A 57,554-nucleotide genomic window follows, 5' to 3' on the forward strand; every position below is an offset into this window, starting at 1 on the left:
TCGGCACTCAGGCCCGGCTTGTTCAGATATCCCCGGGCCAGGCTCACGCCGCCCAGATAGAGCTCGCCCGCCACGCCGCGCGGCACCGGGTTCAGCTCGGCGTCCAACACCCAAGCCTGCGTGTCGCTGATCGGACGGCCGATCGGCACCAGGCTCTGGCCGTCATCGCGGCAGGTCCACTGCGTGACGTGGATCGTCGTCTCCGTCGGGCCGTACAGGTTCTGCAGCGTGGCACCGCTCAGGCGACGCAGCGCTTCCTTCTGCGTCTCAGCCGGCATGGCCTCGCCGCCGACGATGATGTGCTTCAGGCGCGTGCTCGCCTCGATGCCCGGGTGCGCGAGGAACGCCTGCAGCATCGAGGGCACGAAGTTCAATGTCGTGATCTGGTGGCGCTGGATCAGTTGCACCAGCCGTTCGGGGTCTCGGTGGTCGCCGGGGTTGGCGATCACGAGGCGGACGCCCGAGGTCATCGGCCAGAACATCTCCCAGCACGAGACGTCGAAGCCGAACGGGGCCTTGTGCAGCCCGGTGTCGTCGCCGCTCAGTCCGTAGGTGCTCTGCATCCAGGCCATGCAGCTGCGCAAGGCCTCGTGGCGCACGGCAGCGCCCTTGGGCTTGCCGGTGGAGCCTGAGGTGTAGATGACGTAGGCGAGGTTCTCGCCATGCAGTGCGACCTGCGGGTCGGTGTCGGGTTCGCTGGAGACGTCGAGGCTGTCGACTTCCAATCGCAAGAGGCCATCCTGCTCGGCGATGAGCCCGCGGGTGGCGCGGTGGCTCAGCAGCAATTCGATCCCGCTGTCCTCCACCATGTAGGCCAGGCGCTGCGCCGGGTACTCGGGGTCCAGCGGCAGGTAGGCGCCGCCCGCCTTCAGGATGCCCAGGATGCCCACTACCATCTCGAGGGAGCGCTCCATCACGATGCCCACGCGCATGTCGGGCCGGACGCCCAGGGCGATCAGTCGATGGGCCAGGCGATTGGCACGTGCGTTCAGCTCGCCGAAGCTCAGCGACGATTCATCGAACAACAAAGCCGTCGCATCGGGCTGTTGCTGCGCATGCCGCGCGATGCTCTGGTGCACCAGCTCCGCGCCAGGCTCCTGCCGTGCGTTCACGCTCCACTGCGTGAGCTGCGACCTCTCCGGCGCCCCCAGCAGGTCGATATCGCCGATCGCACGCATGTCATCCCCCGCCAGCGCATCGAGGATCACCACATAGTGCCCCGCCATCCGTTCGATGGTCTCCGGCTCGAACAGCTCGCGGGCATGGTTGAAGACCAGCTGCACCTGTCCGCGGCCGTCCTCGACCACGTCCAGCGTCAGCTCGAACTGGGCGGCCTGCTCGCCGAATTCCCAGGTCTGCAGCACGAGCCCCGGAAGATTTTCCAGAGCGCTGTGGTCCTGCTGCAGGTGGTTGAACATCACCTGGAACAGCGGCGCCGTGCTCAGGCTGCGCTCCGGCTGCAGCGCCTCCACCAGTTGTTCGAACGGCAGGTCCTGGTGCGCCTGCGCGCCCAGCGCCGCTTCGCGCGTCGCGGCCAGCGCCTCGTGCAGACGGATGCGGTTGTCCAGCACATTGCGCATCACCTGCGTGTTGACGAAGAAGCCGACCACCCGCTCCGACTCGACGCGGTGGCGGTTGGCAATGGGCACGCCGACCCGCACGTCCGGCTGCGCCGTGTAGCGGTTCAGCAGCACCTGGAAACCGGTGAGCAGCATCATGAACAGCGTGGCGCCCCGCGACTGCGCACGCCGGCGCAGCGCCTCGACCAGCGAGGGCGACAGCGCCGTGGCGTGGCGCGCGGCGCGGTACTTTCCGTCGGCGCGCCGCATGCGATCCGCCGGCAACTGCAGCACCGGGTGCTCGGTGCCGAGCTGGGCCTTCCAGTGATCGAGCTGCCGCTCCTTCTCGCCCGCTTCGAGCCAGTGCCGCTGCCAGAGCGCGTAGTCGGCGTACTGGACCGGCAACGCATCGTGCACCGGCGCGCGACCCTGCACGCGCGCGCGGTACTCGGCGACAAACTCGTCCACCACGATGCGCATCGACCATCCGTCGGACACGATGTGATGCATCACGACCGCCAGCAAGTGCGCCTCTGCACCCAGACGGATCAACACGACCCGCAGCAGCGGGCCGACCGTCAGGTCGAACGGGGCATCGCCGATGCGCCGCGCCTCTTGTCTCGCGCGCGCCTCACGCTCGGCCTGCGGCAGATGCGCCAGGTCGATGAGCGGAATGTCGAGCACCGCATGCGCCTGTACGCGCTGCTCCACCTCGCCGTCGGCGCCCACGCTGAACACCGTGCGCAGCGACTCGTGGCGCGCCACCAGCGCATCGAAGGCCGCCTTCAGCGCTTGCGCATCGAGCCGCCCTTCGAGCCGCAATCCGCCCGCGATGTGATAGGCCGAACTCGCCGGCTCCAGTTGCCAGAGAAACCACTGCCGCATCTGCGCGTACGAGGGCGGACAAGCCCCGCGCGCCGCCTCGTCGCGCGCAACGATCGGAAACTGCCCGATCGTGAGGCCCTCGGCGCGGATCTTCTGGTACACCGCGCGGCGCTGGGCCGGGGTCAGGCGCAGGAAGCGCCGGCCGATGTGGTCGTGGGTGGCCGTGGTTTCCATCAGGTGGTCTCGAGGCTGTCAATGAAGGAGTCGATGTCGGACAGGGCGTCGGCATGCGGCTTGCGCGCGCCCGCCTCGGCGATCAGCCGCGCCATGTCCATCAGGACGGGGTTTTGAAAGATGTCCCTGACCGCAAGGTCGACGTGCATGGCGCCCTGCACGCGCGCCATGACCTGCATCGACATCAGCGAGTGGCCGCCGAGTTCGAAGAAGTGGTCGTTGCGGCCGACGCGCGCCACGCCCAGCACTTCGCACCAGATGCGCGCCAGCGCCTCTTCGGCATCGCCCTCGGGCGCGGCATAGGCGCGCTCGCTGCCGAAGCCGGGCTCGGGCAGCGCCTTGCGGTCGACCTTGCCGTTCGCATTCAACGGCAGCGCCTGCAGCGCCACGATGGCGCCGGGCACCATGTACTCGGGCAGCGCACGGCCCAGCCGCGCACGCACCTGTGCCGAATCGATTTCCTTTCCGGGCTGCGCCGACAGGTACGCCACGAGCATCGTCGCACCGGCGTGTTCCCTGGCAATGACGATGGCCTCGCGCACCTGCGGCTGCGCAAGCAGTTGCGCCTCGATCTCGCCGAGCTCGATGCGAAAGCCCCGCACCTTCACCTGGTGGTCGATGCGCCCGAGGTACTCCAGCTGGCCCTGCACGTTCCAGCGCACGAGGTCGCCCGTGCGGTAGAGGCGATCGCCGTTCTCCGTTGCGATGAAGCGCTCGGCCGTGAGGCCCGCGCGGTTCAGATAGCCGCGCGCCAGGCCGGCACCGGACACGTGCAGTTCGCCAGCCACGCCCGGCGGCACGAGGTTCAGGTCCGCATCGAGCACCCGCAGGCCCAGGTCCGGAATGGCGATGCCGACCGGGCTGCGCTGCTGCCCGAGGTCCGCCGCGGTGATGCGGCGCCAGGTCACGTGGACCGTCGTCTCGGTGATGCCGTACATGTTGACCAGCTGCGGATGCCGGTCGCCGTGGTGCTCGATCCACGCGCGCAGCCGCTGCGGCTCCAGCGCTTCGCCACCGAAGATCACCGTGCGCAGCGAAAGGCCCTTGTCCAGCGCCTCCGGCAACGCGATCAACTGGCCGAAGGCCGACGGGGTCTGGTTGAGCACTGTCACCTGCTGCGTTCGCAGCAACCGAAGGAAGTCCGCCGGCGAACGGCTCACCCAGAACGGCACGACGACCAGCTTGCCGCCGGTGCACAGCGCGCCGAACATTTCCCAGACCGAGAAGTCGAAGGCATAGGAATGGAACAGCGTCCACACGTCCGCCGGCCCGAAGCGGAACCACGGTTCGGTGGAAGCGAGCAGCCGGGTCACGTTGCGGTGGCACAGCTGCGCGCCCTTGGGCCTGCCGGTGGAGCCCGAGGTGTAGATCACGTAGGCGAGGTTGTCGCCGTCCAGCGGCACGACGGGGTCGGTGGCCGGGCAATCGGCCAGGTCCACGGTGTCGATGGCGAGCGCGTCGATGCCCGCGGGCAGGGCCATGCGCCCGCACAAGTGGTCGTGCGTGAGCACCAGCGCGAGTCCGCTGTCTTCCACCATGCAGGCGATGCGGTCGGCCGGGTATTCCGGGTCCAGCGGCACATAGGCGCCGCCGGCCTTCATGACCGCCAGCAGCGCGACCACGAGATCGGTGCCACGCTCCATTGCGACGCCGACCCGGGTTTCGGGCTGCACGCCTTGCGCGATCAGCCGGTGCGCGAGCCGGTTGGCCCGCTGGTTGAGTTCGCGGTAGCTCAGCGCATCCTGCTCGAAGACCACGGCAACGGCTTCGGGCTGCGCCGCCGCCTGCTGCTCGATCAGGCCATGCACGGTCTGCGCTGTGGCGGTCTCGCGCGTGCGGCCGCCCGATCCAGCGCGTTGAGCGAGCTCTGCGAGTTCCGCTTCATCCAGCAACGCCAGGTCGCCCAGCGCGCGCGTCGGTTCGGCCACGAAGGCTTCCAGCACACGGCGGTAGTGGCCCGCCAGCCGCTCGATGGTGGCCGGCTCGAACAGCTCGGCCGCGTAGCGGAACGCGGCGCGGATGCCGCCGTCCTCGCACTCGGCGGTCTCCAGGATCAGCTCGAACGGCGCCGCGCGCTCCCCGAGGTCGATGCGCCGTACCTGCAGGCCGGGCCATCCGCGCAGCGGCCGGTTGCCTTCGCCGAGATGGTTGAACATGACCTGGAACAGCGGCGAACCCGCATGCGCGCGGTCCGGACGCAATGCCTGCACCAGACGCTCGAAAGGCAGCTCCTGGTGCGCCTGCGCATCGAGCGAGGTGTTGCGCACCTGCGCCAGCAACTCGGCCAGGCTCATGCGCGGATGGAGCCGGGCGTCCATCACCACGGTGTTGATGAAGGCGCCCACCACGCCAGCGGTCTCGGGCCGGTTGCGGCCGGCGACGGGAACGCCGATGCGGATCTCGTCCTGCCCCGTGTAGCGGAAGAGCAAGGCATGGAAGGCCGCAAGCAGCACCGCGAAAAGGGTGTTGCCCTGTGTGCGTGCGTGCTGCTTCAGTTCGCGCGCCAGGTGAGCCGGCACGTCGAGCATGTACTGCGCAGCGCTGTACTTCGCGTCGGCGGAGCGCGGCCTGTCGGTGGTGAGTTCAAGCACCGGCTGACTGCCGCCAAGGCGACGTTGCCAATGGGCCAGCTGCCGTGCGCCCTCGGCGCTTTCCAGCCACTTGCGCTGCCACCGGGCGAAGTCCGCGTAGCGGATCTCGGGCTCGGGGTCCGTGCCGGCCGGCACCTCGCCCACGCGCTGCGCGTAGAAACGCGCCAGTTCATCGAGGATGAGTTCGACGGACCATGCATCGGAACCGATGTGATGCATCGTCAGCAGCAGCTGGTGGTCGCCTTCGGCCATCTTCAGCAGCGTGCCGCGCAGCAGCGGCCCGGCCGTCAGGTCGAAGGGCGTGCGGCAGACCGCATGCACCGTCTCGCGATAGCGCGACGCACGGGACGCGGCATCGAGCCCGCTGAGATCGACGAACGGAATCGCGATGCGGCTCTCGGGCACGACACGCTGCTCGGGCAGTCCGCCGGGGCCCGAGCGGAACACGGTGCGCAGCGTGTCGTGGCGCATCGCAAGCGCCTGCACCGCCTGCTGCAGCGCCGCGATGTCCAGCGGCCCCGCAAAGCCCAGCCCGCCGCCGACGTGGTAAGCCGTGTTGCCCGCATCGAGCTGCCACAGGAACCACTGCCCCTGCTGGGCGAAGGAGACGGGCACGAAGGCGCCGTCGTCCACGCTGCGTGCGATGGCATCGCGCGAGGGTTGGGCGGGGGCCGCGTCGCTGTCGCTGTCGCGTCGCAGCCTGCGCTGCAGCAGCGCCAGTTGGGCCGGCGACAGCTTCGCCCGGCGTTCGGAAAGATCGTTGCGCTCGCTCATGATCAAAGACCCGTGGTGGTTGCGCCTGCTGGGGCTGCGTCGGCTTCGGGATCGCCTTCGATCTCCTCGATCAACCGCAACTCGACCAGCGCGGCCAGCTCGGCGATGGTGGGTGCCTTGAAGAAGGCGGCGGGATGCAGCTCGACGCCATAGGCCTTGCGCACCCGCGACAGCAGCCGGATTGCCAGCAGCGAATCGCCGCCGAGCTCGAACAGGTTGTCGTTGGCACCTACGGGCGCAATGCCCAGCGCTTCGGTCCAGAGTTCGGCGAGCCCTTCTTGCAGGTCGCCTTCGGGCGCGACGAACGCGGTCTGCAGCACCGGGCGCGGATGCCCCGCGCGGGCCTCGGGCGCGGGCTCGTCGTCCAGCGACTCGAACAGGCCGTCCAGCGGGCGCAGGCGTGGCGCGAAGGGCGAGATGGACACCACCGTCTGTGGCAGGTCGGGCCCGTTCGCGATGCGTTCGAAAGCCGACACGCCGGTGCGCTCATCCAGGCCGACGCCTTCGGGCATGTCCATGTCGACCGCTACGCCCACGTCGCGCCAGGCATCCCAGTTCACCGAGAAAACCGGCAGCGCCGAGCTGCGCCGATGCGCATTGGCCAGCGCGTCGAGGTAGGCGTTCGCGGCTGCGTAGTCGCTGCGGCCAAGGCCGCCGATCAGGCTCGCGACCGAGGAGCAGAAGAGCACGAAGTCGAGCGGTTCGGCGCGCAGCGCATCGAGCAGCGCGAGCGTGCCCGCGATCTTGGGCGCGAACGCGGCCTCCACCGATGCCCGGGTGCGCTGGGCGATCATGCCGCGGCCGGGCTGGACGACGGCGTGCACCACGCCGTTGACCGGGCCGAAGTGCGCGTGCACTGCCGCCAATGCGCTGCGCAGTTGTGCCGGATCGGTGACGTCGGCCGCCACGGCCAGCATCTGCGCGCCATTCGCTTCGAGTTCGATCAGTTGCTGCAGCCTGCGGCGCAGCGGCGCGGGCTGGTCGGCCGATGCGGCGATGCGCGGCCACTCGGCGCGTTCGGGCAAGGGTGTGCGGCCCAGCAGCACCAGCTTGGCCTGCCACGTCTTGCTGAGATGGCGCGCGAGCGCCAGGCCAACGCCGCCCAGCCCGCCGGTGATGAGGTACACGCCGCCCTGGCGCAGGCGCTGCGCGCCCGGAATCTGCGCCGGCAACGCGTCGTACGACTTCGTCCAGCGGTGCGGGCCGCGGTAGGCGACGACGAAGTCCTCCCGCGTGGCCGCAGCCTCTTCGACGACGCGGCGTGCGAGCTCGGCTTCGGCGGCGCTTTCGGGCGCGGGCAGCACCACGTCGACAACGCGGCAGGCGATGCCGGGCGACTCCTGTCCGAGCACCTTGGCGATGCCAAGCACGGTCGCCTTTTCCGGCGCCAGCGTCTCGGTGCCGGCCACATCCTCGATGCGGTCGGTGACGACGGTGAGCGCCAGCGGCGGGCGAACCGCACCGCCCACGTTGTCGAGCGCCTGCGCCAGCGCGAGCAGGCTGAAGTAGCCGGCCTCGAATGCCGTGGCATGCGAAGGCGCCGGGGCCTCGCCGTCGAGGCTCCACAGGTGGAAGAGGCGAGTGACCGGTCCGGCCTCGGACTCGATCTCGCGCAGCAGCGCCTCGTGGTCGGCGCGCTCGGCCGGCCGCATGGCGTATTGCCCTTCGGCGGTGCGCGCGAACTTCTTGCCGCGCAGCGCCAGAATCACGCGTCCGCCCTGTTCGCGCAGCGTGCGCGCGAGGCGGTCGGTGAAGCTGTTCGCATCGCCGAGCACCAGCGTGCAGCCCGACGGCCCAGCCGTCGTCTGTACCGGCGGCAGCGGGGTGCGCTTCCAGGCCGGCGCATAGAAAAGACCGGGCGCGGCGGTCCCCGCCGGTTGCGCGACATCGCCGGGCTCGACCCAGAAGCGGCGGCGCTGGAAAGCGTAGGTGGGCAAGGGCACCCGGCGCGGCGCGGGGCCCGTGCGACACGCGGCCCAATCGATATCGACGCCCACGGTCCAGAGGCCCGCGACGGCATTCGCCAGTTGCTGCGCATTCCGCGCCAACTGCTGCGGATGGGCCTGGCTGGCCCAGATGCCCGCGGCCGACTTGCCGCCGGGGTGCTGGCGTGCCAATCCGGCCAGCGTTTCGCCGGGCCCCACTTCGAGCACCGCGCGGCCGGGCACGGCGAAGATTTCGCGCAGGCCGTCCGCAAAGCGTACTGTTCCGCGCAGGTGCCGGCCCCAGTAGGCGGGGCTGGTCGCTTCTTCGGCGGTGATCAACTTGCCCGTCACGTTGGAGATGAAGGGAATCCGCGGCGCCTGCTTCGGCACTGCGGCGATCAGGCGCTCCAGCTCGGCCATCATGGGTTCGACCAAGCGGGAGTGCGAGGCGATGGACACATGCAGGCGGCGCGGCTGGTGCTGGCGCGCAAGCAGTTCTTCCTCGGCGCGCGCGATCGCATCGGCCGGGCCGGCGAGCACGCAGAGCTGCTCGCCGTTGATCACGGCCAGGTCGCATCCCGTGGCAAGGAACGGCGCGAGTTCCGCTTCGGACAGCGGCACGGCCGTCATTGCGCCGGGGGCCAGCGTCTGCATCAGGCGGCCGCGCGCGGCGACGATGCGCAGCGCATCTTCGAGCGTGAACACGCCGGCCAGGCAGGCCGCGACGTATTCGCCCAGGCTGTGGCCCAGCATTACCGCGGGCCGCACGCCGCAGCTCATCCACCAGCGCGCCATCGCGTACTCGGCCGCGAACAGCGCGGGCTGCGCGAACTCGATGCGGAACAGCCGCTCATTGGCGGCCTGCTCATCGCCGGCTGCGGGGAACAGCAGCGCGAGCAGGTCGATGCCGCTGTCGGCCTCGAGCACCGCGGCGCAGCGGTCGAGCGCCTCGCGGTAGACGGCGCTGTCGCGGTAGAGGTCTTCGCCCATGCGTGCATGCTGGGTGCCGCCACCGGGGAAGAGGAAGGCCACCTCGGGCGGGGAGGCGGCAGCACGGGTTGCCGCCACGGCGGGCGACGAGAGCATTTCCGCGGCCAGCCCGGATCGATTGGCCACCACGGCGCTGCGCCAGGCAAAAGCGCGTCGTCCGCTCTGCAGGGTGTGCGCCACGTCTTCGAGCGCGACCCCGTCGTTCGCGCGCAGATGCGTCGCCAGTTGTTCGCGGCCCTGGGCAAGTGCAGCCTCTTCCTTTGCCGACAGCGGCAACACCTGCCACTGCGCGGTCTTATGTGCGGTGGCCTGCGCCACGGGTGCTTCTTCGAGCACCACATGCACGTTGGTTCCGCCGATGCCGAAGGAGCTCACGCCCGCGCGGCGCGGCGTACGGCCTTCGGGCCAGGGCTGGCATTGCGCGTTGACATAGAACGGGCTGCCCGCGAAATCGATCTGCGGGTTGGGCTTCGTGAAATGCAGGCTGGGCGGCAGCACGCCGTGCTTGAGCGCCATCGTGGCCTTGATGAGCCCCGCCACGCCGGCCGCGGCATCGAGGTGGCCGATGTTGGTCTTGACCGAACCGACCGCGCAAAAGCCGCGCCGCTCGGTGTCGGCGCGGAAGGCCTGCGTGAGCGCAGCGATCTCGATCGGGTCGCCCAGCGTGGTGCCGGTGCCGTGCGCCTCGATGTAGCCGATGGTGTCGGCCGAGACGCCCGCGATCAGTTGCGCCGCACGAATGACCTCGGCCTGCCCGTCGATGCTGGGTGCGGTGAAGCCGACCTTGGCCGAGCCGTCGTTGTTGGCCGCGGTGCCCTTGATGACCGCGTGGATGGTGTCGCCGTCGCGCAGCGCCTCGTCCAGGCGCTTGAGCACGACCACGCCGGCGCCGCTGCCGATCACCGTGCCGGCGGCATCGGCGTCGAAGGCGCGGCAATGGCCGTCGGGCGAGAGGATCGCGCCGGCCTGGTAGCGGTAGCCGCCCTCCTGCAGCAGGTTGAGCCACACGCCGCCGGCCAGGGCCATGTCGCAGTCGTGGCTCAAGAGCGCCTGGCAGGCGGTGTGCACGGCGGTGAGCGAGGTGGAACAGGCGGTCTGCACGCTCACGGCGGGGCCGCGCAGGTTGAGCTTGTAGGCGACGCGCGTGCACAGCGAGCCGCCGGAGTTGCCGCTCATGAGGCCCAGCAGGTCGGCGATGCCCGTGTGCGCGCCGAGGCCGAAGGACGGCAGCAGGTTCCGGATCAGGTAGACGTTGGCGCCCTCGCCTGCATACACGCCGACCTTGCCCGGCCAGCGCTCGGGATCGCAGCCGGCGTGCTCGAGCGCCGCCGAGGCGCATTCGAGAAAGACGCGCTGCTGCGGGTCGAGGTTCTCGGCTTCGCGGGGCGTGTAGCCGAAGAAGCCGGCATCGAACTGGTCGAAGCCTTCGAACATCACGCCGGCCTTCACATAGTCGGGGTCGTCCAGCAGGCTCTGCGGCACGCCGCGCTCGCGCAACTGCTCATCGGTGAAGCGCGACACCGACTCCACGCCGCCTTGGATGTTGCGCCAGAAGGCGTCCACGTCGTCGGCGCCGGGGAAGCGTCCGGACAGGCCGACGATGGCGATCTCGAGGCCGGTGGGTTCGGCGGATTCGTTGAAGGGGGTGGTCATCAATTGACTCTCTCTGCCACTTTGCGGCGTTGAAGCATGGCGGCGCGCTGGCGCAGCGCGCGGTCGTCGGCGACGGCGGAAGACGCGGGTGCGGCCTTGGCCCCGCCCTGTTCGATCCACTGGGCCAGCGAATCGACAGTGGGGTACTTGAAGAGATTGACCAGCGGCAGCGCGACCTGCAGCCGGTCTTCCAGCAGCCGGTGCGCGCGGATCAGCAGCAGCGAGTGCCCGCCGAGGTCGAAGAAGTTGTCGTGCAGTCCGACCTGCTCGGCCTGCAGGACTTCGGACCAGATGGCCGCCAGCGTGCGGGCCACGTGGCCTTGCGGCGCCTCGTAGGTGCTGGCGCGGCCCAGGCCTTCGGGCGCGGGCAGCGCCTTGCGCTCGACCTTGCCGTTGGCGTTCAGCGGCAACGCATCCAGCACCACGATGGCGCGCGGCACCATGTAGTCGGGCAGCGCCTGGCCGAGGCGCTCGCGCAATGTGGCGGTGTCGACGGACTGCCCCGCATGGGCCGCGACATAGGCCACGAGCGACGCACCCGCCGGACCCTGCTTTGCCACGACGACGGCTTCGCGCAGGGCCGGCTGCGCCAGGAGTTGCGCTTCGATTTCACCGAGTTCGATGCGGAAGCCGCGGATCTTGACCTGGTGATCGATGCGCCCCAGGTACTCGATATGTCCTTCGGCGTTCCAGCGCACGAGGTCACCCGTGCGGTACAGGCGCCCACCGCCGCCGAAGGGATCGGCCACGAAGCGCTCGGCGCTCAGGCCCGGCCTGTTCAGGTATCCCCGGGCCAGGCTCACCCCGCCCAGATAGAGCTCGCCCGCCACGCCGCGCGGCACCGGGTTCAGTTCCGCATCGAGTACCCAGGCCTGCGTGTCGCTGATCGGCCGGCCGATCGGCACCAGGCTCTGGCCGTCGTCCCGGCAGGTCCACTGCGTGACGTGGATCGTCGTCTCGGTCGGGCCGTACAGGTTCTGCAGCGTGGCACCGCTCAGGCGCCTGAGCGCTTCTCTCTGCGTCTCTGCCGGCATGGCTTCGCCGCCGACGATGATGTGCTTCAGGCGCGTGCTCGCCTCGATGCCCGGGTGCGCCAGAAAGGCCTGCAGCATCGAGGGCACGAAGTTCAGCGTCGTGATCTGGTGGCGCTGGATCAGCTGCACCAGCCGCTCGGGGTCGCGATGATCTCCGGGGTTGGCGATCACGAGGCGGACGCCCGAGGTCAACGGCCAGAACATCTCCCAGCACGAGACGTCGAAGCCAAAGGGGGCCTTGTGCAGCACGGTGTCGTCGCCGCTCAGCCCATAGGTGCCCTGCATCCAGGCCATGCAGCTGCGCAGCGCCTCGTGGCGCACCGCGGCGCCCTTGGGCTTGCCGGTGGAGCCGGAGGTGTAGATGACGTAGGCCAGGTGCTCGCGGTGCAGCGCGACCTGCGGGTCGGTGTCGGGTTCGGCGGAGACGTCGAGGCTGTCGACTTCCAATCGCACGAGGCCATCCTGCTCGGTGATGAGCCCGCGGGTGGCCCGGTGGCTCAGCAGCAGCTCGATCCCGCTGTCCTGCACCATGTAGGCCAGACGCTGCACCGGGTACTCCGGGTCCAGCGGCAGGTAGGCGCCACCGGCCTTCAGGATGCCAAGGATGCCCACCATCATCTCGAGGGAGCGCTCCATCACGATCCCCACGCGCATGTCGGGCTGCACGCCCAGGGCGATCAGTCGATGGGCCAGGCGGTTCGCACGCGCGTTCAGCTCGCCGAAGCTCAGCGATGTCTCGCCGAACAGCAGGGCCGTCGCATCGGGCTGTTGCTGCGCATGGCGAGCAATGCTCTGGTGCACCATTTCTTCACCCGGCTCGCGCTGCGCGTTCACGCTCCACTGCGTGAGCTGCGACTTCTCCGGTGCATCGAGCAATTCGACATCCCCGACGGCGCGCTGCGCATCGCCGGACAGCGCATCGAGCACCGTCACATAGTGCTGCGCCATCCGTTCGATGGTCTCGGGATCGAACAGGTCGGCCGCGTAGATCACGTCGAGCATCAAGCGGCCATCGGGCCGCTCGCGGGCCTCCAGCACCCAGTCGAACTGCGTCTGCAGGTCGGGCAGCGCATGGTCGTTCACTTCGATGCCGCCCAGCCGCTGCAGCGACCGGTGGTCCTCGAACAGGTGGTTGAACATCACCTGGAACAGCGGGCTGTGGCTCATGCTGCGCTCGGGCTGCAGGCGCTGGACCAGTTGCTCGAACGGCAGGTCCTGGTGTGCCTGCGCGCCCAGCACCGCCTCGCGGGCCTGCGCCAGCACGCGTGCGAGGCGGGTGCGGCCATCGATCGGATTGCGCAGCACCAGCGTGTTGACGAACAGGCCGATGACGTTCTCGAACTCCACGCGGTTGCGGTTCGCGATCGCAGCACCGACGCGGATCTCCTGCTGCCCGGTGTAGCGATGCAGCAGCACCTGCAGGCCCGCGAGCAGCACCATGAACAGCGTGGCGCCGTCGGCCTGCGCGAGCCTGCGCAGCCGCCCGAGCAGCGGCGCGGGCAGCTCGAAGGCATGCCGTGCCGCGCGGTAGCTGGCCTGCGGCTTGCGTGGATGGTCGGTGCGCAGCTCGAGCACCGGATGCTCGTCGCCGAGTTGTGCGCGCCACCAGTCCAACTGCCGCTCCGCTTCGCCGGCCGCCAGCCACTCGCGTTGCCAGACAGCGTAGTCGGCGTACTGCACGCGCGGCGCGGGAAGCGCAGTCGCCCTTCCCTGCAGGCGCGCCGCATAGCTGGTGGCGAGTTCGTCGATCAGCACCTGCATCGAGGTGCCGTCGGAGACGATGTGGTGCATCGTCACAGCGAGCACCTGCACGTCGTCAGGGATGCGGATCAGCGCAACGCGCAGCAGGCCACCCTGCGTGAGATCGAAAGGCGCGGCCTTCAGGCGACGGGTTTCACCGGCGAGGCGATCCTCGCGTTCGGCTGCGGGCACGCCGCGCAGGTCGATCAGTTCGAGGGGCACCGTACCGGATGGCTCGATCCATTGCGCGGCAACGCCGTCGCTGCCGGCGCGGAACACGGTGCGCAACGATTCGTGGCGCGCCACCAGGTCGTCGAGCGCCGCGCGCAGTGCGTCGGCCTGCAGCGCTCCGGTGAGGCGGAGCGCGCCGCTCATGTGGTACGCGGCGCTGGCCGGATCGAGCTGCCAAAGGAACCATTGGCGCTCCTGCGCATGGGACAGCGGCAACGCATGCAGCCGGCGCTCCGGCGGCAGCACGGCAATCGCCGCTGGGCGGGCGCGAAGATCCTGCGCGACCTGCTGCCGCACGGCCGCCGCGCATTCGCGCAGCCGAGGTTGCTCGAACATCAGGCGCACGGGGAAATCGATGTCCCAGTGCGCCGAGATGCGCGCCGCCACCTGGGTGGCGGTGAGCGAGCTTCCGCCGCGGGTGAAGAAATGGGCGTCGCGCGCAAAGGGCTTCGCATCGGCCGGCCGCAGCACCTCGCGCCAGATCGCGTCGAGCGCATGCTCGGTCTCGTCCAGCACGGCCGCTTCGGCTGGCGCCTCGACGGGGCCGCCTTTGACGAACGCACCGCGTTCGAAGATGGCGTAGGCATCGGCACTGCGATCGAGCCAGCCTGCGCGGCAGGCGCTGCGCTGCAGCTTGCCACTGGTGGTCTTGGGCATGCCGCCTGGGTTGAGCAGCAGCACGGCCGACAGCGGCTCGCCGAACACCTCGCTGACAGCAGCGCTCAGCGCCTCGACCAGCACCTGCGGCGGCACCAGCTTCTGCATGCTGCGCGACACCTCGGCCGCGGCGCCTATGCCTTCACCGTCGGGTCCGCTGGCCGCAAACACCGCCACGCGGCCCTTGCGCACCGCATCCACCTCGGCCTCGATGACGCGCTCGATGTCCTGCGGATAGATGTTGTGGCCGCGCACGATGATCAGGTCCTTGATGCGTCCGGTCACGTAGAGCTCGCCGTCGCAGAAGAAGCCCAGGTCACCGGTGCGCAGCCAGCGCCGGCCCGCGTGTTTGACGAAGGTCTCGGCGGATTCGCGCGGCTTGCCCCAGTAGCCGGCGCCGACGCTCGCCCCGCTCACCCAGATTTCGCCGATGCGGCCGGGTTCGGCCACCGCCGACAGCGTGGCGGGGTCGACGATCTCGACGGCATGCCCGACCGCCACCGCGCCACAGCCCACCAGCAGCGTGCCGTCTTCGCTCGGCGTGCCCACGCCGCTGGCCAGGCCGTCGGCACCGAAGCCGCGCGCCACCATGCCGGCGCCGCGCCGGCCGCCGGTCACGAACAGGGTCGCCTCGGCCAGGCCGTAGCAGGCATAGACCGCACCGGGGTCGAAACCCACGGGGGCGAAGCGTTCGATGAAGTCGAACTCGGTGTCGGCGCGCACGGGTTCGGCGCCGGTGTAGGCCACGCGCCAGCTCGACAGATCGAGCTTTGCGAGTTGCGCATCCTTCACCCGCTCCAAGCAGAGGCGGAACGAGAAGTCGGGGCCGCCGCTGAGCGTGGCGCGGTGCCGCGAGATCAGCTCGAGCCAGCGCACCGGCCGCTCGAGGAAATAGCGCGGCGACGTCAGCACCAGCGGGATGCCGCTGTAGAGCGGCTGCATCAGGCCGCCGATCAGGCCCATGTCGTGATAGAGCGGCGCCCAGGAGACGAACTTGTCGTCCGGACCGATGCCCATGCCGACCTGGATGGCGTGCTCGTTGGCCATCAGGTTGCCGTGCGTCACGATGACGCCCTTGGGCGCCGAGGTCGAGCCCGAGGTGTACTGCAGGAACGCGACGTCTCCGTCATTCGGCTCGAAGGGCTGCCAGGCATCGGCGAGCGCAACATCGACCGCATCGACGGCGACGATCTGTACATTGCCGAACTGGTTGCCGGCCGCCGACATCGCGGTGCTCAACGCAGAAGAAGTGAGCACGCAGCGCGCCTCTGAATCGGCCGCCACGCCGGTGAGCCGGGCCAGATGCTGCGGCCGTGTCGATTCGGGCGGAAACACCGGCACTGCAATCACGCCGCAGTAGAAGCAGGCCAGCATGCTCACCGCATAGTGGTCGCCGTTGTCGAGCATGACGAGCGCGCGGTCGCCCTTGGCGAACTGCTGCTGCAACCGCGCCGCCAGCGCGCGGACGCGCCGCTCGAACGCGGCATAGGTGATCGGCAATTCGCTGTACACGCCATCGATCTCGTCGACCACGGTGAGCCAGACATCGTCGGGCCGGCGTTCGGCCAATGCGCGCAGGTGCGCCACGAAATTGCGCGGCGGCTGGCCGGCGGATTCCGCCGCGAGCGTTTCAATCTTCATATCGATCCTCTGCCGGACATCGCCGCAGCTTCAAGATGTGTTCGTGGAAGGCCGGCGACGGCCGGGGTTTCGGCGGCGGCAAGCTGTTCGAGGCGCTGGCCGAGCGCCGCGAGGAATGCGGCCTCGTGCTGCCGGATGAAGAAGTGGCCGCCCTCGAACCAGTCGAGGGTGAAGGCGCCGCCGGCCTCGGCGACCCAGGCCGACATCGCCTCCGGTGCGATGTCGTCTTCGCGCCCGGCAAAGGCGTGAACGGGGAGCGGCAACGGTTGGCCCGCGTCTCGGTGCACATGGCTGCGGCAGACGCGGTAGTCGGCGCACAGCACGTCGAGCGTGATGCGCAGCAGCTCCGCATTGGCGAAGACCTCCTCCGGCGTGCCGCCCTGCTTGCGCAGTTCGGCGATCAACGAAGCATCGTCTTCCTTGCCGTCGAAGCGCTCAGGGTCGCGCCGCGAGGGCGCCGCGCACCCCGACACCAGCAGCGCACGGGGCATGCGCCGCTGCAGCGCCTGCAGCCTGCGCGAAACGCCATGAGCCAGCAACGCGCCCATGCTGTGCCCGAAGATCGCGAAGTCGCCCCGCATCGCCTCGGCCTGCTCGGCACACAGGCGCGCGACAAGGGCGTCGAAGTCTTCGAAGAAAGCCTCGCCCATGCGGATACCGCGCCCCGGCAACTCGACCGGCACGACTCGGACCCACGGCGGCAGGAAACGGCGCCAGCGCAGGTAGGCGGCGGCACTCGCGCCCGCGCACGGCAGGCACAGCAGCGAGAGGGGCGCGCGCATGACCATCAACCGGCCGCGCTCCCCGCGGCCTTTTCACCTGCCTGCTGCATCCAGTCGCGCAGCGATCGGGGGCGCATGTCGGTCCAGTGGCTCTCGACGTAGGCAAGAACTGTCGTCTTGTCGCCCCGCACGCCCTCGATGGCGGCCCATCCGCCGGGAACGGCCTTCCAGTGAGGCCAGATGGAGTACTGGTCTTCGTGATTGACCAGAACGATGAAGGTCTCGTCTTCGCGGTCAAAGCAGCTCGTCGACATCGGCGCATCCTTGTGTGATTGAACAGAAAGAAGCGCGCGATGGCCGGTCCTGGGATCAGGTCGGATCGCGGCGCCCCTGCCAAGAGGACGCTTCAGAGATCGATCTGTTCATTTTTCACGGCGGGAGGACGCGGCTGCGCGATCGGCGCCGCAGGGGGGCGCCGGATCGGAACGCGCAGCACACAGGCGCGTTCGCTGTGGGGTGTGGGTCTACTTGCCGGCGCGAGGCTCGGTGTCGTCGTCCGGCAGATCGCCGTCGAAGTCGTTGACCGGCGGGACGAACCCCGCGAGGAGCCAGAGTCGGGCGGCCTTGTCGTAGGCCCGGCGGTGCGCAGGCTCGGCGAGCAGCCAGGCCGTCATTTCAGCGCGTGCGGCGTCGTCGAAGCTTTCGCTGTCGTGCTCGCGCTGCACCCAGTCCCATGCGGTGTTCCAGATGGGATCGCCCGTTTCCTGTGTCATTCGTGAAGCTGTCCGCGTTGTCCGTCGAGGCCGGAAGTTGAACGAACCCGGCCGGTCCAGCGCGCATTCTCGCGGGAAATAGGCGCAATCCCGCCGCGCGGACGCTGCAGCTAGCGCGCGTCGCCCTCGAGCAGCAGGTGGCCGCACGACTTGATCGCGTTGGCGGCTTCGGCGATCAGTCCGTTCACGAGGCCCAACGCACAACCGAGGCGCGCCGCGATCTCCCGCTGCGTGAGGCCTTCGAGTCGGTAGAGTTCGAACACCAGGCGCGTGCGCGGAGAGAGTCCGGCGAGGACCTTGTCGATGGCGGTGATCACCTGGCGCTCGCACATCATTCGGTCGGGGGTCGAGGCGGTCGTCGGCATGTCGAGCAGTTCCACGTCCACGTCGAAGGTGCGGTAGCTCGCTTCGACGCGGTGGCGGCGGCAGTAGTCCAGCGCCATGTTGCGCACCACCTGGCAGCAATAGCCGATGGGACGCTCGGCCTGGCGGACGCAGGGGCCGTCGGCGATCTTCAGGTAGGCATCCTGCAAGACGTCGTCGGCCAGGTCCGCCGTGTTGACGATCTTCCGGGCGACGCGCCAGAGCTGCGCCCGATGGGCGATGAAAACCTCTGCGAGCGAAGGCTCGAATGAATGCGGCAACGGCATGTTCAGCACCTCTTCCACCAGTTCCGATGTGCGAGCCGAGACGGGCCGCGGGTTTGATTTACTACTTTCGATGCACAAATCGAAATAAGAATCATTGCTATTTATAGGCGGATTTTGAGGCATTTCCATGACCCTGCCGGATCGACACTCAAACAAACGACATGAGGGGCCCCGAGGAAATCCGCCGCAGCGGACCAGATGGCCAGGCGATCCGCAAGAGAAGGCGGAACCCGGCACAGGGGGTCGCGATAATAGCCCACTTCGCTTCGTGCAAACACTCTGAAAACAATTGCGACGAAGCGTTGCCGCCCACCATGCATCGCGCCGCCCCTCTTCTTCTCCCTCTGCCCGCGGGCGACATCCATCTGTGGTTTTGCCCGCGCGGCGAGTCCGGCGACCCCGCCCTCGAAGCGACCTACCGCGCGCTGCTGACGCCGCAAGAGCTGCAGCAAAAAGACAGGTTCCACTTCGCACGCGACCGGCATCGCTACCTGCTGACCCGGCTGCTTGTGCGCTCGGTCCTGTCGCGCTATGCGCCGATCGCGCCGCAAGACTGGCGCTTCGCCAGCGGGCCCTTCGGCCGCCCCCGCATCGATGGCCCGGCGCTCGAAGAGATCCGTGGCCTGGACTTCAACCTGAGCCACACCGCCGGCCTCATCGTGCTGGCGATTGCCCGCGGCATCGAACTGGGCGTCGATGTCGAGAACATCCGCCGCTCCGCCGTGCTCGAGGCCGTCGATCATTTCTTCGCCCCTTCCGAGGCCAAGTCGCTGGCAGCGTTGCCCGCCGCTTCGCAGCCACATCGCTTCTTCGAGCTCTGGACGCTGAAGGAAAGCTACATCAAGGCGCGCGGCATGGGCTTGCAGATACCGCTCGACAGCTTCGCCTTTGCGCTCGACAGCCCGGAGGGCATCGGATTCGCGCTCGCCGATCCGCACGGCAATGCCGCATGGCACTTCCAGCAGTTGGAGCCCACGCCCGACCACATGGTGGCGCTGTGCAGCTCCGTCGATGCGCACATCGTGTGCCGCGAGACAGCGCCACTGCAATGGGAGCGCCAGATGGAAGTCCGCACGACGCGCGCATCTAGAATCTCGCCCCTTTCCCCGATCCCTCCCTCATGAACATCGTCGTCAACGAAGAACTCAAAGCCTATATCGATCCCATGTCTCCGGAGGAATACGCGGCGCTGGAACGCAGCATCCTCACCGAGGGCTGCCGCGACGCGCTGGTGCTGTGGGGCGACGTGCTGGTGGACGGCCACAACCGTTACGGCATCTGCCAGAAGCACGGGCTGCCGTTCCAGACGGTGCAGAACACGCGCTTCAAGACGATGGAGGACGTGCACCTCTGGATGATCGACCAGCACCTCGGCCGGCGCAGCATCTCGGACTACCAGCGCGGCGTGCTGGCGCTCCGAAAGAAAGTCATCGTCGACGAGCAGCGCTCACGCGCGTCGTCGGAAACACCGTCGTCGGAAGAGCCGCCTTTCGATGTCGACACGACCGCCGGCGAATCCCCGGCCGACATCGCCCTGCCCCCGCCTGCCCCGCTGAACAGCCGCGAATCCATCGCCAAGGCCGCGCGCCTGAGCAGCAGCCAGGTCGTGATGATCGAGAAGATCCAGAAGCAGGCCGCGCCCGAACTGGTGGCCGCCGTGAAGTCGGGTGTGATTTCGATCAACACCGCGGCCGCCGTGGCCAGCCTCCCTGCGGAAGAACAGGTCACCGCAGCGAACGCCGGCAAGGACGAGCTCAAGCAGGCTGCCAAGCGCGTGCGCGAGGCCAAGCGCAAGCCGCGCGAAGAATCTCCGGAATCCGCATCGGACGACCAGGCGACCAGGCCCGATGCGGTCGAAGCACTGGAGCAGCGCGTGGCGGAACTCACGCGCGAAAACGCCGCCCTGCGCCTGCAGGTCGCCGACCTGCAGGCACAACTGGCGGCGCAACTGGCCGACTGACGGCGGGGCGCGGGCCCCGCGTCGCTCGCCTTACAGCTGGATCTCGGTGATCTTCGCGCCGGACAGCGAGACCCCGGCTTCCAGGCCCACATTGGTCAGCACGAAACCGACCACCGGCTGCCGGATCGTGTTGGTGTCTACATTGCCGTTGGCGCCGATGGTGGCCAGCGCCACCGTGGCATCCGCGCCGGCCGTCCAGCCCCTGCTGTTGCGGAACTTGTCGAGCGCCGCCTGCGTGGTGAACAGGTAGATCACGGCCTTCGACTGCGCACCGGCCTGGAAGCCCACCGAGCCCGCGGTGGTGCTGTAGTAGGACTGCGTGCGGCCATTCACGCGCAACGCGCCGCGCCCGTATTCGGCACCGACGCCAAGGCTGGCCCCGACCACCGCCGGGAACACCAGCACGCCGCTCGACTTGGCCACCAGTTCGCGCGAGCCCTTCACCGAGTCATACAGCTTGGACAACGATGCATCGACCTGCGCGTCGATGGACGTGCGCGAGGTCGCGTTGCTGCCCTGGGCCTGCGGACGCGTCGTGGTGCATCCGACGAAGGCAAGGCTGCACGCTGCAACGACAGACGAGAGCGCGAGGGTGCGGAGGTTCATGGTGTTCATGATGGATTTCTTTGCAAAAAGAACATGGATCGACAGGAAAGCTCTCTGCCTGCAGCGGCAGATCGCGCCATGCTAAGGCGGCAAAAACACGAAAAATCCGGCGTGGGAATACCGCCTACGCGAAGTCAGGCAGCGCACCTGCGAGGCGGTTCGCAGTGGGAGAAATCCGGCCGCCGCATGTAGACTGATTCGATGCCCCCCGAACCCGTACCCGCCCGCGGAACAACGCCGCGCTGCAGCTTGCAGACTGCCTCGCCAGCCGGGTTCATCGTCCTGCGCTGAACGGATTCATGCGGCCCGACCTCGACTCCCTCGCGCTCTTTTTGAGCGCCCTCGAATCCGGCAGCCTGTCGAAGGCGGCCGAGGAACATCACCTCGTGCTGTCGGCCGCAAGCCGGCGCATCCGCATGCTCGAGACCGAGTTCGGCGTGCCGCTCTTCCAGCGCACGTCCAAGGGCGTGACGGTGACCGGCGCGGGCGAGTCGCTGGCCATCCATGCCAGGCTGATCCTGCGCGACGTCGACCGCATGCGGGCCGATCTCTCGGACTACGCGCAGGGCGCCACCGGCCGCGTGCGGCTGCAGGCCAATGCATCGGCCATGGGGCAGTTCCTGCCCGACGACGTGGCGAGCTTCCGCAGGAGCTATCCGGAAATCCGCGTCGACGTGGAAGAGCACCGCAGCGTGTGGATCGTGCAAGCCATCCGCGACAAGCATGCCGATGTCGGCGTGATCACCGGCGAGACCGCGGACACCACGCTCAACTTCATTCCGTACCGCATGGACAGGCTGGTGGCCATCGTCCACAACAAGCACCCGTACCGCAACCGCGAGGTGTCTTTCGCGGAACTGCTCGACTTCGATTTCGTGGGCCTCGAGAACGACTCGGCCATCGCCCGCACCATCGAAGATGCGGCGGTCGCCGCGCGCAAGGTGCTGCGCCTGCGCGTGAAGGTCAAGAGCTTCGAGGCGGTGTGCCGGATGATCGAGGCCGGCATGGGCGTCGGCATCCTGCCCGAGGGCGCGGCGGCCACCTACCGCAAGGAGATGGGCCTGCGCTTCCTGAATCTTTCCGACACGTGGGCATCGCGCCGCATGTACATCTGCACGCGGCAGGAGACGCTGACCTTTCCGCAGCGCCGCCTGGTCGATCACCTGCTCTCGCGCTACGTGCCGTAGCGCAAGAGAGCGCTCTTACTTCTTCAGCGCTTCCACCAGGTCGAGCACCATGCGGTCGGGGCCGAAGGTGTCGATGCCGTGGGTCAGCAGCTTCTCGACGGCCTGCGCGATGCCATGGCTGGCAGACGACTGCTGCGCCATGTCGTTGTAGTAGCCCAGGTCCTTCTTGGCGTTCGCCATCGAGAACTTCAGCGAATCGGTGCTGCCCGTCAGCAGCTTCGGTTTGACGCGTTCCAGCGCCACGCCATTGCCGCCGCCCTTGGCGAGCACATCGACGAACACATCGGGTGCCACGCCCGCGCGCTCTGCGCAGGCAGCCGCTTCGCACAGCAGCGCGACGGTGCCCAGCGACACGAAGTTGTGCAAGAGCTTCATCGCATGGCCCGCGCCAATGCCGCCGACGTGCGTGATGTTCTCGGCAAAGCAACGCAGCAGCGGCAGGCACGAGGCCAGCACCTCGGCATCGCCGCCGACCAGCAGGTTGAGCCGGCCTTCGGCGGCCTCCTTGGCGGTGCGCGTCATCGGCGCATCGAGGAACCTGCCGCCCTTGGCCAGCACCGCTTGTGCGACCTTGGTGGTGGAGTCGGGCACGGCGGTCGAGCAATCGATCACCACGGTGCCGGGCCGCAGGCTGGTGAGCGCGCCCTTGTCACCGAGCATCACAGCCTCGACCTGCGGCGTGCCGGTGACGCAGAGGATCAGCACATCGACTTCCGAGGCCAGTGCCGTCACATCGGAAACCGCCGTGGCGCCGGCCGCGAGCAGCGCGTCGACGGGCTGGTTGCCGGGGTGATCGAGGATGGTCAGCTTGTGGCCGTGCTTGACGATGTTCTGCGCGATGCCGCTGCCCATCAAGCCGACGCCGACCAGGCCGACGCGGCTGGGCGCTTGTGCTTCTTGTGCGTTCGTGTTCATGGGTTCATTCATCCGTGTTTGATGGCGATGGTCTTGAGGGTCGTGAAGCCTAGCAGGGCTTCGAAACCCTTCTCGCGGCCGAAGCCACTCGACTTGACGCCGCCGAACGGCAACTCGACGCCGCCCGCCGCGCCGTAGTTGTTGATGAAGACCTGGCCACAGTGCAGCTTGTTCGCCACGCGCAGTTGCCGGGCGCCGTCGCGGGTCCAGATGCCGGCCACCAAGCCGAAGTCGGTGCCGTTGGCCAGCTTGATCGCCTCGGCCTCGTCGGCGAAGGGCATCACGGCCAGCACGGGGCCGAAGACTTCGCGCTGCGCGAGCTCGCTGTCGGCGGGCACGTCGCGGAACAGCACGGCCTCCTGGTAGTAGCCGCTGGCCGATGCGTTCGGCGACACCGTGCCGCGCGCCGCCACCTTCAGACCGTTGGCCTCGGCGGTCGCGACCATGTCGCGCACCTGGCGGAACTGCTTCTCGTTGATGAGCGGGCCCATGTCGAGGTCGTCGGCCGGCGGGCCCGAGCGCACAGCCGAGAAGCGCTCGGCCAACCGCTTCACCACCTCTTCGTACACCGACTGCTCGACCAGTACGCGGCTTCCGGCCGAACAGGTCTGGCCGGCGTTCTGGATGATCGCGTTCAGCAGCACGGGCACGGCCGCATCCAAGTCCGCATCGGCGAACACGAGTTGCGGCGACTTGCCACCCAGCTCCAGCGTGACGGGGCAATGCCGCTCGGCCGCAGCGAGGCCGACGCTGCGGCCGGTGACGGTCGAACCCGTGAACGAGATGTGATCGATGCCCGGATGCGCACACAGCGCCGCGCCCGCTTCCTTGCCATAGCCCGTCACCACGTTCAACGCACCGGCGGGAAAGCCCACCTCGGTCGCGATCTCCGCGAGGCGCAGCAGCGAGAGGCTCGCGTCCTCGGCCGGCTTGACCACGCAGGCGTTGCCCGCCGCGAGCGATGCGCCCACGCTGCGGCCCGCGATCTGCATCGGGTAGTTCCAGGGAATGATGTGCCCGGTCACGCCGTGCGGCATGCGCACGGTCAGCACCGTGTAGCCGCGCTCGTAGGGCAGCGTGTCGCCGTGCAGCTTGTCGCAGGCGCCGGCGTAGTACTCGAAGTAGCGCGCGAGCGCCGTGGCGTCGTTGCGTGCCACGCGCAGCGCCTTTCCGGTGTCTCGGGCTTCGAGCTGTGCGAGCTCCTCGTGGTGCTGCATCACCGTGGCGCCGAGTTTCGCGAGCAGGCGGCCGCGTTCGAGCGCAGTCATCGCGCCCCAGGGGCCGTCGAAGTTCTCGCCCATGGCGCGGCGGGCCGCACGGACCGCGGCGTCCACATCCGCAGCGTTGCCGCGTGCGATCTCGCCGAAGCGCTGGCCGTCGCTCGGGTCAATCACGGCGATGGTCTCCAGGCCCCGCGAGGCCACGCGTTCGCCGTCGATGTAGTGGGTGGCTGCTGTCATCTGGTCTCTCTTTGGATGGTGTTCACTGGGGTTCGGGCCAGGGCTTCTGCGCATCGCGGATCAGCTCGAAGGCACGGCTGAACTGCAGCACGCCCAAGTCGTCGAAACGCCGTCCCGCCACCTGCAGGCCGATGGGCAGGCCCGCATCGGAGTAGCCGCAGTTGACCGACGAGGCCGGCTGCTCCGACATGTTGTAGGGCACCGTGAAGCCGATGTGCTCCAGCGAGCGCAGCGGGTCGTTCGTCGGGGAGGCGTGCTCCGCAGGCGCGGGCATGTTCGGCGACACCGGTGAGATCACGAAGTCGAAGCGCACGGTCGCCGCGATGGTGGCGGCGCGCGTGGCGACGAACTGGCTGTAGGCGTCGAAGATGTGCTCGCCCGAAAAGCCCGCCGCGCTTTCGGCCCAGGTGTCGATGTAGGGCAGCATCTTCGCGCGGCGCTCGGGCGCCATGGCGCGCAGGTCGGTCAACGAGCGCATGCGCCAGAAGTGGTCCATGCCCTGCAGCATCTTCGGCGTCATGAAGGGCTTCATGTCCTCGACGTGTGCGCCGGCTGCTTCGATCTTCTTCGCGGCATTGAGCACCGCATCGCGGATCTGCGGATCGAGCGGCAGGCCGCAGCCCGCGTCCATCAGGAGGCCTACGCGCTTGCCCGCGAGGAAGGAGGCATCGACGTCGAAGGCCAGCCAGTCGATGACGGGCGGCGGGAGCTCGGAGTAGTCGCGGCTGTCCGGCTGCGCGACGGACTGCATCATCAGCGCAGCGTCTTCCACGGTGCGTGTCATCGGTCCGGCGCAGCGGCCCATGTAGGGCGTGCTCAGCGGAATGCGGCCGAAGCTGGGCTTGAGCGTGAAGATGCCGCACCAGCTCGCCGGCAGGCGCAGCGATCCGCCGATGTCGGTGCCCGCATGCAGCGGACCGTAGCCCGCGGCAGCGGCCGCACCTGCCCCCGCGCTGGATCCGCCGGGCGTGCGCGACAGGTCCCACGGATTGCGCGAGAGTTCATGAAAGGTCGAGAGGCCGGACGACAGCATGCCGACGTCGGGCATCGTGGTCTTGGCGACGAGCACGGTGCCGTCTTCCTTGAGGCGCGCGGCCGGCGGGGAATCCTCCGGCACCGGCACGAGGTCGTAGGCCGCGGTGCCCAGCGGCATCGGGTCGCCGGCCGTCGCGAGGTTGTCCTTGATGGTCACGGGCACGCCATCGAGCGCGCCGCGCGGCGCGCCGGCCAGCCAGCGCGCTTCCGACGCGCGCGCCTGTTCCAGCGCGAACTCGGGGCGGAAGAGCCAGGTCGCATGCAGCTTCGGCTCCAGCGCCTCGATACGCGCATTGACCGCGCGGGTCACCTCGACCGGCGAGAGCTCCTTGTGCGGTAGGCCGCGACCATCTCGGCCGCACTCAGCGAATACAAAGGCTTGGTCATCGCATCAGCTCCAGGAAATGGCGACCAGATCGTTCACCACGATCGGCATGCTGGCCCACAGGCCCTTGACCTCCTTGCGCGCGATGGTGGGAAACACCGCCTGGTAGAGAAAACCGTTGACCGCGTCGGTCGCCAGTTGGCGCTGCGCCTCGGCCAGCAGGTCGGCGCGGCGCTTCTTGTTCTCTTCGTTCTGGATCGCGATGAACGTGTCGCGGAACTTCTTCGAGTCGTAGCCCCAGTAGTAGTCCGGCTCGGTGTACTTCACCAGGTCGAAGGGCTCGACGTGCGCGACCATCGTCAGATCGAAGTCGTGCGCGCCGCCGAAGGTGCCGCTCAGCCACTGCGCCCACTCGACGTTCTGGATCTTCACGTTGATGCCGATCTGCGCCAATTGCGCAGCGATCATCTCGCCGCCCTGCCGTGCATACGAAGGCGGCGGCAGCGTCAGGCGCAGTTCGAGCGGCGTCTTCACGCCGGCTTCGGCGAGCAGGCGCTTGGCCTTCTCGACGTCGTAGGGGTTCATCGCGGTCGTGTCGATGAAGCCCGGCGCGCCCATCGCGTAGTGGCTGCCGATGGGCTTGCCGAAGCCGTCGGCCGCGCCCTGGATGATCGTGTTGCGGTCCAGCGCCGCCAGGATCGCGCGGCGCACGCGCACGTCGTCGAGCGGCTTCTTGCGGTTGTTGATGGTGAGGATCACCTTGCCGCGCGTGCCGACCTCCAGCACCTGGAAGCGCGGGTTGCCCTTGAACTGCGCCACCGAACGGGTGCCGGCGCGCGGGAAGATGTCGATGTCGTTCGCCATCAGCGCCGCGGTCTGTGCGGCGGTGTCGGACATGAAGCGGAAGACGAACTTCTCCACCTTCGCGAGATTCGGGTCGCGGTAGGTCGGCGACTTCACCAGCGTGCACGAGGCGCCGCGCTGCCATGCGGCCAGCTTGTACGGGCCGGTGCCCACGGGCGCGGTCGCGTTGGTCTCGGCGCTCTTGGGCTCGACGATGCAGGCGGTGGACTGGCCCAGCATGAACGGCAGGTCAGGGTTCGACAGCGCGCTGTTGACGCCCACCGTGTACTCGTCGAGCACCACGGTGCCGATCTCGCTGAAGAAGCGCTTGTCCTTGTTCGTGCTCTTGGCGCCGCCCGCGCGGTCGAACGAGAACTTGACCGTGCCGGCGTTGAAGGGCTGCCCGTTCTCGAAGCGTACGCCGCGGCGCAGCTTGAAGACGAAGGTCTTCATGTCGGGCGACGACGACCAGCTCTCGGCGAGCATCGGCGTGACCGAGCCGTCGGCGTTGACCTTGGTGAGCGTCTCGAAGATGTTGTATTGCGTGATCTCGGCAATCGCCGACGCAGCGCCCGCGGTCGGGTCCAGGCCCGGCGGCTCCAGCGGCATGCCGATGCTCAGCATGTTCTTGCCGGTCTGCGCCTGCGCCAGCGGGAGGAAGGCGCCTGGGATTACCGCGGCCATGGCGGTGCCCATGAGGGTGCGTCGCTTCAACATTCGATATCTCCTGGAAGTAAGGGATCTGACGCCCGGCGGCCTAACCCGCGGGTGTCTGCAGAACGGCGGACAGCAAGGTCCGCGTGTAGGGGTGCTGCGCATGGCGGAACAGGTGGCCCGGTGCGCCCTGCTCCACGATCTGGCCCTTGAAGACCACGGCGACGTCGTCGCACAGGTGGTTGACCACCGCGAGGTCGTGGCTGATCAACAGGTAGCTGATGCCGAACTGCTGCTGCAGGTCCTGCATGAGGTTGAGTACCTGGGCCTGCACGGACACATCGAGCGCGCTGACGGGTTCGTCGGCGACGATGAGCTTGGGGCGCGTGATGAGCGCGCGGGCGATGGCGATGCGCTGTCTTTGCCCACCCGAGAACTCGTGCGGGTACTTGTCCATGTCGGTGGTACGCAGGCCGACGGCGGCCAGCGATTCGGCGGCACGCTCGCGCTGTTCCTTGCGCGATGCTTCGGCCAATGCTTCGAGCGGCTCGGCGACGATGCGCGCAACGGTCTGGCGCGGATCGAGTGAGCCGTACGGGTCCTGAAAGACCATCTGGAAGTCACGGCGTGCGGTGCGCAGCTCGCTCTTGGGCAATGTGTGCAGATCACGCCCGAGCAGCTTCACGCTGCCCGAAGTCGGCGTGTCGAGCGCCATCACGAGGCGCGCGATGGTCGACTTGCCCGAACCCGATTCGCCGACGATGCCGAGGCTGCGGCCGGCTTCGACCTTGAAGCTCACGCCGTTGAGTGCCTTGACCGTCGGCGGCGGTGCAAAGAGTTTTTCACGCGGCAGGTCGTAGTGCCGCACGAGGTCGGTCACCTCCAGCAGCGGCTGGGATGTGGCGAACTTGCTCATGCGGGTACAGCGCTTTGCGCCGCGATTTCTTCCAGGCGAAGGCAGCGCACCGCATGGCCGCTCGGCTTCATCGCCAGTGGCGGCTTTGTCGTGTAGCACATGTCGGCCGTGAAGCTGCAACGCCCTGCGAACGCGCAGCCACGCGGCAGGTCCACCAACTCGGGCACGCTGCCGCGGATAGTGGCCAGCCGCCCCGTGCGTGGCGCTCCGAGTACCGGCCGCGCCGCGAACAAGCCGCGAGTGTAGGGATGCGCCCGCTCGGCGAACACGGCCTTCGTCGGACCGCTCTCGACCATGCTGCCGCCGTACATCACGAGCATGCGCTGCACGCTGTTGGCGATTACGCCCAGGTCGTGCGAGATCAGGATCAGCGCCATGCCCATTTCTGCGACCAGGCTCTGGATCAGGTCCAGCACCTGCTTCTGGATGGTCACGTCGAGCGCGGTGGTGGGCTCGTCGGCAATGAGCAGGTCGGGCCCGCAGGCCAGCGCCATGGCGATGCCGATGCGCTGGCGTTGTCCGCCCGAGAACTGGTGCGGATACGCATCGAGCCGCGATGCCGCATCGGGAATGCCGACGCGCTCCAATAGCCCCAGCGCTTCTTTTCGCGCCTCAGCCTTGGAGAGGCCGCGGTGCAGCCGCAGCGGCTCGCCGACCTGGCGTGCGATGGTGTGCACCGGATTCAGCGCCGTCATCGGCTCCTGGAAGATCATGCCGATGCGGTTGCCGCGAATGCCGCACATCGCCTTCTCGGGCAGGCCGACGAGCTCTTGCCCATCGAGGCGGATGCTGCCGCCGACCTTCGCGGTCGAGGGCAACAGGCCCATGAGCGACATCACCGTGATCGACTTGCCGCAGCCCGACTCACCCACGATGCCCAGCGTTTCGCCGCGCTCCAGCGAAAAGGAAATGCCGCGCACCGCTTCGGCCGGGCCGCGCTGCGTCTGCAGGCCGATGCGCAGGTCGTTGACTTCGAGTAATGGCATGGTTCAGCGGGCTCGTGCAAGGCGCGGGTCGAGCAGGTCGCGCAGGCCGTCGCCGAGCAGGTTGAGGCCCAGCACCGCCAGCGCGATCGCCATGCCGGGGAACACCGCCAGCAGCGGCTGCTGGAACATGAGCGTCTGCGCTTCACTGAGCATGCGGCCCCACGAGGGTTGAGGGGGCTGCGTGCCCAGGCCGAGGTACGACAGCGCGGCCTCTGCAAGGATCGCGATGGCGAAGCGGATGGTGATCTGCACGATCAGCACCGCCGAAATATTCGGCAGCACATGCTGCATCGTGATCGAGAACGAACCCTTGCCACATGCGCGTGCCGCCGCGATGTACTCGCGCGACCAGATCGCGTTGGCCGAGGCGCGCGTGATGCGCGCGAAGGTGGGAATGTTGTAGATGCCGATGGCGACGATGGCGTTGACGATGCCGGCGCCGAACACCGCCGTCATCATGATCGCCGAGAGGATCGCCGGGAACGCGAGCGAGAAATCGGCGAAACGCATGATCGCTTCTTCGACCCAGCCCCGCCGCGCAGCCGCCAGCAGGCCGAGCGCCGTGCCGACCACAAGGCCGATGCCCACCGCGATCACGCCCACGAGGATAGATGCCCGAGCCCCTACGAGCAGCAGCGAGGCCACGTCGCGCCCAAAGGCGTCAGTGCCCAGCCAGTGCGCGGCCGAGGGTGCCTGCATCTTGTGGGCCATGTCCATCTCGTAGGGCGACCACGGGGTCCACACGAACGACACGAGCGCGGCCACGAGCAACAGCAGCGCGAGGATGGCGCCGATGACGAAGCTGCGGTGGTGCACCGCGCGGCGCCAGAAGCCTGGCACGGTGAGCGCGGCTGCGCTGGGGGCGGCGAGGGTGCTCATATGTCGCTCGCCTTGATGCGCGGGTCGATCACGGCGTACAGCACGTCGACCACGAAGTTCACGATGACCACGAGCGCCGCAAGCAGCATCACGCAGTTGCGCACCACGACCAGGTCGCGGTTGCTGATGGCCTGGAAGATCAATCGGCCGAGGCCCGGCAGGTAGAACACGTTCTCGATCACGATGGTGCCCGCGAGCAGTTCGGAGAACTGCATGCCCATCACGGTGATGACGGGGATCATGGCGTTGCGCAGCACGTGCAGCCACAGTACGGCGCGCTGCGACACGCCCTTGGCGCGCGCGGTGCGCACGAAGTCCTCGCGCATCACCTCGAGCACGGCCGAGCGCGTGATGCGCGCGAGGATCGCGGCCTGCACCACCGCGAGCGACAGCGCCGGCAACAACAGCGACTTCACGCCGCCGAGCACGCCCTCGCCCCACCCATCAAAGCCGCCCGCGGAGAACCACTGCAGCTTCACCGAGAACACCAGGATCAGCAGGATCGCGAACCAGAAATTCGGTATCGCGATGCCCACCTGCGTCATGCCCATGAGGCCGACGTCGCCCATCTTGTTGTGGCGCGCGGCGGCCGTCACGCCGACGATCAGCGCGAGCACGGTGGTGAGGGTCATCGCCAGCACGGCCAGCGGCACGGTGAGCGCCAGGCGCTCGAGGATGAGGTCGAGCACCGGCGAGCCGTAGGCGTAGCTGTCGCCGAGGTTGCCGGTGAGGATGCCGCCGATCCAGTGCCAGTAGCGCGTCCACGCAGGCTGGTCGAGGCCGAGCTTGGTGGCCAGGGCGGCAACGGCGTCGGGCGATGCGTCGGGGCCCATCAGCATCTGCGCCGCGTTGCCCGGAAGAATCTCCAGCACCAGGAACACGATGACCGACGCGCCGATGAGCGTGCCGATCAGCGTCAGGATGCGCTTGAGCAGGAAAAGTCCCATCTATCGGCCTCGATGCCTCATGCGGAGCCGGCTCACGCGATGCAACTGGCGATGGCGCGGCCGACGTCGACGGTGTTCGCGGTACCGCCCATGTCGCGGGTGCGCGGACCTTCGCTCAGCACGGTCTCGATGGCAGAGAGCACGGCCCCCGAGGCCTCTGCGTACACGGGATCGCCGTTGCCCAGATGGTCCAGCATCAGTGCAGCCGACCAGATCTGGCCGATGGGGTTGGCGATGCCCTTGCCCGCGATGTCGGGCGCGGAACCGTGCACCGGCTCGAACAGCGACGGGAACGCGCGCTCGGGGTTCAGGTTGGCGGAAGGCGCGATGCCGATGGTGCCGGTGCACGCCGGGCCCAGGTCGGACAGGATGTCGCCGAAGAGGTTGGAGGCCACGACCACGTCGAACCAGTCGGGGTGCTGCACGAAGTGCGCGCACAGGATGTCGATGTGGTACTTGCTCGTGGCGATGTCGGGGTAGCGCTTCGCCATCTCGGCCAGCCGCTCGTCCCAATACGGCATGGTCACCGAGATGCCGTTCGACTTGGTGGCCGCGACGAGGTTCTTGCGCGGGCGCTTGCTCGCGAGTTCGTAGGCGTACTTGAGGATGCGGTCCACACCGTGGCGCGTGAACACGGCCTCCTGGATCGCCATTTCGCGCGGCGTGCCTTCGAACAGGCGACCGCCGACCGAGGTGTACTCGCCTTCGGTGTTTTCGCGCACCACGAGGAAGTCGATGTCGCCGGGTTTGCGATGCGCGAGCGGCCCGGGCACACCGGGCATCAGGCGCACGGGGCGCAGGTTCACGTACTGGTCGAACTCGCGGCGGATCTTGATCAGCAGGCCCCACACGGCGATGTGGTCAGGCACCTTGTCGGGCGCACCGACGGCGCCGAAGTAGATGGCGTCGTGGCCCTTGATCCGGTCGTCCCAGTCGGCGGGCATCATGAGCCCGTGGCGCACGTAGTGGTCGGAGCCCCAGTCGAAGTGATCGAAGCTGAATTCGATGCCGAACTTGCGGCTCACGGCCTCAAGCACGCGAAGCCCTTCGGGCACCACTTCGACCCCGATGCCGTCACCCGGGATGACGGCGATTCTGTGTTTTGTTTGCTGCATCGGACACCTGCTACAAGACTGTTTCGCGAGCAAGTCTAGAAGCAGGAGCCGTGCCGCTGGATGGGGGTTCGCACGTACTTTGTCTTGCTTATTTCAGAAGGCTCTTTGTCGGAGTCTTAGAGACAACGCACATTCCATCTTGCGTCAAGAAGCGGCCTCACCTTCGAATTTAGCGAAGGCTTCAGCGGCGCCAAACCAGCGCTCGAATGGCTTTGGATGCGATGGGAGATCGGGATCGGCGCGCTCGATATGGGGCGGACCCGGAAAGTGAAAAGCCCCTGCAACTCATTGAATTGCAGGGGCTTCTGACTGGCGGAGTGGACGGGACTCGAACCCGCGACCCCCGGCGTGACAGGCCGGTATTCTAACCAACTGAACTACCACTCCTGGTAGACAACGTTCACTCCTTGCGGAGCCAAGTGCTGACGACTTGTGCCTGCTTCACTTGCATGAAACTGGCGACCCTACGGGGATTCGAACCCCGGTAGCCACCGTGAAAGGGTGGTGTCCTAGGCCTCTAGACGATAGGGTCAAAACCTTAGGAACCGTGCTGCGATCAGCACTTATCTTCTTCTCGACACTTTTGATGGTGGAGGTAAACGGGATCGAACCGATGACCTCTTGCATGCCATGCAAGCGCTCTCCCAGCTGAGCTATACCCCCTTTTGACCTTCAGGTTCTTCTTTTCAGAATCACCCTGTGTCGGTGTCGAGCCTCAAATTATAGACCGGTTTTCAGGCCTCTTTCAAACGCTCGATCACTTTTTCTTTAGAAAAGATGGCGAGCACTGCATCGACCGATGGCGTCTGCGGCGTTCCCATCACGAGCACACGCACCGGCATTGCCAAAGCGGGCATCTTCAGCGAATGCGCGGCCAGGGTTTCCTTGATGGCCGCAGCGATCGCTGCCTTGTCCCACGTCGAGAGGGTTGCGAGTTTATCTGCAAGCGTGGCGATGGCCGGCTTCACCGCATCGCTGAGATGCTGCGCGCGGTCCGCCTCGCTCGGGCTGACATCGGCATAGAAAGCCGCAGCCCAATCGGCCAGCGCGACCGTGGTTTCACAGCGGTCCTTGAAGAGCGCGCAGATCGCGACGAGCCGATCGTCGGCCTCGATGCCGCGCTTCTTCAGCTGCGCGGCCACCAGCGGTGCGAGTTGCGCATCGGCCTTGGCCTTGATGTACTGCGCGTTGACCCACGCAAGCTTCGCCGCGTCCCATTGCGCCGGGCTCTTGGAAAGGTGTGAACCGTCGAACCAGCTCACCATCTGCGCGCTCGTGAAGAGCTCGTCGTCGCCATGGCTCCAGCCCAGGCGCGCGAGGTAGTTCAGCATCGCCTCGGGCAGATAGCCGTTGTCTTCGTAGGCGGTGACGCTCACCGCGCCGCGGCGCTTCGAGAGCTTCTGCCCGTCGTCGCCCAGGATCACCGGCACGTGGCCGAACTGGGGCAGCGGTGCGCCTAGGGCGCGGAAGATGTTGATCTGCCACGGCGTGTTGTTGATGTGCTCGTCGCCGCGGAACACGTGCGTGATGTTCATGTCCCAATCGTCGACCACCACCGCAAAGTTGTAGGTGGGCACACCGTCGGGCCGCAGGATGATCAAGTCGTCGATCTCGCGGTTGTTGATGGTGATCTCGCCCTTCACCAAGTCGTTCCAGGTCACGTCGCCTTCGGGCGGATTGCAGAAGCGCACCACCGGCGGCACGCCTTCGGGCACGGGCGGCAGCACCTTGCCCGGCTCGGGGCGCCAGCGGCGGTCGTACAGCGTCTTCTCGCCGCGCGCGCGTTGCGCTTCGCGCATCTCTTCGAGCTCGGCTGGCGTGCAGTAGCAGTGGTAGGCCGTGCCCGCAGCAAGCATCTGCGCGATGACTTCGCGGTAGCGCTCCAGACGCTGCATCTGGTAGATCGGGCCTTCGTCGTAGTCCAGGCCGAGCCAGTGCATCGAGGCGAGGATCTGGTCGGTCGAGTCCTGCGTGGAGCGGGCCACGTCGGTGTCCTCGATGCGCAGCACGAACTCGCCGCCATGGTGACGCGCGTAGGCCCACGAATAGAGCGCGGTGCGGGCCGTGCCCAGGTGAAGGAAGCCGGTGGGAGACGGAGCGATGCGGGTGCGAACTTTGCCGGTCATGAAATCGATTCAGGTATTCAGTGTGCTCAGGCCGCGCGAAAGGTCGGCCGTGATGTCGTCGATGTACTCCAGGCCGACCGCCAGGCGGATCAACCCCTGGCTGATGCCTGCCGCCTGGCGCTGCACTTCGGTGAGGCGGCCGTGCGAGGTCGTGCCGGGGTGCGTGATGATGGTCTTGGTGTCGCCCAGATTGGTGGCGATGCTCACCACGCGCGTGCTGTTGATCACGTGGAAGGCATTGGCGCGCGCGGCTTCCGGATCGTCGCCGACCACGTCGAACGACACCACCGCCCCGCCCTGCCCCGACTGTTGGCGCATCGCCAGTTCGTGCTGCCCATGCGATGCGAGACCGGGGTAATAGACGCGTGCAATGCCGGGCTGCTTTTCGAGCCACTGCGCCACGGCCAGCGCATTCGCGCACTGCGCCTTCATCCGGATGCCGAGCGTTTCCAGGCCCTTGAGCACGACCCACGCGTTGAACGGCGACAGTGCCATGCCGGCCGTGCGGACCACCGGTCCGAACACGTCGACGATGAGCTTCGACGGACCGCAGATCGCGCCGGCCATCACGCGGCCCTGGCCATCCAGATACTTCGTGCCCGAATGGATGACGAGGTCCGCGCCCAGTTCGACCGGCCGCTGCAGCACAGGCGTGCAGAAGCAGTTGTCGACCGCGAGCAGCGCGCCCGCACCGTGCGCCAAGTCGGCGAGCGCCTTGATGTCGCAGACTTCCGTGAGCGGATTGGTCGGCGTCTCGGCGAACAGCAGCCTGGTGTTCGGCTTGATCGCCGCGCGCCACTCGGCCACGTCGGTCTGCGAGACGAAGGTGGTCTCCACGCCGAACTTGGCGAACTCCTTGCCGAACAGGTTCAGCGTGGAGCCGAACACCGAGCGCGAGCAGATCACGTGGTCACCGGCCTTCAGCAGGCCCATGCACATCATGAGGATCGCGCCCATGCCGGTGGACGCGCCGATGGCGGCTTCGGTGCCTTCGAGCGCTGCCAGGCGTTGCTCGAAGCTGGTCACCGTCGGATTGGAAGTGCGCGAGTAGGTAAAGCCCTGCTCGGTGCCGGCAAAGCGGCGTGCCGAGGTTTCGGCGTCGGGCTGCACGAAGCCGCTGGTCAGGAACAGCGCTTCGGAATGCTCGCCGTGCTGGCTGGGCGCCAGCCCGGTGCGCAGCGCGAGCGTGTCGCGGTGCAGTCCGGGCGGCAGGGTTCGTTCGTCGGTCACTTCAGCTCTCACTCGCTGTGATTGGGGAGCGCGAGGCGCGAAGAATCTTCTTCGGTCTCTTCGATGCGGGGGCGGTTGCCGTTCATGCGCGAGATCGCATCGGTGTCGATGTCGCCGGTCACGTACACGCCGTCGAAGCACGAGGCATCGAAGCCGTCGAGCTTGGGGTTGAGCGAGCCGATGGCGCGCTTCATGGCATCGACGTCCTGGTAGATGAGCGCGTCGCAGCCGATCAGCTCGCGGATCTCTTCGACGGTGCGGTCGTGCGCGACCAGCTCGTCCTTGGTCGGCATGTCGATGCCGTAGACGTTGGGATAGCGCACCGGCGGCGCGGCGCTGGCAAGGTAGACCTTGCGGGCACCGGCATCGCGCGCCATCTGCACGATCTCGCGGCTGGTGGTGCCGCGCACGATGGAGTCGTCGACCAGCAGCACATTGCGGCCCTTGAACTCGCTCGCGATCACGTTGAGCTTCTGGCGCACCGACTTCTTGCGCACGCCCTGCCCCGGCATGATGAAGGTGCGGCCCACGTAGCGGTTCTTCACGAAGCCTTCGCGGTACGGCACGCCCAGCAGGTGGGCGAGCTGCGTGGCGCTCGGGCGGCTCGATTCGGGGATCGGGATGATCACGTCGATCTGGTTCGGCGGCACCGTGGAGACCACGCGCTTGGCCAGCGTCTCGCCCAGGTTCAGGCGCGCCTGGTAGACCGAGATGCCGTCGAGCACCGAGTCGGGACGCGCCAGATACACGAATTCGAAGATGCACGGGTTCAGCGTGGGCGCCTCGGCGCATTGCATCGAATGGACCTTGCCTTCCAGGTCGATGAACACCGCTTCGCCGGGGTTGATGTTGCGTTCGAACACATGGCCCGAGCCTTCGAGCGCAACCGATTCGCTGGCCACCATGACGGTGCCGTCCTTCTCGTTGCGGCCCATGCACAGCGGGCGGATGCCGTAAGGATCGCGGAAGGCGAGCAGGCCGTGGCCGGCGATCAGCGACACCACGGCATACGAGCCGCGCAGGCGCTTGTGCATGTTCTTGACCGCGGCGAACACTTCGGCCGGATGCAGCGGCACGCCGCGCGACGAGCGTTCCAGCTCGTGCGCCAGCACGTTGAGCAGCACTTCGGAGTCGCTCTCGGTGTTGGTGTGGCGGTGGTCGGTGGAGAACAGCTCCGAGCGCAGCGCGTGTGCGTTGGTCAGGTTGCCGTTGTGCACCAGCACGATGCCGAAGGGCGCGTTCACGTAGAAAGGCTGCGCTTCTTCCTCGCTGTAGGCGTTGCCGGCGGTCGGGTAGCGGACCTGGCCCAGGCCCACGTTGCCCGGCAGCGCGCGCATGTTGCGGGTGCGGAACACGTCGCGCACCATGCCCTTGGCCTTGTGCATGAAGAACTTGCGTTCCAGCAGGGTGACGATGCCGGCCGCATCCTGGCCGCGGTGCTGCAGGAGCAGCAGCGCGTCATAGAGCAACTGGTTGACGGGTGCGTTGCTGACAACGCCGACGATTCCACACATGAGCGATTCCTTCAGGGCAGGTAGCTTGCCAACTTTTCAGGCAGCGCGGGTTTCAGGCCCTGCAATGCCGCATCGAGAACACCGGCACTGAGCGAGTCGCGCCACCAGGCACTGTCGCTCAACACCAGCAAATGAACAAAGACTGCCAGCACGAGCAGGGCCACTGCACCCCGCGCCGCACCGAAAGCAGCTCCCAAAATCCGGTCCACGGGCCTGAGGCCCACGACGGTGATCAGCTTGCGCGTGAGCGCTGCCACGAGCCCCACGCCGAATGCCACTCCCACGAACACCAGCACGAAGGCCAATGGATAACGCCACGTCGCCTGCGGCTCGCCGAACGGCAGCCACGCCGCCACATCGGAAGCCAGCCACTGGGCGGCGATGAAAGCAGCCACCCAGCCCACCAGCGAAATCACTTCGAACACCAGGCCCCGCATGAGGCCGAACAGCATCGACACCACGATCAGCGTGACGGCGATCCAGTCGAGCAGGGCCACGGCAGCAGGCGCCTGCGCTTACAACGTGAGGATCGCGGCCGACAAAGACAAGCCCTTGACCTTCTCCGCCGCCTTGTCCGCTTCGGCACGCGAAGCGAACGGGCCGACACGCACACGCGTGCGTTCACCGTCGGCCGTCTTGGCCACGTGGACGTAGGTCTTCAGGCCCGCCCGCTCCAGCTTCTGGCGGACTTCGCGCGCCTTGTCGGCATCGGCGAATGCGCCGACCTGCACGATGAACCGGCCCCCAGCTTCGTCGGCGGGCTTTGGCGTTGCGGCGGCAGCGGTCAACGGCTTGCCTTCGAGCAGCGCACGGGCGCGGGCGCCGTCGTCCGCCGAACTGGCGGGCTTGGGTTCCGACTTTGGCTTGGCCTCCGGTTTGGGTTCCGGCTTGGGTTTGGGCTCCGGCTTGGCTTCAGGCTTGGGTTCCGGCTTTGGCTTTGCCTCTGGTTTCGGCTCGGGCTTGGGTTCCGGCTTCGGTTTGGGCTCGGCGGCGGGCGACGTGCTGGCCACCGGTTTGCCAGAGTCGATCACGGTGCCGTCGGCGGTCTCGGTGATCATGCCGCCCGAGGTCGACGCCGACGACGCTACGCGCGAGGCGCCATCGGAGGTGGCCGGCGCGTTGCTGCTCGTCGAAGGTGCCGTTGCCGGTGCGGCGGGCACGGGCAGCGGCTTGACCTTGTTGCGGTCCGGAATCTCGATCGGGATGTCGACCGACACGGGCCGCGGCTGGGTGTCGAACAGCAGCGGGAAGCCGATCACGCCCACCAGCACCAGCACCGCCGCGCCCAACAATCGATGGCGCGCGCGCCTGCGCATGGTTTCGACACTTTCCGCCGGGACGGCTGCCGGGGCGCTGCGTCCTTCGTTGCCTTGTGGGCCGCGCGTGCGGAACTTGAAAAACGCCATGAAGTTCGATCCCTGAAGGAGTGCAGCGAGGTGGTGGCAGATGGTGCGGAGGACCCGGTGGTCAGCCGCCTGGCAACAGGTGTTTGGCTTGCAGCCGGGGGGTGCCGTTTTCGAGCACGCCACCCACGGTGAAGAACGATCCGAAGACCACGATTCTATCAGCGGGGTCTGCGTGCTCGATGGCTGCGCGCAACGCGTCCATGGGGCCTGCATGCACGCTGCCGGAAGCATCGGCGCGGGTGTTCTGAGCCTGCCAGGCGGCCTGCAGATCGGCGGCCTTGGCGGCGCGCGGCGTAGGTAGGTCGGTGAAGTACCACCGGTCGATCATCGGTCCGATGCGCGCGAGGATCGGCGCGAGGTCCTTGTCGGCCATGACACCGAACACGCCGTGCGTCGTCGGGAAGAAACCCATCGCATCGAGGTTCTCGGCCAGCGCGGCGACCGCGTGCGCGTTGTGCGCCACGTCGAGCACCAGCGCGGGCTCGCCCGGCACGATCTGGAAGCGGCCCGGCAGCTCGACCATCGCGAGCCCGTTGCGCACCGCCTGCGCCGTGATCGGCAACTGCGGGCGCAGCGCCTCGAGCGCCGCGAGCACGCCCGCGGCATTGATGAGCTGGTTGGCGCCGCGCAGCGCCGGATAGGCCAGCCCGCTGTAGCGCCTGCCGCGGCCCGACCAGCCCCACTGCTGCTTGTCGCCCGACACATTGAAGTCGGTCCCGAAGCGCCAGAGGTCGGCGCCGATGGCGCTCGCGTGGTCGATCACGCTCTGCGGCGGCATCGGATCGCTCACGATGGCCGGCTTGCCGGCGCGCAGGATGCCGGCCTTCTCGAAGCCGATGCTTTCGCGGTCGGGCCCGAGGTATTCCATGTGGTCCAGGTCGATGCTGGTGATGACCGCGCAGTCGGCATCGATGATGTTGACCGCGTCGAGCCGGCCGCCGAGGCCGACCTCCAGGATCGCCACGTCGGGCTTTTCCTCGATCATGCAGTGCAGGATGCCGAGGGTGGTGAATTCGAAGTAGGTCAGGGGCATGTCGCCGCGCGCCTTCTCCACCACTTCGAAGCTTGCTATCAGTTTGGAAGCATCGACCGATTCGCACTTCAGGCGCAGCCGCTCTTCGAAATGCACCAGATGGGGGGACGTGAACACGGCGGTGCGGTAGCCCGCATGCGTCAGGATCGACTCGAGCATGGCGCAGGTCGAGCCCTTGCCGTTGGTGCCCGCCACCGTGATGACGGGGCAGCCGAACTTCAGGCCGAGGCGCCCTTCCATCTCCTTGGCGCGGTCGAGGCCCAGTTCGATGTTCTTGGGATGGAGTTGCTCGGCGCGCGCGAGCCAGTCGTTAAGGGTTTCCATGGAGGCCGGCATTGTCGCCGACCCGCCGGGCGCGGCATCATGGCGGCCATGACAACCCTTTACGGCATCCCGAACTGCAACACCGTCAAGCGCGCCCGCGTCTGGCTCGACGAACACAACGTGGCCTACACCTTCCACGATTTCAAGAAACAGGGCGTGCCCGAGGCCGAGCTCGACCAGTGGCTGAAAAAGCCGGGCTGGGAAGCGCTGGTCAACCGCCGGGGAACCACCTGGCGCAAGCTCGACGAGGCCACGCAGAACAGCGTGGTCGATGCCGCCTCGGCCCGGGCCGTGCTGCTGGCCAACCCCAGCCTGATCAAGCGGCCGGTGGTCAACTGGGGCGCCAAAACCGGCGTTACGACGGGATTCGATGCCCAATCCTGGGCTGTGAACGCCGTGTAAACCCCGGAACCCCGTCTCGCCGGCCGGCCTCCAACCGCGATCTGCAGGAGAGAACACCATGAACAGACACGTTTTTCGCACTCTCGCCGGGCTTTCGGTGGCTGGCATGCTGTCGGCGGGCGCCAGCGTCGCGCAGGCCCAGCAGGTCGTCCAGGCGCGGGTGATTTCCGCCACGCCGATCCGCGAAACGACCGGCAGCGACGTCAGCTACAACGTCACCTACGAATACCAGGGTCGCCAGTACACCACCCGCACCACGAGCCGGCCGGGCGCCACCATCCCGGTCCAGGCGAGCGCTTACGGCGTGACCACCGCGCCCGTGCAGCCGCAATCGCAGCTGCAGCCCTACCCGGTCGAGGCCAACAGCGGCCAGCAGTACCAGCAAGATCCGCAGTACCAGGAACAGTACCGACAGGGCGGCTCCCCTTGGGAGAACGTCGTGCCGGAGCCGGGCGTGGTGGTCTCCGGGCAAGGCGCGCCGGTCTATGCGCAGCCGGCCCCGATCTATGCACCACCGGTCTACGTGCAGCCCGCCTACACCTACCCGTATGCGCAGCCCTACGTCTACCCGCCGGTCGGCATCTCGCTGAACCTGGGTTACTCGCGCGGTTGGGGCGGCGGCTACTACGGCCGTGGCTACGGTGGCTACGGCTATCGCGGCTACGGCGGTTACCGCGGCGGCTGGCACCGCTGAGCGGGTGGGGGCCGCCCAAGCCCCTAAAATCGAGGACTTCCCAACCCTGACGGGTGCGCCGCCTGCGCGGTGCGTCCTCGATTAGCCGACCGCCCGCGCGCCGGCGCCACCCAATGACGACGACTACCGACACTCTGAACAGCGCCGCAGTGGCCACCAAGGCCAATGTGTATTTCGACGGCAAGTGCGTGAGCCACAGCCTCACGCTCGCGGACGGCACCAAGAAATCGGTCGGCGTGATCCTGCCGGCCACCCTCACCTTCAACACCGGCGCGCCTGAAATCATGGAAGGCACCGCCGGCAGCTGCGAATACCTGCTGTCGGGTGCCACCGAATGGGTCGCCTCGGGCCCGGGCCAGAAGTTCAACGTACCGGGCAATTCCAGCTTCCAGATCCGCGTGAGCGGCGAGCCCTACAGCTACATCTGCCACTTCGGCTGAAACCGGGACCCTCACATGTCGACCATCCTCCAAAACGTTCCCACCGGCCAGAAGGTCGGCATTGCCTTCTCCGGCGGCCTGGACACCAGCGCGGCCCTGCACTGGATGCGCAACAAGGGCGCGATTCCCTACGCCTACACCGCCAACCTCGGCCAGCCCGACGAGCCCGACTACGACGAGATCCCGCGCAAGGCGATGCTCTACGGCGCCGAGAACGCCCGCCTGATCGACTGCCGCACGCAGCTGGCCAACGAAGGCATCGCCGCGCTGCAGGCCGGCGCCTTCCACGTCACCACCGCGGGTGTCACCTACTTCAACACCACGCCGCTCGGCCGCGCGGTGACCGGCACCATGCTGGTGTCGGCCATGAAGGACGACGACGTCAACATCTGGGGCGACGGCAGCACCTACAAGGGCAACGACATCGAGCGCTTCTATCGCTACGGCCTGCTCACCAACCCCGCGCTCAAGATCTACAAGCCCTGGCTCGACCAGGTCTTCATCGACGAACTCGGCGGCCGCAAGGAGATGTCGGAGTTCATGCAGAAGGCCGGCTTCGCCTACAAGATGTCGTCCGAGAAGGCCTACTCGACCGACTCGAACATGCTGGGCGCCACGCACGAGGCGAAAGACCTTGAGCACCTGAACAGCGGCATGCAGATCGTGCAGCCCATCATGGGCGTCGCGTTCTGGAAGGACGAGGTCGAGGTCAAGCGCGAGACCGTCACGGTGCACTTCGAAGAAGGCATGCCGGTCGCGCTGAACGGCAAGAGCTTCGAGAGCCTGGTCGAGCTGATCCTCGAAGCCAACCGCATCGGCGGACGCCACGGCCTGGGCATGAGCGACCAGATCGAGAACCGCATCATCGAGGCCAAGAGCCGCGGCATCTACGAAGCCCCGGGCCTGGCGCTGCTGTTCATCGCCTACGAGCGCCTCGTCACCGGCATCCACAACGAAGACACGATCGAGCAGTACCGCGACCACGGCCGCAAGCTCGGCCGCCTGCTCTACCAGGGCCGCTGGTTCGACCCGCAGGCGATCATGCTGCGCGAGACCGCCCAGCGCTGGATCGCACGCGCCATTACCGGCGAAGTGACCGTCGAGCTGCGCCGCGGCAACGACTATTCGATCCTGAACACCGAGTCGCCGAACCTCACCTACAAGCCCGAGCGCCTGAGCATGGAAAAGGTCGAGGGGGCTTTCACGCCGTTGGACCGCATCGGCCAGCTGACGATGCGCAACCTCGACATCATCGATACGCGCGAGAAGCTCGCGATCTACACCCGCACCGGGCTGCTGTCGTCGAGCCAGGGCGCTTCGCTGCCCAAGCTCGCGAACGATGACGAGAGCACCAAGTAAGCCGAACGCGCATCAATGACGAACGGGCCCGATGGGCCCGTTTCTCTTTGGTGCGCCGCTGTGTCGATCAGTCGCCGCCGCCTCCGCCGCAGCCGCCACCGCAACCTCCACCGCTGTCGCCGCCGCCGGAGTCCCCACCTCCGCCATCGCCACCGCTGCTCGATTCGCTGCCGCCGAAACCGCCGGCATCGCCGGAGCTTCCGCCATCCGACGAGGACTCGCCGAATTCGCTGCCGCACTGCGCAGTCGAGCCGTCGTGACGCTCGACCGCCTTGCAATCGGGCACGTACTCGAAGCCACCGGGAATCGCGAACTTGATGTCCAGCGCGAACAGCAGCGGCAGGCGCGTCGGCTTGCGCGGGTCGATGCTCTCTTCCTTGCACGCCCAGTACCAGCTGCGGCGCAGCCCGTCGTTGCGCTTGGGGTCCTTGCCCAGCACCTCGGCCGGGCTGTGGTGCAGCATGCCGCCGAAGGCCGCCTTGCACCAGTTCTGGTAGCCCTGCGTGTGCAGGATGAACTCGTGCCACGCGGTGTCGACCACCTTCGAGGGCATCGCGACGAACTTGCGGCCGCTGCGCAGGTGCGCCATGAAGAACTGGCGCAGGCCCCGCAGCACCAGCTCGGCATCGCGCCGGCTCAGCTGCGGATGGGCTTCGCGCAGCTTGCCGATCAGGAACGGGGGCATGCGGGCCTCGCGGATGAACTGCCGGCGCAGGCTCGTTTCCATCCAGCCCAGCACCGCCGCGAACGCGAAGGCCGCGATGAACAGGAGCCCCGAGGCCCACCACCGCGCCGGCACCAGGAACACCGCGGCGATGCCCGCCACGACGACGACCCGTTGCGCCCACACCAACGCCGCAATGCGCCGCCGGTAGTTCAAGTGCAGGAAGTCGAGGTCCATCGCTTTGTCAGACCACCACCGGCTCGGGCTCCAGCCGGATGCCGAAGCGCTCGTACACGCTGGTCTGGATGGCCTTGGCCAGCGTCATCACCTCGCCGCCAGTCACCGGGTTCTCGGTGCCGCCGCGGTTGACCAGCACCAGCGCCTGCCGCTCGTACACGCCGGCGTTGCCCACCGACTTGCCCTTCCAGCCGCAGGCATCGATGAGCCAGCCGGCTGCCAGCTTGATGCTGCCGTCGGCCATCGGGTAGTGAACGATCTTGGGGTCGCGAGCGATGATGTCCGCGCACTGCTCGGGTGTGACGGTCGGGTTCTTGAAGAAGCTGCCCGCGTTGCCCAGCACGCGCCAGTCGGGCAGCTTGGCGCGGCGGATGGCGCAGACCCAGTCGAAGATGTCGACGGCGCTCGGCGTGAAGTTGCCGGTTTCTTCCATCTTGCGTTCGAGGTCGAGGTAGCCGACGACCGCCTTCCAGGGCTTGGGCAGCCGGAAGCGCACCCGGGTGATCAGCGCCCGGCCCGCGAGGCCGAAGTCGTTCGGCCCGCTGCGCACATGCTTGAACACCGAATCGCGGTAGCCGAAAGCGCACTGGGCCGCATCGAGCGTGAAGCCGCGGCCGGTGTCCAGGTCGATGGCGTCGAGCGATTCGAAGCGGTCCTGCAGCTCGACGCCGTAGGCGCCGATGTTCTGTACCGGCGCGCCACCCACGGTGCCTGGGATGAGGGCCAGGTTCTCGAGGCCCGGATAGCCGTTGCGCACCATCCATTCGACGGCGTCATGCCAGATCTCTCCGGCGCCGGCTTCCACGATCCAGGCCCGCGGCGTCTCTTCGACCAGCCGAAGGCCCTTGATTTCCACCTTGAGCACCAGCGGCTTGACGTCGCCGGTCAGCACGATGTTGCTGCCGCCGCCCAGCACGAAGCGAGGGGCGTCCTGCCATTGCGGATCGGCCCGCAATCCGGCCACATCGGCCTCGTCCGTGATGCGCGCCAGGCGCTGCGCGCGCGCGACGATGCCGAAACTGTTGTACGGCTGCAGGGGGACGTTGTGCTCCACGATCATGGGAGAATTGTCGCATCCAGCACCCGCAAGAATTCAGGAGAGCCCATGCCGTCTTTCGATACCGTCTGCGAGCCCAATCTGCCCGAAGTGAAGAATGCGGTCGAGAACACCGCCAAGGAAATCGCGACGCGCTTCGATTTCAAGGGCACGGCAGCCGCCGTCGACCTCAAGGACAAGGAAATCACCATGATCGGTGACGCCGAGTTCCAGCTCGTGCAGGTCGAGGACATCCTCCGCAGCAAGCTCACCAAGCGCAGCGTGGACGTGCGCTTCCTCGACAAGGGCGACGTCCAGAAGATGGGCGGCGACAAGGTCAAGCAGGTCATCAAGGTGAAAAGCGGCATCGAGAGCGAGCAGGCCAAGAAGATCACCCGCATCGTCAAGGACAGCAAGCTCAAGGTGCAGGCCGCGATCCAGGGCGACGCAGTGCGCATCACCGGCGCCAAGCGCGATGACCTGCAGGCCGCGATGGCGCTGATCAAGAAGGACGTGCCGGACATGCCGCTGTCGTTCAACAACTTCCGCGACTGATCCTCATGAAACCCCTCGCCTTTGCGACGGCAGCATGTCTTCTGGCTGCCGTGGCGGCGGCGCACGCTGCGAGTTCGGTGATGCTCACCGGCACCATCGGCAGCCGCGCGATCCTGATCGTGAACGGCGCGCCGCCCAAGACGGTGGCGGTCGGCGAGAGCTTCCAGGGCGTGAAGCTGGTGTCGCTGCAGGCCGAACAGGCGGTGGTCGAGCTCGAGGGCAAGCGCGTCAACCTGCGCATGGACACGCCGGTGAGCATCGGCGGTGGCGGCGGTTCAGGCGGTGGCGGCAATCGCATCGTGCTGCCGGCCGACAGCCGCGGCCACTACATGACGCAGGGCGCCATCAACGGGCGCGCCGTCACGTTCATGCTCGACACCGGCGCCACATCGATCGCGCTCTCGGCCGCCGATGCCGAGCGCATCGGCCTGGACTACAGCAAGGGCCAGCGCATCCAGATGAACACCGCCAACGGCGTGTCGCAGGGCTACAGGCTGCGGCTGCAGTCGGTGCGCGTAGGCGATGTGGAGGTGTACGACATCGACGCGGTCGTGTCGCCGCAGCCCATGCCCTTCGTGCTGCTGGGCAACAGCTTCATCAACCGCTTCTCCATGCGCCGGGACGCGGACCAGATGGTCCTCGAGAAGCGGTATTGAGCGTCAGGCCGCAGCAGCGGTAACGACGATCTCGATCTTGTAGGCCGCATTGGCCATCTTGGCCTGCACCGTCGCGCGTGGCGGCGTGTTGCCGGCCGGAATCCACGCATCCCACACCTCGTTCATCGCCGTGATGTCGGTGATGTCGGCCAGGAAGATCTGCGTCATGAGGATGCGCGACTTGTCGCTGCCGGCCTCGGCCAGGAGGCGATCGACCATCGCGAGCACCTGCGCGGTCTGGCCGCGGATGTCCTGCGAGGTGTCGTCGGGCACCTGGCCGGCGAGGTAGATGGTGCCGTTGTGCACGGCCGTCTCCGAGAGACGCGGGCCGACGTGAAAGCGGGTGATGGTTGCCATGGTGTTCTTCAAGCCTTTTTCTTCGAGCCGAGTTTCGACTCCGTGCCGGCCGCGAGCCGGCGGATGTTTTCGCGGTGCCGCCAGACCAGCAGCAGACTCATGATGATGATCGCAATCAGCACCGTCCGGTCGAGCGGCCACGCAATGTTTCCGCCCAGCAGGTAGTAGGCCGGTGCAAAGAAGGCCGCCACCAGCGACGACAGCGACGAATAGCGAAAGAAGATCGCGATGATCAGCCAGGTGGCGCCGGTCGCCAAGCCCAGCCACGGTGCGATGCCCACCAGCACGCCCGCCGCGGTGGCCACGCCCTTGCCGCCCTGGAAGCCGAAGAACACCGGGTACAGGTGGCCCAGAAAGGCCGCGAGGCCCGCCACGCCGGCCACGCCATCGCCCAGGCCCCACTGCGCGCCGAACTGGTGGATCAGGAACACCGGCAGCCAGCCCTTGAGTGCGTCGAGCACCAGCGTGGCCAGCGCCGCGCCCTTGTTGCCCGAGCGCAGCACGTTGGTCGCGCCGGGGTTGCCGCTGCCGTAGCTGCGCGGATCGGCCATGCCGAGCGACTTGCTCACGATCACCGCGAACGACAGCGAGCCGATCAGGTACGACGCCAGGATGGCGATGAGGGACGGCAGGTGAAAGCTCAAGGCAGCGCTCCGCGGGAATTGGTTTGTTTGTTCTTATCGGACGGTGTCGTCGTGGGGCCGACGCGCCGCGGCGGCTATTCTGCCAGTGCGCACTGCACCGGCTTCGCGCCCAGCAGCGCCACGCACACCTGCGGATCGATGCCGATCAGGTAGCCGCGCCGCCCGCCGTTGAGGACGATCTTCGGCAGCTCCAGGATGGTCGATTCGATGTACACCGGCATCTCGCGCCGCGTGCCGAAGGGCGAGGTGCCGCCCACCATGTAGCCGCTGTGGCGCTGCGCCACCTCGGGCTTGCAGGGCTCGACCGACTTGGCGCCGATCTGCCGCGCGAGGTTCTTGGTCGACACGGTGCGATTGCCGTGCATCAGCACGATGAGCGGCCTGGCGTCCTGGTCCTGCATCACCAGCGTCTTGATGACGGTGAACGGATCGAGCCCCAGCATCTCGGCGCCGCGCTGCGCGCCGCCGTGCTCCATGTATTCGTACGGATGCTCGGTGAAGGCGACCTTGTTCGCCCGCAGCAGCTGCGTTGCGGGCGTTTCGGAAACGTGGACCTTCTTGCCGCTCACGCCGCCGGGTCCCGGATGTCCCACCGGATCTTGTCGATCTCGGCCAGGATCTCGGGCGACAGCGTGGTGCCGTAGGCATCGATGTCCTCGTCGAGCTGCTCGAGCGTGCGCACGCCGATGATCGTGCTCGCCACCTGCCACTTGGTGTAGCAGAAGGCCAGCGCGAGCTGCGTCGGCGTGAGCCCGTTGTCGCGCGCGAGCTGGTTGTACAGGCGCGCGGCCTTCAGCGCGTCGGGGCGGCCCCAGCGCAGCTTGCGCACCGACTCGTAGCGGGTGATGCGCGCTTCCTCGGGCGCGTCGGGGCCGGTGATGCCGCTCTTGTCGTACTTGCCGGTGAGGAGGCCATAGGCCAACGGCGAGTAAGCCAGCAGCGACACGCCCAGCCGGTGCATCGTTTCGTCGAGCCCGTTCTCCACGCCCCGGCTCGCGAGGTTGTAGACGTTCTGCACCGTCGCCACGCGCGGCAGGCCGTGCTGCTCGGCCAGCCGCACGAACTCGTGCACGCCGTAGGGCGTTTCGTTCGACAGGCCGATCGCGCGGATCTTGCCGGCCTTCACCAGCTTGCCGAAGGTCTCCAGCTGCTCGTGGATCGGGGTCTGCGTGACTTCCTTGGCCGGGTCGTAGTAGATGTTGCCGAAGGCCGGCACATGGCGCTCGGGCCAGTGGATCTGGTAGAGGTCGATGGTGTCGGTCTTCAGGCGCTTCAGGCTCGCATCGCACGAGGCCACGATGTCGGCGGCCGTCATACCCACGCCTTCGCGCACCCAGGGCGTATTGCGCAGCGGGCCGGCCACCTTGGTGGCCAGCACGAGCTTCTGGCGCGCGCCGGGGTTGGCGGCGAACCAGTTGCCGATGATGGTTTCGGTGACGCTGTAGGTTTCTTGGCGGGTGGGCACCGAGTACATCTCGGCGGTGTCGATGAAGTCGACGCCCCGCTCCAGTGAGCGGCTCAGGATGGCGTGGGCGGTGGGTTCGTCCACCTGCTCGCCGAAAGTCATGGTGCCGAGGCAGATCGGGGTGACGTGCAGGTCGCTCTGACCGAGTTGGATCTTTTTCATGCGCGGGATGCTACCGCCCTCCTCCGCAACGCGCTGGCCGCGCGGCCAAAGCCCGAGCGCGAGCTGTCGTCTGCCGGACTGCGCGAACACAGCTCGCTCCTTATCATCGACGCCCATGTACCAAGCCCTCCGCCCCTCGCGCAGCGAATTCGTGCCTGTGCGCAACCTCAGCTATCACGTGCGTCTCTGGGGCCAACCCTCGCCGGACCGCCCGCCGCTGGTGCTGGTGCACGGATGGATGGACGTCGCGGCCTCGTGGCAGTTCGTGGTCGATGCGCTGGCCGAGGACCGCTTCATCATCGCCCCCGACTGGCGCGGCTTCGGTCTCACGGACGGCGGCGGCGTCGACAACTACTGGCTCGCCGACTACCTCGCCGACCTCGAATGGCTGCTGGACCACTACGCCGGCGAAGGCGACGATGCCCGTCCGGTCGACCTCGTCGGCCACAGCATGGGCGGCAACGTCGCGATGCACTACGCGGGCGTGCGGCCCGCGCGCATCCGCCGCCTCGTCAACCTCGAAGGCTTCGGCATGCCGTTTCGCAAGCCCGACGAAGCGCCCGCGCGCTACGGCCAATGGATCGACGAACTCAAGGGCCTGCACCGCGGCGAGAAGGCACTCGCCGGCTACTCGGCCGTCGACGGCGTGGCCCGCCGCCTCATGAAGACCAACCCGCGCCTGACGCAGGACAAGGCCGACTGGCTCGCGAGCCACTGGTCCGCCGGCCACCTGCAGCCCGATGGCAGCACGCGCTGGCAGATCCTCGGCGATGCAGCGCACAAGATCGTCAACGCGCACATCTTTCGCGTCGACGAGACCCTTGCGCTCTATGCGCGCATCACCGCGCCGACGCTGATGGTCGAGGCCTCCGACGACAGCCTGCAGGGGTGGTGGAAGAACCGCTACACGCTCGATGAATTCCACGAGCGCCTGAAGTCCGTGCCCTCGGCGCGCATCGAGCGGCTCGACGACGCGGGCCACATGCTGCACCACGACCAGCCGCAGCGCGTGGCCCGGCTGATCGAAGACTTCCTGGCCTAGTTTTTCTGCGTCGTCTGCGTCGCGCGGCGCAATGCCGCACGCGCCAGCAGCCGCGTGGAGTCCAGCGTCGGCACCGGCGAATTCGCGTCGTTCATGATCAGCGGAATCTCGGTGCAACCCAGCACCACCGCATCGCAGCCCTCCTCGTCCTTCATGCGCTGCATTACGCGCTGGAAGGTCGCAATGGCCTCGGGCTTGAAGATGCCGTAGACCAGTTCTTCCATGATGATCCGCGCGATCTCGTCGCGCTCCTCGGTGGCGGGGCGGACGTATGCCAGGCCGCGCGCCGAAAGCTTCTCGGGATACACCTCGCTGTCGACCAGCCAGCGCGTGCCCGTGATGCCGATGCGCCTGAAGCCGCGCTGCACAGCCTCTTCCGCAACGCACTCCGCAATGTGCAACCAGGGCAGTGGCGAGCGCCCTTCGATGAACGGCAGTGCCTGGTGGATGGTGTTGTCCGGGCAGACCAGGAAGTTGGCGCCGATCTTCGCGAGCTTGTGCGCCGAGGCGAGCATCACTTCGCCCACGCCGCGCCAGTCGTCGCGGTAGATGTGTTCCATGTAGTCCGACAGAGACGGCGTATGCATCGAGACCTCGGGATGCGCGTGCGGCCCGAGCAGCTTCGCACCCTCGACGCAGATGGTCTGATAACAGAGTGATGCGCCTTCGGCCGAGCAGCCGACGATTCCGATGTGCTGGGTCATGCCCGCATCCTACAAAGCCCGCTCCCGTTCACGCAATCGGCGTGGCGTCCCACACGCGATTGGCCTGCTCCTTGCGAGAACAGTTCATGCCAAAGCGCCAGGCACAAGGATGAAGCAGCCGGCGCGCAAGCGAATCAGACATAAGTTCACATGCGCTCTCCTCAGGTGCCGCGTCGTGGTCGATGCTGGTGCAGCCAGCGCTTCTTGAGCGAAAAGGGAGACCCCAAAAATGGCCAGAGTCGTACGCGCCCACACCCCCCTGGGCGAAGACCAGCTCCTCTTCCGGTCCATGCATGGAATCGAAGGGTTGTCGCAGTTGTTCGAATTCGACGTCGACCTGCTGAGCCCCAGCATGTCGATCGACATGAAGGCCGTGCTCGGCAAGCCGCTGTCGCTGGAGATCCAGACCACCGGCGCCCCGCGCTTTCTCAACGGGCAGATCGTGCGCTTCACGCTCATCGGCAAGGAAGGCGGCACCTCGCGCCACATCGTCTACCGTGCGACCGTGCGGCCTTGGCTCTGGTATCTCACGCGCACCAGCGACTGCAAGATCTTCCAGAACAAGTCGGTGGTCGAGATCCTCGAAGAGGTGTTCGCCGACTATGGCTTCGCGTTCGAGAAGAAGCTCAGCGCCAGCTACCGGCAGTGGGAGTACTGCGTGCAGTACCAGGAGACCGACTTCGACTTCGTGAGCCGCCTCATGGAGCACGAGGGCATCTACTACTACTTCACCCACGAGAAGAACCAGCACACGCTGGTGCTGGCCGACGACATCAGCGCGCACGAGCCCCTGCCGGCCTACCCGAAGATCAGCTACCTGGCCACCGACCGCGACCTCGCCCCTTTCCAGGAAGTGATCGACCAGTGGCAGGTGACCGAGGAGATACGCCCCGGCACCTACGTGGTCGACGACTTCGACTTCAAGAAGCCGCGCGCCGACCTCATGAACATGCGCAGCCAGCCACGCGGCAGCGACCACGGCCAGTACGAGATGTACGAATGGCTGGGCGGCTTCAGCGAATCGGAACAGGGCGAGCACTACGCGCGCATCCGTCTCGAAGAGGCCCAGGCGCAGGCCGAGCGCGACACCGGCCACACCAACGTGCGCGGCATGGCACCCGGCTTTCGCTTCACCATGCAGAACTGCCCGCGCCAGGAAGACAACCGCGAGTACCTCGTGGTGTCGGTCTCGTACGCTCTGCGCGAAGGCGGCTATGCGAGCGGCAGCGAGCCCGGCTCCTACAGCTTCGACTTCGCGGTGCAGCCCACCACCTACCTCTACCGCCCGCCGCGCGTCACGCCGATGCCGCGCGCCAACGGCCCGCAGACGGCCACCGTGGTCGGCAAGGCGGGCCAGGAGTTCTGGGTCGACCAGTACGGCCGCGTGAAGGTGCAGTTTCGCTGGGACCGCTACGGCAAGAGCGACGAGAACAGCTCGTGCTGGGTGCGCGTGTCCAGCGCATGGGCCGGCTCCAACTACGGCGCGGTGAACCATCCGCGCAAGGGGCAGGAGGTGGTGGTCGACTTCATCGGCGGCCACCTGGACCGGCCCATCATCATCGGCCGCGTCTACAACGCCGACCAGATGCCGCCGCTGGACCTGCCGGCCAATGTGACGGTGAGCGGCTTCGTGAGCCGCAGCAAGGACGGTTCCTCGGCCAATGCCAACGAGTTCATCCTCGACGATGCGCCAGGCTGCGAGCTGGTGCGCATCCACGCCGAGAAGGACTTCGAGATCAACACCGAGAACGACCTGCGCATCCACATCGAGAACGACGAAACCAACACCGTCGACGGCCACCGCATCACGCACATCCTGAAGACCGACACGCTCACCGTCGACCAGACCCGCGACACCCTCATCAAGCAGAAGGACACCGCCGAGTACCGCGACGGCTCCAAGCTCACCGTGTCGGGCGCGCTCACCGAGCACTTCTTCAACAACCGCATCGAGACCACCACCAAGCTGGGCTCCAAGGAGACCGTGCTCTCGGGCCTGTCCGAAGTCATCGTCAACGGCGGACAGCGCCACGAGACCTTCGACAAAGGCCTGCTGGTCGACGTGAAGCTGGGCATGGACGAAGAGGTGCACACCGGCAACTCGGTGCTCAAGACCTTGGCCGGCAACCGCCAGGAGACCTACCAGACCGGCTGGCAGCGCACCATCGCGAGCGGCGGCGGAAAAGACAACATCAAGGGCGGCCTGAACGAAACCATCGAGACCGGCGACCACAATTCGACCGTCTCGGCCGGCAACTACACGGGCAAGGCCCAGAACGTGACCATCGAGGCCACCGACGGCAACGTGGACATCAAGGCCAGCGGCGACTTCACCTTCGAGGGCAACCACGTCAAGCGCGTGAACCGCGTGCTGCTGTGGGACTGGTCGCCCTGGGCGGTCACGGCCGTCGGCCTCTCCAGCGCGACCTACGGCGTGAACAACAGCAACGCGGGCTTCACCTTCACCACCAACATCAAGAAGATGGACGCCACCGCGCAGATCCTGAACATGTACGCGCACCAGTCCAACTTCGGCGCCGTGAGCTTCTCGAACGTGGTGGCGCAGGAGCACGTCGGCGGCTTCTGGGGCGCGCTCAAGGGCTTCATGCTCTTCGGCTGAACCAGCCTGCATGACGTCGAATGCCGGCTTCTCGATCTGGTGGGTTCTGGTTCCCTTGCTGGTGTGGCTCGGCTGCACGCTGGGGGTCACGCTCGTGCGTGAACGCCACAAGCACACCGAGCGGGTCGCGCGCGTGCAGGCAGATGCCAATATCCTCGCGCACGGCACGCCCGCCATGGCCGAGGTGATCGCCTCCTCCGACACCGGCCAGCGCCGCTCGGGCGAAGGCGGAAGCTGGGGCGTTCTCAAGCTGCACCTGCGCGTGCGGACCTCCGCCACCGCCGAGGCTTTCGATGTGCAGCAGACCGCATCGATTCCCGTCGCCGAGCTGCCCGATCACGCGGCCGGCAAGACCATCGCCGTGCGCTTCGACGCCGCGAGCCGCACGGTCGCCATCGAGCGCAGTGCCAAGGGGCCGGCCCCATGAAGACCGTCAAGCCGCTGCGCCTGGGCATCCTCACCCGGCCCTACCGCTGGCAGGGCGCGGACCAGCTGGGCGTGTCCGTCATGGCGCTCGCCAGCCTGGACGCCGAACCGAAGCTCATGGCCGACCAGGAGCTCTGGCAGACCATAGGCGAAGAGATCGGCGACATGGGCGTGTTCGACATGGGCGTTCCCAAGTCCATGCCCGAGGTGCTCGCCAGCGGCTACGGCTACACCCACCACCAGCCCGACAAGACCGCCTGCGCCGTGCGCCTGCGCGTTGCCGACTTCGAAAAATCCCTGCACGTCTCGGGCGACCGCTACTGGCTCGACGGCCGCCTGACCGCACCCCAGTCCTTCGAGGCCATGCCGCTGGACTGGGCCCATGCCTACGGCGGCCCCGGCGTGCCCGAGAACACCGCGGGCATCGGCGCCTTCGACGAAATGGTCGACGGCATCCATACGCGTCGCGCACCCAACGTGGAGGCCGTCCACGCGCGCGTGCATTCGCGCGGCCAGGCCGTCACGCCCGCGAGCTTCGGCGCGGTGCCGGTCGACAGCCCGCAGCGCATGGCGCTCATGGGCCACAAGTACGGACAGGACTGGCTCGAGAAGCAGTTCCCCGGCTTCGCGGACGACATGGACTGGCGGTTCTTCAACGCCGCGCCCACCGACCAGCGCTGGCCCGCGCGGCAGGAGTTTCCGCCCGGTGCACCCTACGAAATCCTCAACATGCACCCGCGGAAGCCCGTGCTGAGCGGCCATCTGCCCGACTGGCGCGCGCGCTGCTTCGCGAGCTTCGACAAGGAAGGCCGCGATCTCTGCGAAGTGGCGTTGCGCCTGACCACCGCCTGGTTCTTTCCGCACCGCGAGCGCGTGGCGCTGATCTGGCACGGCGTGTTGCCGGTGCGCGAGGACGATGCGGCGGACGTGCGGCACATCATGCCGGCGCTCGAGCGGCCCGATGCGCCGCGCGACATGACGCATTACCAGTCGGTGCTGCTGCAGCGGCTGGACCCGGCGCGCGGCGGCCTGCTGGCCTTTCGCGACAGCGACCTCGCGCCGAAGGACATCCTCGGGCGCTGGAGCGTCGTCGACCTGCCCGACCCGATGGCGCGGCCGCTGGTGCGCAACCTGCGCGCCGGCCAGTTGCGCGACCACGAAAGCCGACGCGCCGAGCTCATCGCGCAAGGCGTCGATCCCGACAAGTACCTGCCCGCGCCCCAGCCCCCGGCCGCGCCGGTGGCCTTCGACGACGTGCCCGACTACTTCGAGCGCATGCAAGAGGAAATGATGGAGACCCGAAAAGATCTCGAAGCCAAGGGCGAGCAGATGCGCCGCAAGCAGGAGGCAGAAATAGACCCGACCCTGCTGCAGCAAGGCCGCGACCGGCCGAAGCGCTTCGATCCTGACGAACTGATCCGCCAGCTCGAGCAGCTCACCGAGGCGCCTCCGGCGCAAGGCGGCGCAAGCCCCGCCGCCAGCCCGCAACTCATCTCCGTGGGTTCCAGGGAACGCATGACCGCGCAGATCAACCTCGGCTACCTGCACGGCGCCCACCTGTCCGACGCCGCACCGCCGATGCCTTCGTTCCGCGCCGCCAAGATCCGCCGGCGCCTGGCCGAAGCCGCGCCCGGCGAACGCCGCTTCGCGGGCATGCGATTGATCGGTGCCGACCTCTCGGGCATGGACCTGCGCGGTGCCGACTTCTCGGGCGCATCTCTGGAAGACGCGAACCTCGACGGTGCGCAGTTGGGCGACGCCAACTTCAACAATGCGGTGCTGGCACGCGCCCGGCTCTCGCGCACCGTACTGGCCAACGCCACCTTCAAAAACGCCAACCTCGGCGGCGCGCAGTGCGAGTTCGCCGACTTCTCGGGCGCCGACCTGAGCGCCGCCAATTGCGAGAAGGCGCGCTTCACCTCCTGCAACATGGCCAACGCGGTGTTCCACCAGACCCGCCTCACCGAGAGCGAGATGAGCCGCTGCGATCTGCGCGGCTCCGACTGGCATCAGGTCTTTCTGACCAGGCTGCGCATGCATGCCATGGCCTTCGACGGCGCCTTGCTCAAGCAGGTGGTGTGGCTCGAATGCGCGCTGGACGACGTGCGCTTCGTCAATGCCACGTTGGAGCGCTGCGGCTTCGTCACCACCGACTGCAGCCGCGCGGTCGACTTTTCCGATGCACGGCTCGACGCCAGCAGCTTCGCGCACGGCAGCACACTGGCCGGTGCGGTGTTCCGCCGCGCCACGCTCAAGCACTGCGGCCTGCGCACCACGCCGCTGACGAAGGCCGACCTGGGCGACGCGCACCTGGACAACTGCGACTTTTCCGAATGCGACCTGCAGGGCGCCAACCTGGACCGGCTGTTCGCGGGCGAGAGCCTCTTCGTGCGCGCGGACCTCACCGGCGCCACGCTGCGCGGCGCCAACCTCATCGACGCCAACTTCTCCAAGGCCGTGTTCACGCAGGCCGACCTGAGTGGCGCCAACCTGTTCCGCACCGACGTGTCGCAGAGCCTGATCGACGGCACCACCCACCTGATGGGCGCCTACACGCAGCACGCCAAGGTCTGGCCTGCGCGCCGTGTCGCGGCGCCCGAATGACACGCTGATGACGCGCGATGAACTCATCGACAAAGTCCGCCACGGCACCCAGGTCGGCAGCGCCGATTGCAGGGGATGGGACTTGAGCGGCCTGGACCTCTCGGGCGCGCTGATGGACGACGTCGACTTCAGCGGCGCGAACTTCGCACGCACCAACCTCGAAGGCAGCGCGCTGTCGCACTGCACGCTGTCGGGCTGCGATTTCTCGGCCGGCAACCTGAAGGAAGTGCAGTTCTTTCGCAGCCGCATGGACGCGGCCTGCTTCGATGCCGCCACGCTGGAGAACGCATCCTTCGTCGAGTGCCAGGCGCCGAACGCGAGCTTCGTGCAGACGCGGCTCGACCTGACCAAGTTCTTCCAGTGCCAGCTGACCGGGAGCCGTCTTCAATCGCAGCAGTTCGAGCGGGCAAGCTTCATGGCGTCGCAACTGGACCGGGTCGACTTCGGCGGCTCGGCGCTGGGGTACGTGACCTTCTACCAACTCGACCTGCGCACGGTGGATTTCACCGGCGCATCGGGCATCAACGCGATGTTCCTGGAGTGCGACCTGAGCGGCCAGCGCTTTGCGGGCCTGTCGCTGCGCCTGTGCCAGTTCACCGACAGCCGGCTGGACGATGCCGACTTCAGCGGTGCCACGCTCACGCAGAGCAACTTCAAGGGCGCCACGCTGAGGCGCTCGAATTTCTCGCAGGCCGATGCGGGACAGACGCTGTTTCCGGAAGCGGACCTCAGCGATGCGAACTGCAGCGGCGGGCGCTTCGACCAGTCGATCTGGGTCGAGGCGGTGCTCGAACGCGCGGACTTCTCGGGCGCCCGCTTGCCGCTCGCCGTGTTCCACCGCACGCGCTGCGGCGGCACGAATTTTCGCAACGCCGAGATGCAGGACGCCGACCTGTCCTATGCCGACCTCACCGGCGCCGACCTGAGCGGCGCGCATTTCCTGCGCACGCGCCTTCATCGCGCCCAGCAGCAAGGCGCGCGCTTCTCGAACCGCGGTGGAGTCATCGACAACGAACCCGAGCTATTCAAGGCACAGGCCTGGTCCGGCCCGCACTGAACACACCCGTTTTCCAAACGCCAACACCAAGAAGGGAATCCGCCATGAATGTCGTTCCACTGCGCCCTGCCCTTGCAGCAGCTGCCACACCGGTTCATTGCACGGGCCGGCTGACCGCCACGCTGCCCGATGCGCACTTCGACGTCGAGGGCGAAGACGGCCAGTCCTGGCGCTGCCGCCGCGCCGCCAGTTGCCTGCTGCGCCCCGAGGTGGGCGACACCGTGCTGCTCTCCGGCCCCGACCGGCACCGCGTCTACCTGATCGCCGTGCTCGAACAGGCCGATGCCACCGTGAGCCGCATCGAGACCGCGGGCGTGCTCTCGATCGAAAGCCCCGGCGACGTGCGGCTGCACAGCGGCGGCCAGCTGCAGATGAAGGCCGCGCAATGGAACCTGCAGGCGGCGACCGGCCAGTGCCGCGTCGACGACCTGCGTTTCACCGGCCAGGTGCTGGACGCCACGGTGGGCAAGCTGCGGCTGGTCGGCCGCGTCTTCGAATCGGTCGCCGACCGCATCGTGCAGATGGCACGCAACGCGCTGCGCGTGGTCGACGAGACCGAGCAGGTGCGCGTGGGCCATCTCGACTGCGAGGCCAGCGGCACCGCGCGCCTGCATGCGCGCCACACCGTCGTCACCGCGAGCGACCTCGTCAAGGTCGATGCCGCGCAGATCCACATGGGCTGAATCGAAAACGCCAAGGAGAACCCACGATGTTTGCCAACTGCCAGCTGATGGGCATGGACCTCGCCTTTCCCGACGTCTGCAAGACGCCGCCCGCCGCGATGGCGCCCATTCCGTACCCGAACATGGCGCTGGGCCCGATGTCGGTGCCCAATGCCTGGAACATCCTCTTCATGTGCATGCCCGCGCACAACATGGCGACCACCACGCCGATCACGCTGGGCGACACCGTCGGCGCCGGCGGCGGCATCGTTTCGCAGACCTTCATGAGCCAGTCGCGGCATGTGACG

Annotated in this window: 46 protein-coding genes, 3 tRNA genes and 1 pseudogene (1 of these 50 running past the window's edge); 16 read left to right on the top strand and 34 right to left on the bottom strand. The window is 67.5% G+C overall.

All coding sequences use genetic code 11. The features are described 5' to 3' along the window. The 8 genes from M2282_RS17460 to M2282_RS17495 form a co-directional block, all read right to left on the bottom strand. Positions 1 to 2,618, bottom strand: a 2,618-nt coding sequence (locus tag M2282_RS17460) for an amino acid adenylation domain-containing protein (protein ID WP_280810050.1), incomplete at its 3' end; no start/stop codon positions are given. Next, entirely contained in the window at positions 2,618 to 5,983 is a 3,366-nt protein-coding gene (locus M2282_RS17465; RefSeq protein WP_280810051.1) for an amino acid adenylation domain-containing protein, read from the bottom strand. The genes M2282_RS17460 and M2282_RS17465, both read right to left, overlap by 1 nt. Before the next feature lie 2 nt (positions 5,984 to 5,985). Next, positions 5,986 to 10,551, bottom strand: a complete 4,566-nt coding sequence (locus tag M2282_RS17470; protein ID WP_280810052.1) for an SDR family NAD(P)-dependent oxidoreductase — start codon at positions 10,549 to 10,551, stop codon at positions 5,986 to 5,988. Beyond that, on the bottom strand, positions 10,551 to 15,854 hold the full coding sequence (locus M2282_RS17475; protein WP_280810053.1) for a non-ribosomal peptide synthetase: 5,304 nt from the start codon (positions 15,852 to 15,854) through the stop codon (positions 10,551 to 10,553). Before M2282_RS17475 ends, M2282_RS17470 begins: the two co-directional genes overlap by 1 nt. Next, positions 15,851 to 16,636, bottom strand: coding sequence for a thioesterase II family protein (locus M2282_RS17480; protein WP_280810054.1), 786 nt, complete (start codon positions 16,634 to 16,636; stop codon positions 15,851 to 15,853). Before M2282_RS17480 ends, M2282_RS17475 begins: the two co-directional genes overlap by 4 nt. Before the next feature lie 5 nt (positions 16,637 to 16,641). Continuing rightward, positions 16,642 to 16,890: an MbtH family protein gene (locus tag M2282_RS17485; RefSeq protein ID WP_280810055.1), complete on the bottom strand. Its 249-nt coding sequence runs from the start codon at positions 16,888 to 16,890 to the stop codon at positions 16,642 to 16,644. 210 nt (positions 16,891 to 17,100) lie between these two features. Further along, entirely contained in the window at positions 17,101 to 17,349 is a 249-nt protein-coding gene (locus M2282_RS17490) for a FecR/PupR family sigma factor regulator (RefSeq protein WP_280810056.1), read from the bottom strand. A gap of 110 nt (positions 17,350 to 17,459) precedes the next feature. Beyond that, the gene (locus tag M2282_RS17495; protein ID WP_280810057.1) at positions 17,460 to 17,999 is read right to left on the bottom strand and encodes a sigma-70 family RNA polymerase sigma factor; all 540 of its coding nucleotides are present in this window, start codon (positions 17,997 to 17,999) and stop codon (positions 17,460 to 17,462) included. Between the two features lie 314 nt (positions 18,000 to 18,313). On the opposite strand from M2282_RS17495, the gene M2282_RS17500 reads away from it, so the two are divergent. Then, positions 18,314 to 19,123: a 4'-phosphopantetheinyl transferase family protein gene (locus M2282_RS17500; protein WP_280810058.1), complete on the top strand. Its 810-nt coding sequence runs from the start codon at positions 18,314 to 18,316 to the stop codon at positions 19,121 to 19,123. Beyond that, a complete protein-coding gene (locus M2282_RS17505; protein WP_280810059.1) occupies positions 19,120 to 19,959 on the top strand; it encodes a plasmid replication/partition related protein in 840 nt (279 codons plus the stop codon). Before M2282_RS17500 ends, M2282_RS17505 begins: the two co-directional genes overlap by 4 nt. 30 nt (positions 19,960 to 19,989) lie before the next feature. On the opposite strand, the gene M2282_RS17510 is transcribed toward M2282_RS17505, so the two are convergent. Continuing rightward, complete coding sequence (locus M2282_RS17510) at positions 19,990 to 20,574, bottom strand: BPSL1445 family SYLF domain-containing lipoprotein (RefSeq protein WP_280810060.1); 585 nt, start codon at positions 20,572 to 20,574, stop codon at positions 19,990 to 19,992. Between the two features lie 290 nt (positions 20,575 to 20,864). On the opposite strand from M2282_RS17510, the gene M2282_RS17515 reads away from it, so the two are divergent. Beyond that, positions 20,865 to 21,752 (top strand): LysR family transcriptional regulator, encoded by an 888-nt coding sequence (locus M2282_RS17515; protein WP_280810061.1) that lies wholly within the window; start codon positions 20,865 to 20,867, stop codon positions 21,750 to 21,752. Between the two features lie 15 nt (positions 21,753 to 21,767). Here the strand turns inward: M2282_RS17515 and M2282_RS17520 are convergent, their stop codons facing one another. The 18 genes and pseudogenes from M2282_RS17520 to folC form a co-directional block, all read right to left on the bottom strand. Next, positions 21,768 to 22,667, bottom strand: a complete 900-nt coding sequence (locus tag M2282_RS17520; RefSeq protein WP_280810062.1) for an NAD(P)-dependent oxidoreductase — start codon at positions 22,665 to 22,667, stop codon at positions 21,768 to 21,770. Positions 22,668 to 22,675: 8 nt separating this feature from the next. Continuing rightward, positions 22,676 to 24,127: an aldehyde dehydrogenase family protein gene (locus tag M2282_RS17525; protein WP_280810063.1), complete on the bottom strand. Its 1,452-nt coding sequence runs from the start codon at positions 24,125 to 24,127 to the stop codon at positions 22,676 to 22,678. A 22-nt stretch (positions 24,128 to 24,149) separates the two neighbouring features. After that, positions 24,150 to 25,549, bottom strand: a pseudogene (locus M2282_RS17530) (amidase). Positions 25,550 to 25,553: 4 nt separating this feature from the next. Continuing rightward, the gene (locus M2282_RS17535) at positions 25,554 to 27,047 is read right to left on the bottom strand and encodes an ABC transporter substrate-binding protein (protein ID WP_280810064.1); all 1,494 of its coding nucleotides are present in this window, start codon (positions 27,045 to 27,047) and stop codon (positions 25,554 to 25,556) included. A 40-nt stretch (positions 27,048 to 27,087) separates the two neighbouring features. Continuing rightward, positions 27,088 to 27,900, bottom strand: coding sequence for an ATP-binding cassette domain-containing protein (locus tag M2282_RS17540; protein ID WP_280810065.1), 813 nt, complete (start codon positions 27,898 to 27,900; stop codon positions 27,088 to 27,090). Then, a complete protein-coding gene (locus tag M2282_RS17545) occupies positions 27,897 to 28,886 on the bottom strand; it encodes an ABC transporter ATP-binding protein (RefSeq protein WP_280810066.1) in 990 nt (329 codons plus the stop codon). The genes M2282_RS17540 and M2282_RS17545 overlap by 4 nt, the downstream gene beginning before the upstream one ends. Positions 28,887 to 28,889: 3 nt before the next feature. Next, positions 28,890 to 29,765, bottom strand: a complete 876-nt coding sequence (locus tag M2282_RS17550; RefSeq protein WP_280810067.1) for an ABC transporter permease — start codon at positions 29,763 to 29,765, stop codon at positions 28,890 to 28,892. Beyond that, positions 29,762 to 30,712 (bottom strand): ABC transporter permease, encoded by a 951-nt coding sequence (locus tag M2282_RS17555; RefSeq protein WP_280810068.1) that lies wholly within the window; start codon positions 30,710 to 30,712, stop codon positions 29,762 to 29,764. Before M2282_RS17555 ends, M2282_RS17550 begins: the two co-directional genes overlap by 4 nt. A gap of 32 nt (positions 30,713 to 30,744) precedes the next feature. Further along, positions 30,745 to 31,827: a tartrate dehydrogenase gene (locus tag M2282_RS17560; RefSeq protein ID WP_280810069.1), complete on the bottom strand. Its 1,083-nt coding sequence runs from the start codon at positions 31,825 to 31,827 to the stop codon at positions 30,745 to 30,747. 310 nt (positions 31,828 to 32,137) lie between these two features. Beyond that, a tRNA-Asp gene (locus tag M2282_RS17565) sits at positions 32,138 to 32,214 on the bottom strand. Positions 32,215 to 32,283: 69 nt separating this feature from the next. Then, a tRNA-Glu gene (locus M2282_RS17570) sits at positions 32,284 to 32,359 on the bottom strand. A 55-nt stretch (positions 32,360 to 32,414) separates the two neighbouring features. After that, a tRNA-Ala gene (locus M2282_RS17575) sits at positions 32,415 to 32,490 on the bottom strand. Positions 32,491 to 32,561: 71 nt separating this feature from the next. Next, a complete protein-coding gene (gene gltX / locus M2282_RS17580; protein WP_280810070.1) occupies positions 32,562 to 33,953 on the bottom strand; it encodes a glutamate--tRNA ligase in 1,392 nt (463 codons plus the stop codon). A 9-nt stretch (positions 33,954 to 33,962) separates the two neighbouring features. Further along, on the bottom strand, positions 33,963 to 35,183 hold the full coding sequence (locus M2282_RS17585; protein WP_280810071.1) for an O-succinylhomoserine sulfhydrylase: 1,221 nt from the start codon (positions 35,181 to 35,183) through the stop codon (positions 33,963 to 33,965). Between the two features lie 8 nt (positions 35,184 to 35,191). Next, on the bottom strand, positions 35,192 to 36,697 hold the full coding sequence (purF, locus tag M2282_RS17590; protein ID WP_280810072.1) for an amidophosphoribosyltransferase: 1,506 nt from the start codon (positions 36,695 to 36,697) through the stop codon (positions 35,192 to 35,194). 11 nt (positions 36,698 to 36,708) lie between these two features. Next, a complete protein-coding gene (locus M2282_RS17595) occupies positions 36,709 to 37,194 on the bottom strand; it encodes a CvpA family protein (RefSeq protein WP_280810073.1) in 486 nt (161 codons plus the stop codon). A gap of 18 nt (positions 37,195 to 37,212) precedes the next feature. Beyond that, a complete protein-coding gene (locus M2282_RS17600; RefSeq protein WP_280810074.1) occupies positions 37,213 to 38,103 on the bottom strand; it encodes an SPOR domain-containing protein in 891 nt (296 codons plus the stop codon). A 61-nt stretch (positions 38,104 to 38,164) separates the two neighbouring features. Continuing rightward, positions 38,165 to 39,472, bottom strand: coding sequence for a bifunctional tetrahydrofolate synthase/dihydrofolate synthase (gene folC / locus M2282_RS17605; RefSeq protein WP_280810075.1), 1,308 nt, complete (start codon positions 39,470 to 39,472; stop codon positions 38,165 to 38,167). Between the two features lie 36 nt (positions 39,473 to 39,508). On the opposite strand from folC, the gene M2282_RS17610 reads away from it, so the two are divergent. The 4 genes from M2282_RS17610 to argG all read left to right on the top strand — a co-directional run bounded on the left by M2282_RS17610 (position 39,509) and on the right by argG (position 42,355). Next, positions 39,509 to 39,862, top strand: coding sequence for an ArsC family reductase (locus tag M2282_RS17610; protein WP_280810076.1), 354 nt, complete (start codon positions 39,509 to 39,511; stop codon positions 39,860 to 39,862). A gap of 58 nt (positions 39,863 to 39,920) precedes the next feature. Further along, complete coding sequence (locus M2282_RS17615) at positions 39,921 to 40,556, top strand: hypothetical protein (protein ID WP_280810077.1); 636 nt, start codon at positions 39,921 to 39,923, stop codon at positions 40,554 to 40,556. 113 nt (positions 40,557 to 40,669) lie between these two features. Then, a complete protein-coding gene (locus M2282_RS17620) occupies positions 40,670 to 40,996 on the top strand; it encodes a pyrimidine/purine nucleoside phosphorylase (protein WP_280810078.1) in 327 nt (108 codons plus the stop codon). Between the two features lie 15 nt (positions 40,997 to 41,011). Beyond that, the gene (gene argG, locus M2282_RS17625) at positions 41,012 to 42,355 is read left to right on the top strand and encodes an argininosuccinate synthase (RefSeq protein ID WP_280810079.1); all 1,344 of its coding nucleotides are present in this window, start codon (positions 41,012 to 41,014) and stop codon (positions 42,353 to 42,355) included. Between the two features lie 67 nt (positions 42,356 to 42,422). Here argG and M2282_RS17630 read toward each other — a convergent pair whose 3' ends face one another. Further along, entirely contained in the window at positions 42,423 to 43,256 is an 834-nt protein-coding gene (locus tag M2282_RS17630; RefSeq protein WP_280810080.1) for a glycine-rich domain-containing protein, read from the bottom strand. A 7-nt stretch (positions 43,257 to 43,263) separates the two neighbouring features. Next, positions 43,264 to 44,316: a UDP-N-acetylmuramate dehydrogenase gene (murB, locus tag M2282_RS17635; protein WP_280810081.1), complete on the bottom strand. Its 1,053-nt coding sequence runs from the start codon at positions 44,314 to 44,316 to the stop codon at positions 43,264 to 43,266. Between the two features lie 45 nt (positions 44,317 to 44,361). Between murB and M2282_RS17640 the strand changes: the two genes are divergently transcribed. Together M2282_RS17640 and M2282_RS17645 are read left to right on the top strand one after the other, a co-directional pair. Then, positions 44,362 to 44,847 (top strand): YajQ family cyclic di-GMP-binding protein, encoded by a 486-nt coding sequence (locus tag M2282_RS17640; protein WP_013542743.1) that lies wholly within the window; start codon positions 44,362 to 44,364, stop codon positions 44,845 to 44,847. A gap of 5 nt (positions 44,848 to 44,852) precedes the next feature. Further along, entirely contained in the window at positions 44,853 to 45,503 is a 651-nt protein-coding gene (locus tag M2282_RS17645; RefSeq protein ID WP_280810082.1) for a retropepsin-like aspartic protease family protein, read from the top strand. 3 nt (positions 45,504 to 45,506) lie between these two features. On the opposite strand, the gene M2282_RS17650 is transcribed toward M2282_RS17645, so the two are convergent. From M2282_RS17650 to M2282_RS17665, 4 genes are all read right to left on the bottom strand, one after another. Continuing rightward, positions 45,507 to 45,860, bottom strand: a complete 354-nt coding sequence (locus M2282_RS17650) for a RidA family protein (RefSeq protein ID WP_280810083.1) — start codon at positions 45,858 to 45,860, stop codon at positions 45,507 to 45,509. An 8-nt stretch (positions 45,861 to 45,868) separates the two neighbouring features. After that, the gene (gene plsY, locus M2282_RS17655) at positions 45,869 to 46,504 is read right to left on the bottom strand and encodes a glycerol-3-phosphate 1-O-acyltransferase PlsY (protein WP_280810084.1); all 636 of its coding nucleotides are present in this window, start codon (positions 46,502 to 46,504) and stop codon (positions 45,869 to 45,871) included. 74 nt (positions 46,505 to 46,578) lie between these two features. Further along, positions 46,579 to 47,073, bottom strand: a complete 495-nt coding sequence (locus tag M2282_RS17660; protein ID WP_280810085.1) for an aminoacyl-tRNA deacylase — start codon at positions 47,071 to 47,073, stop codon at positions 46,579 to 46,581. After that, entirely contained in the window at positions 47,070 to 48,131 is a 1,062-nt protein-coding gene (locus tag M2282_RS17665; RefSeq protein WP_280810086.1) for an aldo/keto reductase, read from the bottom strand. The genes M2282_RS17660 and M2282_RS17665 overlap by 4 nt, the downstream gene beginning before the upstream one ends. Before the next feature lie 115 nt (positions 48,132 to 48,246). On the opposite strand from M2282_RS17665, the gene M2282_RS17670 reads away from it, so the two are divergent. Continuing rightward, on the top strand, positions 48,247 to 49,173 hold the full coding sequence (locus M2282_RS17670; RefSeq protein WP_280810087.1) for an alpha/beta fold hydrolase: 927 nt from the start codon (positions 48,247 to 48,249) through the stop codon (positions 49,171 to 49,173). Here the strand turns inward: M2282_RS17670 and M2282_RS17675 are convergent. Next, complete coding sequence (locus M2282_RS17675) at positions 49,170 to 49,877, bottom strand: aspartate/glutamate racemase family protein (RefSeq protein WP_280810088.1); 708 nt, start codon at positions 49,875 to 49,877, stop codon at positions 49,170 to 49,172. The two genes, M2282_RS17670 and M2282_RS17675, sit on opposite strands and share 4 nt — an antisense overlap. A gap of 229 nt (positions 49,878 to 50,106) precedes the next feature. On the opposite strand from M2282_RS17675, the gene M2282_RS17680 reads away from it, so the two are divergent. The 6 genes in view from M2282_RS17680 to M2282_RS17705 are tightly spaced (at most 44 nt apart) and all read left to right on the top strand, a layout consistent with a single transcriptional unit that may run on beyond the window. Beyond that, positions 50,107 to 52,497: a type VI secretion system Vgr family protein gene (locus tag M2282_RS17680; RefSeq protein WP_280810089.1), complete on the top strand. Its 2,391-nt coding sequence runs from the start codon at positions 50,107 to 50,109 to the stop codon at positions 52,495 to 52,497. 10 nt (positions 52,498 to 52,507) lie between these two features. Beyond that, positions 52,508 to 52,924, top strand: coding sequence for a hypothetical protein (locus M2282_RS17685; RefSeq protein ID WP_280810090.1), 417 nt, complete (start codon positions 52,508 to 52,510; stop codon positions 52,922 to 52,924). Then, positions 52,921 to 55,527, top strand: coding sequence for a DUF2169 family type VI secretion system accessory protein (locus M2282_RS17690; RefSeq protein WP_280810091.1), 2,607 nt, complete (start codon positions 52,921 to 52,923; stop codon positions 55,525 to 55,527). Before M2282_RS17685 ends, M2282_RS17690 begins: the two co-directional genes overlap by 4 nt. A 7-nt stretch (positions 55,528 to 55,534) precedes the next feature. Continuing rightward, positions 55,535 to 56,584, top strand: coding sequence for a pentapeptide repeat-containing protein (locus tag M2282_RS17695; protein ID WP_280810092.1), 1,050 nt, complete (start codon positions 55,535 to 55,537; stop codon positions 56,582 to 56,584). Positions 56,585 to 56,628: 44 nt separating this feature from the next. After that, entirely contained in the window at positions 56,629 to 57,267 is a 639-nt protein-coding gene (locus M2282_RS17700; protein ID WP_280810093.1) for a DUF3540 domain-containing protein, read from the top strand. 26 nt (positions 57,268 to 57,293) lie between these two features. Next, positions 57,294 to 57,554: the 5' portion of a DUF4150 domain-containing protein gene (locus M2282_RS17705; protein WP_280810094.1), read on the top strand. The gene runs 132 nt beyond the window's last position; the window shows 261 of its 393 coding nt (coding positions 1-261); the start codon lies at positions 57,294 to 57,296; the stop codon falls past the right edge of the window.

This window comes from Variovorax boronicumulans, assembly GCF_029892485.1.
In the GTDB taxonomy this organism is placed as follows: Bacteria; Pseudomonadota; Gammaproteobacteria; order Burkholderiales; family Burkholderiaceae_C; genus Variovorax; species Variovorax boronicumulans_B.

Excerpts from the sequence above, each read along its gene's own strand:
- M2282_RS17610 (WP_280810076.1), top strand. The coding sequence starts at position 39,509 with ATGACAACCCTTTACGGCATCCCGAACTGCAACACCGTCAAGCGCGCC.
- M2282_RS17680 (WP_280810089.1), top strand. The coding sequence starts at position 50,107 with ATGGCCAGAGTCGTACGCGCCCACACCCCCCTGGGCGAAGACCAGCTC.
- M2282_RS17465 (WP_280810051.1), bottom strand. The coding sequence starts at position 5,983 with ATGAGCGAGCGCAACGATCTTTCCGAACGCCGGGCGAAGCTGTCGCCG.
- M2282_RS17615 (WP_280810077.1), top strand. The coding sequence starts at position 39,921 with ATGAACAGACACGTTTTTCGCACTCTCGCCGGGCTTTCGGTGGCTGGC.
- gltX (WP_280810070.1), bottom strand. The coding sequence starts at position 33,953 with ATGACCGGCAAAGTTCGCACCCGCATCGCTCCGTCTCCCACCGGCTTC.
- murB (WP_280810081.1), bottom strand. The coding sequence starts at position 44,316 with ATGATCGTGGAGCACAACGTCCCCCTGCAGCCGTACAACAGTTTCGGC.
- M2282_RS17620 (WP_280810078.1), top strand. The coding sequence starts at position 40,670 with ATGACGACGACTACCGACACTCTGAACAGCGCCGCAGTGGCCACCAAG.
- M2282_RS17515 (WP_280810061.1), top strand. The coding sequence starts at position 20,865 with ATGCGGCCCGACCTCGACTCCCTCGCGCTCTTTTTGAGCGCCCTCGAA.
- M2282_RS17495 (WP_280810057.1), bottom strand. The coding sequence starts at position 17,999 with ATGCCGTTGCCGCATTCATTCGAGCCTTCGCTCGCAGAGGTTTTCATC.
- M2282_RS17685 (WP_280810090.1), top strand. The coding sequence starts at position 52,508 with ATGACGTCGAATGCCGGCTTCTCGATCTGGTGGGTTCTGGTTCCCTTG.
- M2282_RS17695 (WP_280810092.1), top strand. The coding sequence starts at position 55,535 with ATGACGCGCGATGAACTCATCGACAAAGTCCGCCACGGCACCCAGGTC.
- M2282_RS17475 (WP_280810053.1), bottom strand. The coding sequence starts at position 15,854 with ATGAAGATTGAAACGCTCGCGGCGGAATCCGCCGGCCAGCCGCCGCGC.
- M2282_RS17640 (WP_013542743.1), top strand. The coding sequence starts at position 44,362 with ATGCCGTCTTTCGATACCGTCTGCGAGCCCAATCTGCCCGAAGTGAAG.
- M2282_RS17510 (WP_280810060.1), bottom strand. The coding sequence starts at position 20,574 with ATGAACACCATGAACCTCCGCACCCTCGCGCTCTCGTCTGTCGTTGCA.
- M2282_RS17535 (WP_280810064.1), bottom strand. The coding sequence starts at position 27,047 with ATGTTGAAGCGACGCACCCTCATGGGCACCGCCATGGCCGCGGTAATC.
- M2282_RS17490 (WP_280810056.1), bottom strand. The coding sequence starts at position 17,349 with ATGACACAGGAAACGGGCGATCCCATCTGGAACACCGCATGGGACTGG.
- M2282_RS17525 (WP_280810063.1), bottom strand. The coding sequence starts at position 24,127 with ATGACAGCAGCCACCCACTACATCGACGGCGAACGCGTGGCCTCGCGG.
- M2282_RS17470 (WP_280810052.1), bottom strand. The coding sequence starts at position 10,551 with ATGACCACCCCCTTCAACGAATCCGCCGAACCCACCGGCCTCGAGATC.
- M2282_RS17690 (WP_280810091.1), top strand. The coding sequence starts at position 52,921 with ATGAAGACCGTCAAGCCGCTGCGCCTGGGCATCCTCACCCGGCCCTAC.
- M2282_RS17540 (WP_280810065.1), bottom strand. The coding sequence starts at position 27,900 with ATGAGCAAGTTCGCCACATCCCAGCCGCTGCTGGAGGTGACCGACCTC.
- M2282_RS17505 (WP_280810059.1), top strand. The coding sequence starts at position 19,120 with ATGAACATCGTCGTCAACGAAGAACTCAAAGCCTATATCGATCCCATG.
- M2282_RS17700 (WP_280810093.1), top strand. The coding sequence starts at position 56,629 with ATGAATGTCGTTCCACTGCGCCCTGCCCTTGCAGCAGCTGCCACACCG.
- M2282_RS17555 (WP_280810068.1), bottom strand. The coding sequence starts at position 30,712 with ATGGGACTTTTCCTGCTCAAGCGCATCCTGACGCTGATCGGCACGCTC.
- M2282_RS17670 (WP_280810087.1), top strand. The coding sequence starts at position 48,247 with ATGTACCAAGCCCTCCGCCCCTCGCGCAGCGAATTCGTGCCTGTGCGC.
- M2282_RS17560 (WP_280810069.1), bottom strand. The coding sequence starts at position 31,827 with ATGCAGCAAACAAAACACAGAATCGCCGTCATCCCGGGTGACGGCATC.
- M2282_RS17675 (WP_280810088.1), bottom strand. The coding sequence starts at position 49,877 with ATGACCCAGCACATCGGAATCGTCGGCTGCTCGGCCGAAGGCGCATCA.
- purF (WP_280810072.1), bottom strand. The coding sequence starts at position 36,697 with ATGTGTGGAATCGTCGGCGTTGTCAGCAACGCACCCGTCAACCAGTTG.
- M2282_RS17500 (WP_280810058.1), top strand. The coding sequence starts at position 18,314 with ATGCATCGCGCCGCCCCTCTTCTTCTCCCTCTGCCCGCGGGCGACATC.
- M2282_RS17665 (WP_280810086.1), bottom strand. The coding sequence starts at position 48,131 with ATGAAAAAGATCCAACTCGGTCAGAGCGACCTGCACGTCACCCCGATC.
- M2282_RS17545 (WP_280810066.1), bottom strand. The coding sequence starts at position 28,886 with ATGCCATTACTCGAAGTCAACGACCTGCGCATCGGCCTGCAGACGCAG.
- argG (WP_280810079.1), top strand. The coding sequence starts at position 41,012 with ATGTCGACCATCCTCCAAAACGTTCCCACCGGCCAGAAGGTCGGCATT.
- M2282_RS17600 (WP_280810074.1), bottom strand. The coding sequence starts at position 38,103 with ATGGCGTTTTTCAAGTTCCGCACGCGCGGCCCACAAGGCAACGAAGGA.
- M2282_RS17480 (WP_280810054.1), bottom strand. The coding sequence starts at position 16,636 with ATGCGCGCGCCCCTCTCGCTGCTGTGCCTGCCGTGCGCGGGCGCGAGT.
- M2282_RS17650 (WP_280810083.1), bottom strand. The coding sequence starts at position 45,860 with ATGGCAACCATCACCCGCTTTCACGTCGGCCCGCGTCTCTCGGAGACG.
- M2282_RS17630 (WP_280810080.1), bottom strand. The coding sequence starts at position 43,256 with ATGGACCTCGACTTCCTGCACTTGAACTACCGGCGGCGCATTGCGGCG.
- M2282_RS17645 (WP_280810082.1), top strand. The coding sequence starts at position 44,853 with ATGAAACCCCTCGCCTTTGCGACGGCAGCATGTCTTCTGGCTGCCGTG.
- M2282_RS17550 (WP_280810067.1), bottom strand. The coding sequence starts at position 29,765 with ATGAGCACCCTCGCCGCCCCCAGCGCAGCCGCGCTCACCGTGCCAGGC.
- M2282_RS17520 (WP_280810062.1), bottom strand. The coding sequence starts at position 22,667 with ATGAACACGAACGCACAAGAAGCACAAGCGCCCAGCCGCGTCGGCCTG.
- folC (WP_280810075.1), bottom strand. The coding sequence starts at position 39,472 with ATGCCGGCCTCCATGGAAACCCTTAACGACTGGCTCGCGCGCGCCGAG.
- M2282_RS17485 (WP_280810055.1), bottom strand. The coding sequence starts at position 16,890 with ATGTCGACGAGCTGCTTTGACCGCGAAGACGAGACCTTCATCGTTCTG.